50 protein-coding genes, 3 tRNA genes, 1 other RNA gene and 2 pseudogenes (1 of these 56 running past the window's edge) are annotated in these 57,671 nt (G+C 61.7%); 24 read left to right on the top strand and 32 right to left on the bottom strand.

Features of this window, described 5'->3' with window-relative positions; translation table 11 throughout:
- Positions 1 to 96: 96 nt before the first annotated feature.
- The 4 genes from rho to R2855_14375 all read right to left on the bottom strand — a co-directional run bounded on the left by rho (position 97) and on the right by R2855_14375 (position 7,036).
- Positions 97 to 1,344: a transcription termination factor Rho gene (rho, locus tag R2855_14360; GenBank protein MEZ4532187.1), complete on the bottom strand. Its 1,248-nt coding sequence runs from the start codon at positions 1,342 to 1,344 to the stop codon at positions 97 to 99.
- A 790-nt stretch (positions 1,345 to 2,134) separates the two neighbouring features.
- Entirely contained in the window at positions 2,135 to 3,127 is a 993-nt protein-coding gene (glpX, locus tag R2855_14365; protein ID MEZ4532188.1) for a class II fructose-bisphosphatase, read from the bottom strand.
- A gap of 54 nt (positions 3,128 to 3,181) precedes the next feature.
- Entirely contained in the window at positions 3,182 to 5,839 is a 2,658-nt protein-coding gene (locus R2855_14370) for a helicase C-terminal domain-containing protein (GenBank protein MEZ4532189.1), read from the bottom strand.
- A gap of 18 nt (positions 5,840 to 5,857) precedes the next feature.
- Positions 5,858 to 7,036: a M20/M25/M40 family metallo-hydrolase gene (locus R2855_14375; GenBank protein MEZ4532190.1), complete on the bottom strand. Its 1,179-nt coding sequence runs from the start codon at positions 7,034 to 7,036 to the stop codon at positions 5,858 to 5,860.
- A gap of 200 nt (positions 7,037 to 7,236) precedes the next feature.
- Between R2855_14375 and sdhA the strand changes: the two genes are divergently transcribed.
- From sdhA to R2855_14390, 3 genes are read left to right on the top strand one after another with little or no spacing between them, the layout of a single operon-like run.
- Positions 7,237 to 8,967 carry a succinate dehydrogenase flavoprotein subunit gene (sdhA, locus tag R2855_14380; protein ID MEZ4532191.1) on the top strand — a complete coding sequence of 577 codons (1,731 nt, stop codon included), beginning with the start codon at positions 7,237 to 7,239 and terminating at the stop codon, positions 8,965 to 8,967.
- Positions 8,968 to 8,994: 27 nt separating this feature from the next.
- Positions 8,995 to 9,693, top strand: a complete 699-nt coding sequence (locus R2855_14385) for a succinate dehydrogenase iron-sulfur subunit (protein ID MEZ4532192.1) — start codon at positions 8,995 to 8,997, stop codon at positions 9,691 to 9,693.
- Position 9,694: 1 nt separating this feature from the next.
- The gene (locus R2855_14390; GenBank protein MEZ4532193.1) at positions 9,695 to 10,201 is read left to right on the top strand and encodes a hypothetical protein; all 507 of its coding nucleotides are present in this window, start codon (positions 9,695 to 9,697) and stop codon (positions 10,199 to 10,201) included.
- Positions 10,202 to 10,277: 76 nt separating this feature from the next.
- Here R2855_14390 and ffs read toward each other — a convergent pair.
- An RNA gene (gene ffs / locus R2855_14395) (signal recognition particle sRNA large type) lies at positions 10,278 to 10,540 on the bottom strand.
- Positions 10,541 to 10,573: 33 nt separating this feature from the next.
- Positions 10,574 to 10,936: a 2Fe-2S iron-sulfur cluster-binding protein gene (locus R2855_14400; GenBank protein MEZ4532194.1), complete on the bottom strand. Its 363-nt coding sequence runs from the start codon at positions 10,934 to 10,936 to the stop codon at positions 10,574 to 10,576.
- A 141-nt stretch (positions 10,937 to 11,077) separates the two neighbouring features.
- Between R2855_14400 and R2855_14405 the strand changes: the two genes are divergently transcribed.
- On the top strand, positions 11,078 to 11,353 hold the full coding sequence (locus R2855_14405) for a hypothetical protein (protein ID MEZ4532195.1): 276 nt from the start codon (positions 11,078 to 11,080) through the stop codon (positions 11,351 to 11,353).
- A gap of 63 nt (positions 11,354 to 11,416) precedes the next feature.
- On the opposite strand, the gene R2855_14410 is transcribed toward R2855_14405, so the two are convergent.
- On the bottom strand, positions 11,417 to 11,932 hold the full coding sequence (locus R2855_14410; protein ID MEZ4532196.1) for a deoxyuridine 5'-triphosphate nucleotidohydrolase: 516 nt from the start codon (positions 11,930 to 11,932) through the stop codon (positions 11,417 to 11,419).
- Positions 11,933 to 12,050: 118 nt separating this feature from the next.
- Here R2855_14410 and moaA point away from each other — a divergent pair, with 118 nt between their 5' ends.
- A complete protein-coding gene (gene moaA / locus R2855_14415) occupies positions 12,051 to 13,091 on the top strand; it encodes a GTP 3',8-cyclase MoaA (protein ID MEZ4532197.1) in 1,041 nt (346 codons plus the stop codon).
- Positions 13,092 to 13,113: 22 nt separating this feature from the next.
- Positions 13,114 to 14,061 carry a D-2-hydroxyacid dehydrogenase gene (locus tag R2855_14420; GenBank protein MEZ4532198.1) on the top strand — a complete coding sequence of 316 codons (948 nt, stop codon included), beginning with the start codon at positions 13,114 to 13,116 and terminating at the stop codon, positions 14,059 to 14,061.
- A 175-nt stretch (positions 14,062 to 14,236) separates the two neighbouring features.
- On the opposite strand, the pseudogene R2855_14425 reads toward R2855_14420, so the two are convergent.
- The 8 genes and pseudogenes from R2855_14425 to R2855_14460 all read right to left on the bottom strand — a co-directional run bounded on the left by R2855_14425 (position 14,237) and on the right by R2855_14460 (position 21,603).
- Positions 14,237 to 15,265: pseudogene (locus tag R2855_14425) on the bottom strand (galactokinase family protein).
- A gap of 20 nt (positions 15,266 to 15,285) precedes the next feature.
- On the bottom strand, positions 15,286 to 15,993 hold the full coding sequence (locus tag R2855_14430; protein ID MEZ4532199.1) for a PIG-L deacetylase family protein: 708 nt from the start codon (positions 15,991 to 15,993) through the stop codon (positions 15,286 to 15,288).
- Between the two features lie 31 nt (positions 15,994 to 16,024).
- Positions 16,025 to 17,347 (bottom strand): histidine--tRNA ligase, encoded by a 1,323-nt coding sequence (gene hisS, locus R2855_14435; GenBank protein MEZ4532200.1) that lies wholly within the window; start codon positions 17,345 to 17,347, stop codon positions 16,025 to 16,027.
- A 6-nt stretch (positions 17,348 to 17,353) separates the two neighbouring features.
- Positions 17,354 to 17,863 carry a MogA/MoaB family molybdenum cofactor biosynthesis protein gene (locus tag R2855_14440; GenBank protein ID MEZ4532201.1) on the bottom strand — a complete coding sequence of 170 codons (510 nt, stop codon included), beginning with the start codon at positions 17,861 to 17,863 and terminating at the stop codon, positions 17,354 to 17,356.
- A 36-nt stretch (positions 17,864 to 17,899) separates the two neighbouring features.
- On the bottom strand, positions 17,900 to 18,289 hold the full coding sequence (locus tag R2855_14445; GenBank protein ID MEZ4532202.1) for a YraN family protein: 390 nt from the start codon (positions 18,287 to 18,289) through the stop codon (positions 17,900 to 17,902).
- Positions 18,271 to 18,912, bottom strand: coding sequence for a ribonuclease HII (locus R2855_14450; GenBank protein MEZ4532203.1), 642 nt, complete (start codon positions 18,910 to 18,912; stop codon positions 18,271 to 18,273). Before R2855_14450 ends, R2855_14445 begins: the two co-directional genes overlap by 19 nt.
- Before the next feature lie 287 nt (positions 18,913 to 19,199).
- Positions 19,200 to 19,550: pseudogene (gene rplS, locus R2855_14455) on the bottom strand (50S ribosomal protein L19).
- A gap of 148 nt (positions 19,551 to 19,698) precedes the next feature.
- On the bottom strand, positions 19,699 to 21,603 hold the full coding sequence (locus tag R2855_14460) for a bifunctional homocysteine S-methyltransferase/methylenetetrahydrofolate reductase (GenBank protein ID MEZ4532204.1): 1,905 nt from the start codon (positions 21,601 to 21,603) through the stop codon (positions 19,699 to 19,701).
- 114 nt (positions 21,604 to 21,717) lie between these two features.
- On the opposite strand from R2855_14460, the gene R2855_14465 reads away from it, so the two are divergent.
- The 3 genes from R2855_14465 (at position 21,718) to cphA (ending at position 26,287) form a co-directional block, all read left to right on the top strand.
- Complete coding sequence (locus R2855_14465; GenBank protein ID MEZ4532205.1) at positions 21,718 to 22,563, top strand: LLM class flavin-dependent oxidoreductase; 846 nt, start codon at positions 21,718 to 21,720, stop codon at positions 22,561 to 22,563.
- Positions 22,564 to 22,717: 154 nt separating this feature from the next.
- A complete protein-coding gene (locus tag R2855_14470; GenBank protein MEZ4532206.1) occupies positions 22,718 to 23,620 on the top strand; it encodes a cyanophycinase in 903 nt (300 codons plus the stop codon).
- A 21-nt stretch (positions 23,621 to 23,641) separates the two neighbouring features.
- Complete coding sequence (gene cphA, locus R2855_14475; GenBank protein ID MEZ4532207.1) at positions 23,642 to 26,287, top strand: cyanophycin synthetase; 2,646 nt, start codon at positions 23,642 to 23,644, stop codon at positions 26,285 to 26,287.
- Positions 26,288 to 26,355: 68 nt separating this feature from the next.
- Here cphA and R2855_14480 read toward each other — a convergent pair whose 3' ends face one another.
- Positions 26,356 to 27,939 carry a Mur ligase family protein gene (locus R2855_14480; GenBank protein ID MEZ4532208.1) on the bottom strand — a complete coding sequence of 528 codons (1,584 nt, stop codon included), beginning with the start codon at positions 27,937 to 27,939 and terminating at the stop codon, positions 26,356 to 26,358.
- A gap of 34 nt (positions 27,940 to 27,973) precedes the next feature.
- Positions 27,974 to 28,918 (bottom strand): CPBP family intramembrane glutamic endopeptidase, encoded by a 945-nt coding sequence (locus R2855_14485; GenBank protein MEZ4532209.1) that lies wholly within the window; start codon positions 28,916 to 28,918, stop codon positions 27,974 to 27,976.
- 192 nt (positions 28,919 to 29,110) lie between these two features.
- Here R2855_14485 and R2855_14490 point away from each other — a divergent pair, with 192 nt between their 5' ends.
- Positions 29,111 to 30,034 carry a ParB/RepB/Spo0J family partition protein gene (locus R2855_14490; GenBank protein MEZ4532210.1) on the top strand — a complete coding sequence of 308 codons (924 nt, stop codon included), beginning with the start codon at positions 29,111 to 29,113 and terminating at the stop codon, positions 30,032 to 30,034.
- On the opposite strand, the gene R2855_14495 is transcribed toward R2855_14490, so the two are convergent.
- A complete protein-coding gene (locus tag R2855_14495) occupies positions 30,031 to 30,318 on the bottom strand; it encodes a hypothetical protein (protein MEZ4532211.1) in 288 nt (95 codons plus the stop codon). The two genes, R2855_14490 and R2855_14495, sit on opposite strands and share 4 nt — an antisense overlap.
- Positions 30,319 to 30,390: 72 nt before the next feature.
- Between R2855_14495 and prfB the strand changes: the two genes are divergently transcribed.
- The 5 genes from prfB to R2855_14520 all read left to right on the top strand — a co-directional run bounded on the left by prfB (position 30,391) and on the right by R2855_14520 (position 34,588).
- Positions 30,391 to 31,504 (top strand): peptide chain release factor 2 gene (gene prfB, locus R2855_14500; protein ID MEZ4532212.1). Its coding sequence is split into 2 segments (ribosomal slippage): positions 30,391 to 30,459 and positions 30,461 to 31,504, totalling 1,113 coding nucleotides; the frame shifts between segments, so codons are not numbered across the junction.
- Positions 31,497 to 32,594 carry a peptidase MA family metallohydrolase gene (locus R2855_14505; protein MEZ4532213.1) on the top strand — a complete coding sequence of 366 codons (1,098 nt, stop codon included), beginning with the start codon at positions 31,497 to 31,499 and terminating at the stop codon, positions 32,592 to 32,594. Before prfB ends, R2855_14505 begins: the two co-directional genes overlap by 8 nt.
- A gap of 2 nt (positions 32,595 to 32,596) precedes the next feature.
- Entirely contained in the window at positions 32,597 to 32,974 is a 378-nt protein-coding gene (locus tag R2855_14510; GenBank protein ID MEZ4532214.1) for a ferredoxin family protein, read from the top strand.
- 40 nt (positions 32,975 to 33,014) lie between these two features.
- Positions 33,015 to 33,545 carry a (2Fe-2S) ferredoxin domain-containing protein gene (locus R2855_14515; protein ID MEZ4532215.1) on the top strand — a complete coding sequence of 177 codons (531 nt, stop codon included), beginning with the start codon at positions 33,015 to 33,017 and terminating at the stop codon, positions 33,543 to 33,545.
- Positions 33,542 to 34,588, top strand: coding sequence for a phosphatase PAP2 family protein (locus R2855_14520; protein MEZ4532216.1), 1,047 nt, complete (start codon positions 33,542 to 33,544; stop codon positions 34,586 to 34,588). Before R2855_14515 ends, R2855_14520 begins: the two co-directional genes overlap by 4 nt.
- Here R2855_14520 and R2855_14525 read toward each other — a convergent pair.
- Complete coding sequence (locus R2855_14525) at positions 34,561 to 35,154, bottom strand: hypothetical protein (protein ID MEZ4532217.1); 594 nt, start codon at positions 35,152 to 35,154, stop codon at positions 34,561 to 34,563. The genes R2855_14520 and R2855_14525 overlap by 28 nt on opposite strands.
- A 183-nt stretch (positions 35,155 to 35,337) precedes the next feature.
- Between R2855_14525 and gcvPB the strand changes: the two genes are divergently transcribed.
- On the top strand, positions 35,338 to 36,813 hold the full coding sequence (gene gcvPB, locus R2855_14530; protein ID MEZ4532218.1) for an aminomethyl-transferring glycine dehydrogenase subunit GcvPB: 1,476 nt from the start codon (positions 35,338 to 35,340) through the stop codon (positions 36,811 to 36,813).
- A gap of 67 nt (positions 36,814 to 36,880) precedes the next feature.
- Here the strand turns inward: gcvPB and leuS are convergent, their stop codons facing one another.
- Positions 36,881 to 39,373, bottom strand: a complete 2,493-nt coding sequence (gene leuS, locus R2855_14535; protein MEZ4532219.1) for a leucine--tRNA ligase — start codon at positions 39,371 to 39,373, stop codon at positions 36,881 to 36,883.
- Positions 39,374 to 39,582: 209 nt separating this feature from the next.
- Here leuS and R2855_14540 point away from each other — a divergent pair, with 209 nt between their 5' ends.
- Positions 39,583 to 41,286, top strand: coding sequence for a cation:proton antiporter (locus R2855_14540; GenBank protein MEZ4532220.1), 1,704 nt, complete (start codon positions 39,583 to 39,585; stop codon positions 41,284 to 41,286).
- A 203-nt stretch (positions 41,287 to 41,489) separates the two neighbouring features.
- Here R2855_14540 and R2855_14545 read toward each other — a convergent pair.
- A tRNA-Ala gene (locus R2855_14545) sits at positions 41,490 to 41,562 on the bottom strand.
- 85 nt (positions 41,563 to 41,647) lie between these two features.
- On the opposite strand from R2855_14545, the gene R2855_14550 reads away from it, so the two are divergent.
- Positions 41,648 to 42,334 carry a haloacid dehalogenase gene (locus R2855_14550; GenBank protein ID MEZ4532221.1) on the top strand — a complete coding sequence of 229 codons (687 nt, stop codon included), beginning with the start codon at positions 41,648 to 41,650 and terminating at the stop codon, positions 42,332 to 42,334.
- Here the strand turns inward: R2855_14550 and otsB are convergent.
- Together otsB and R2855_14560 are read right to left on the bottom strand one after the other, a co-directional pair.
- On the bottom strand, positions 42,299 to 43,120 hold the full coding sequence (otsB, locus tag R2855_14555; protein MEZ4532222.1) for a trehalose-phosphatase: 822 nt from the start codon (positions 43,118 to 43,120) through the stop codon (positions 42,299 to 42,301). The genes R2855_14550 and otsB overlap by 36 nt on opposite strands.
- A 9-nt stretch (positions 43,121 to 43,129) precedes the next feature.
- Positions 43,130 to 43,786, bottom strand: a complete 657-nt coding sequence (locus R2855_14560) for a hypothetical protein (GenBank protein ID MEZ4532223.1) — start codon at positions 43,784 to 43,786, stop codon at positions 43,130 to 43,132.
- A gap of 265 nt (positions 43,787 to 44,051) precedes the next feature.
- Here R2855_14560 and cysS point away from each other — a divergent pair, with 265 nt between their 5' ends.
- From cysS to groL, 3 genes are all read left to right on the top strand, one after another.
- Complete coding sequence (gene cysS / locus R2855_14565) at positions 44,052 to 45,248, top strand: cysteine--tRNA ligase (GenBank protein ID MEZ4532224.1); 1,197 nt, start codon at positions 44,052 to 44,054, stop codon at positions 45,246 to 45,248.
- A 120-nt stretch (positions 45,249 to 45,368) separates the two neighbouring features.
- Entirely contained in the window at positions 45,369 to 45,683 is a 315-nt protein-coding gene (groES, locus tag R2855_14570) for a co-chaperone GroES (GenBank protein MEZ4532225.1), read from the top strand.
- 107 nt (positions 45,684 to 45,790) lie between these two features.
- Positions 45,791 to 47,425: a chaperonin GroEL gene (gene groL, locus R2855_14575; protein ID MEZ4532226.1), complete on the top strand. Its 1,635-nt coding sequence runs from the start codon at positions 45,791 to 45,793 to the stop codon at positions 47,423 to 47,425.
- Between the two features lie 188 nt (positions 47,426 to 47,613).
- Here groL and R2855_14580 read toward each other — a convergent pair whose 3' ends face one another.
- Positions 47,614 to 47,898 carry a ferredoxin gene (locus R2855_14580; protein MEZ4532227.1) on the bottom strand — a complete coding sequence of 95 codons (285 nt, stop codon included), beginning with the start codon at positions 47,896 to 47,898 and terminating at the stop codon, positions 47,614 to 47,616.
- The gene (locus R2855_14585) at positions 47,898 to 48,845 is read right to left on the bottom strand and encodes a mechanosensitive ion channel (GenBank protein ID MEZ4532228.1); all 948 of its coding nucleotides are present in this window, start codon (positions 48,843 to 48,845) and stop codon (positions 47,898 to 47,900) included. Before R2855_14585 ends, R2855_14580 begins: the two co-directional genes overlap by 1 nt.
- A gap of 244 nt (positions 48,846 to 49,089) precedes the next feature.
- Between R2855_14585 and R2855_14590 the strand changes: the two genes are divergently transcribed.
- Positions 49,090 to 51,441, top strand: a complete 2,352-nt coding sequence (locus R2855_14590; protein ID MEZ4532229.1) for a xanthine dehydrogenase family protein molybdopterin-binding subunit — start codon at positions 49,090 to 49,092, stop codon at positions 51,439 to 51,441.
- 129 nt (positions 51,442 to 51,570) lie between these two features.
- Here R2855_14590 and R2855_14595 read toward each other — a convergent pair whose 3' ends face one another.
- From R2855_14595 to R2855_14615, 5 genes are all read right to left on the bottom strand, one after another.
- Positions 51,571 to 52,176 carry a superoxide dismutase family protein gene (locus tag R2855_14595; GenBank protein MEZ4532230.1) on the bottom strand — a complete coding sequence of 202 codons (606 nt, stop codon included), beginning with the start codon at positions 52,174 to 52,176 and terminating at the stop codon, positions 51,571 to 51,573.
- Between the two features lie 245 nt (positions 52,177 to 52,421).
- Positions 52,422 to 52,502: transfer RNA gene (locus R2855_14600), tRNA-Leu, on the bottom strand.
- Between the two features lie 38 nt (positions 52,503 to 52,540).
- Complete coding sequence (locus tag R2855_14605) at positions 52,541 to 53,416, bottom strand: PfkB family carbohydrate kinase (protein MEZ4532231.1); 876 nt, start codon at positions 53,414 to 53,416, stop codon at positions 52,541 to 52,543.
- Complete coding sequence (locus R2855_14610) at positions 53,409 to 54,302, bottom strand: pseudouridine-5'-phosphate glycosidase (protein MEZ4532232.1); 894 nt, start codon at positions 54,300 to 54,302, stop codon at positions 53,409 to 53,411. Before R2855_14610 ends, R2855_14605 begins: the two co-directional genes overlap by 8 nt.
- Before the next feature lie 74 nt (positions 54,303 to 54,376).
- A complete protein-coding gene (locus tag R2855_14615; GenBank protein ID MEZ4532233.1) occupies positions 54,377 to 55,408 on the bottom strand; it encodes a Gfo/Idh/MocA family oxidoreductase in 1,032 nt (343 codons plus the stop codon).
- A gap of 110 nt (positions 55,409 to 55,518) precedes the next feature.
- On the opposite strand from R2855_14615, the gene R2855_14620 reads away from it, so the two are divergent.
- A complete protein-coding gene (locus R2855_14620; protein ID MEZ4532234.1) occupies positions 55,519 to 56,493 on the top strand; it encodes an LLM class flavin-dependent oxidoreductase in 975 nt (324 codons plus the stop codon).
- Between the two features lie 58 nt (positions 56,494 to 56,551).
- On the opposite strand, the gene R2855_14625 is transcribed toward R2855_14620, so the two are convergent.
- Together R2855_14625 and R2855_14630 are read right to left on the bottom strand one after the other, a co-directional pair.
- Positions 56,552 to 56,626: transfer RNA gene (locus R2855_14625), tRNA-Gly, on the bottom strand.
- 85 nt (positions 56,627 to 56,711) lie between these two features.
- Positions 56,712 to 57,242, bottom strand: coding sequence for a DUF3090 family protein (locus R2855_14630; GenBank protein MEZ4532235.1), 531 nt, complete (start codon positions 57,240 to 57,242; stop codon positions 56,712 to 56,714).
- A gap of 169 nt (positions 57,243 to 57,411) precedes the next feature.
- Here R2855_14630 and R2855_14635 point away from each other — a divergent pair, with 169 nt between their 5' ends.
- Positions 57,412 to 57,671 carry the 5' end (the start) of an FtsW/RodA/SpoVE family cell cycle protein gene (locus R2855_14635; protein MEZ4532236.1) on the top strand. It continues 859 nt past the right edge of the window, so 260 of the gene's 1,119 nt are visible here — the first part of the coding sequence; its start codon is at positions 57,412 to 57,414; the stop codon falls past the right edge of the window.

Here is a 57,671-nt window from a genome sequence, read left to right on the forward strand (position 1 = left end):
AGCGCTCACTGCTCTGAGCAGCACTGCCTGATGCAACAGCAAGACCGCCGATCGTTGCCGACCGGCGGTCTTCGAGATTCGCACGCGTAGTAGTGGCTAAAGGTCCTTGTTGAGCGTCGCCAGGAACTCGTCGTTCGTCTGCGTCTTGGCAAGTCGACCCAAAACGAGCTCGGTTCCTTCCGTACCGCCCAGCATGGCCACCATGCGTCGCATGGTCCAGACCTGGCGCAGCTTGGAGTCCTCCAGCAGCAGCTCCTCGCGTCGCGTACCGGAGCGCTGGATATCGATCGCAGGATAGATTCTCCGCTCGGCCAGCTTGCGGTCCAGGTGGAGCTCCATGTTTCCGGTGCCTTTGAACTCTTCGTAGATGACGTCGTCCATGCGGCTGCCGGTGTCGATGAGACAGGTCGCGACAATCGTCAGGCTGCCGCCGCCCTCGATGTTGCGCGCAGCGCCAAAGAAACGCTTCGGCGGATAAAGCGCGACCGGATCGATACCACCGGAGAGCGTGCGGCCACTTGGCGGCACCGCCAGGTTATAGGCGCGCGCAAGACGGGTAATCGAGTCGAGCAGGATGACCACGTCGCGGCCACCCTCGACCAGCCGCTTGGCTCGCTCCAGCGCCATCTCGGCAACCTTGGTGTGATCCTCCACCGGCTCGTCGAACGTGGACGAGATGACCTCGCCATCGACCGAGCGGCGCATGTCGGTCACTTCCTCAGGGCGTTCGCCGATGAGGCAGACCATCAGATGCACGTCCGGGTTGTTGGTGGAAATGCCGTTGGCGATCGACTTCAGCAGCAAGGTCTTGCCGGCCTTCGGCGGCGAAACGATCAATCCGCGCTGACCGCGTCCAATCGGCGCAACGAGATTGAGGACGCGGGTGGAGAGAATGTTCGGTTGCGTCTCCAGGTCGATCAGCTCGAGGGGGAAGATGGGAGTGAGCGAATCGAACGCGGGACGCTTGCGGGCAGTTTCCGGATCGACGCCATTGACGGCCTCGACACGGAGCAAGCTGAAGAACTTCTCGTTGTCTTTTGGTGGACGAACCTGCCCCGACACGCGGTCGCCGGTGCGCAAGCCAAATCGGCGAATCTGCGACTGCGACACATAGATGTCATCCGGACCCGGCAGCAAGCGCGCGCCCCGCAAGAAGCCAAATCCATCTTCGATAATTTCGAGGATGCCGTCGCCGAAAACGGTGCCCTCGCGCTCGGTGCGCGCCTGAAGCAGCCGAATGATCAGGTCCGGCCGCTTGATGCGTGTGTAGCCCTGAACCTCGTATTCGCGCGCGAGCTCATACAACTGCTCTTCCGGCATCGTCTCCAGCTCGGAGACGATCAACGCCGGCCCGACATCTGGGCGCGGTTCGAGGCTCTCGTCGGCATACTCACGCGAGCGGTTGTCGCGGTTGCGACGATTGCCGCGGCCGCTGCGGCCCTCTCGCGAGCGTGACCGCCCGTTGCGGGTCCCGCCGTCTCGCTCACCCTCGGTGGCGGAACCGTTCTCGTCGACCGAACCGTTCGTCGCGTCGAACTCGACGACCGCTTCTTCTCCCCGCGGTCCTTCATGCGTCGCGACTGGAGTGTTCTCTTCCAGATCCATAAGGTTTTCTCCGTTATCGGACATACGGGTCTCCTCCTCAGGAGAGCCCAGCCTCGTCCGGAATACGCAATCCGGCGGGCATTACGATCAAGTAGAGGGGCGCCCGGGAGTCACGGGGCGCAGGTTTTGGGCACTTGGACAATGTGTTATCGACAACTGCATTGCGTTCAGTGGGATGCTCTTCGAGTCTGATGGCGCGCACCGATAGCCCGTCGGTACAAGCCGGAACATGATCCGCCGTTGCGGACTCGACTCCAGTAAGGAACCCACGCACAGGCAGGGGTATAGGTGCCTGTTGGGTAGTGAAAAGATTACCACACGGCGTTTTCACCGTCAAATTGTTGTGAGTTCTGGATGTCAGATATTCAGGTGTCCTCAAGTTCACCAACAGCGAAATGTGATGCAAGTTCGAGATATCGAGGTCAAGGGAGACGCCGATAAGGAGGTATGAGCCGCGGAACCGCCTCGGCTTCGGGTGGGCTGAGTTGCGCCGCAGCTACCGGCACGTGTCCCCTGTCCACGTTGCCGATCATCGACCAGTGTGGCGAAGCGTCCGAAGCTGATCCAGCTTCTCCATCCGGTGCTCGGCATCGATCTTGCGCACCGTTCCCGATGCGGAGCGCATGACCAGGGTTTGTGTTGTCGCGCCAGTGCTGGTCAAGTGGATCCCGCGCAGCAGTTCCCCGTCTGTGATGCCGGTTGCCGAGAAGAAGATGTTCCGTCCGCTCACCAGATCGCGGGTTGCGAACTTGCGGGAGATATCGATGTTGTCCCGCTCGACGATGGCTCGTTCCTCGTCGTTGCGAATCCAAAGTCGCCCCTGGATAGCTCCACCCACACAGGTCAGCGCCGCCGCGGCAACGACGGCTTCTGGCGCCCCGCCGATCCCCATGAGAACGTCCACGCCGGTGCCTGGAATCGCCGTCATGATTGCGCCAGCGACGTCTCCGTCGGGAATCAACTTGATTCGCGATCCAGCTTGGCGAACTTCGGCAATGAGCTCGGCATGCCGAGGCCGATCGAGAATGACGACCACGAGATCTTCGATTCGCTTGCGCAGTGCGCGAGAAATGCGTTCCAGGTTCTCCGTGGGGGAAAGATCGATATCGATCACGTCAGCCGCGTCGCGACCCACCGCGATCTTCTGCATGTAGGCAATGTCGGCACACGTGAACATGGCGCCGCGGTCAGCAAGCGCGACCACCGAGATCGCGTTCGGCATTCCGTTCGCCAGCAAACGGGTGCCATCGATCGGATCGACCGCGATATCGACCTTCGGCTCATGGCCAGTGCCAACCTGCTCGCCGACGTAGAGCATCGGCGCTTCGTCTTTGGCGCCCTCGCCGATCACGACCACGCCATCCATCTCGACTGAGCCGAGGAAGTAGCGCATGGCATCGACCGCCGCTTGATCGGCAGCTTCCTTGTCCCCTTTGCCCATCCATGCGGCTGATGCCAGCGCGGCCGACTCGGTCACCCGAGCAAGCTCGAGAGCCAGGTTTCTATCGATGACATCGGACATGCAGTTCCACCTCACCGTCGATGCTGGGCACGTGCTCTGTTCAGTTCAGGCAGTTTACTCGCCCTGACGATCGACACGAAGCCAATCGCGTGCCGCCATGCCGAGATCCGCAACCGGGCCGTGACGCACCGTGCATTCCGGGAGAGCGCGAATGAAGGTGGTCCCATAGCTCTTCGTGAAGATCCGGCTATCCAGGACGGCAACGATTCCACGATCGGAGGCGGTCCGAATCAGTCGCCCAAATCCTTGCCGGAACTTGAGCGCTGCTCTCGGCAGCGAGTACTGCTGGAATGGATGCTCGAACTGCTCGCTCCGAGCGGCAAACAGCGGATCGGTCGGGACATCGAACGGCAGCCGGGTGACGACCAATCCGCTCAACTCGTCCCCCGGAACATCGACACCCTCCCAAAATGCGGCAACCCCGAGCACGACCGTACGCGGATCGCGCTTCATTCGCTCCACGAGTTGGTTCGGCGATCCGTCGATGTCCTGCGCGAGCACAGAGATGCCTTTCGGACGCAATTCATCCCGCAGCCGCTGATGTACCCCGCGGATCGCGGCATGAGAGGTGAACAGCGCCAGTGTGCGCCCTCCGAGTGCATCGGCGAGTCCGCCGATCGCTTCCCGGACCGCTTCGAGGTAGTCGGCATGACGCGGGTCGGGAACATCGCGTGCGATATACAGCAATGTCGAGCGACGGTAGTCGAACGGCGAAGGCAACACCAGTTCGTCCGCGTCCTTGATTCCGAGTTGCTGGCGCATCAGGTGAAACGACCCCTGGCTTCGCAATGTCGCTGAGGCAAAGACCGTGCTGCTGCTTCGCGCCAGCAGTTCGTCGGCGATCAAATCGGCGATCTCGAGCGGAGCTCCGAAAACCGACGCCTCCGGAGAGTTCCGTCTCCCGGCAAGCCAGTAGACGAATCCCGGCTCGGGGTCAGCAACGACCGCCCGCAACCGCGATTGCATCTCCTCCAGTTCTCGCCGCCACATCGAGAGGTCCAGCAGCGCCGGCTCGATCTTTTCGAGCGCCCCGTCCTGACCCGCGGCATCGCCAAGTTCGCCGATCAACCAACGGCTGGATTGCATGATCTCCGCCAGGACGGCATCCAGCGATTCCCATGTCTCGAGCAGGAGTTGCCAATTCGGGAGGTCCCGCGTGGAATCGAGAATGCGGCGCGTCACGGCGTACTGGCCACTCTCGTCGCTCTCTTCCACGAATTGCGCGGCCGTCCTGAAGAAGCGCTCGGCCCAGTGCTTTCCGCGCTCCACGGACGTAACCGCACCGCGAAGAACCTCCAGCGCCTTGCGCGCGCTCGCCGGTTTCGCGTGCAATGCGCCCGTGCTCGATAGGGCTTCGACCGCACGGCCGCAACAACCGACGATCGAGGTGCCTTGCAGAACGGCGTAATCGCTCAACGCGCGGTCGACTCGTGGACCTGACACAGCGAAGCTGTACTGATTGGTGGCTACGGACTCGATGTGGTGCGCTTCGTCGATGATCAGCTTGTCGAGCGAGCCAAGCACCGTGTTCTCTTCGCCCAGGCTGGCGAAGAGCAGCGCGTGATTCATCACGATGATGTTCGCCCGCTGCGCCTCGAGCCGCGACCGATTGAAAAAGCAGCGGTTCCCAAAGGACGATCGGCATACGGTCTGCAGACAGTTGTCTGTGGTCGCCGAGAGCGTGCCAAAGGCGCGGTCTTCGGCAGGTGTCAGCGAAAGCTCGGATCGATCACCGCTGACGGTCGTTTCGAGCCAAATCGCAATCTTGATCTTGAGGCTGTCCATTGCGGCATCACTGCTCGGCGAGCGTGATTCGCTCATCCAGCGTCGCAAGCAGAGGTAATTGGAGCGTCCTTTCAGGGCCACTCCATGCACAGCAGATCCGCCGCACGCCTGCAGCGCCGCGGAGGCCAACGGCACGTCCTTGGTGACCAGTTGCTCCTGCAACCCGCGCGTGAACGTGGAAACGACGACCGGTTCGCCATGCTGCTGCGCCCATTGCGCTGCGGGCACGAGGTAGGCCAACGACTTCCCGATCCCGGTGCCGGCCTCCACGAGCAGCACGCCATCGTGCGCGAGCGTCTCGGCCACCGAATGCGCCATGCGCACTTGGCCATCCCGATGTTCGTACCCGGCAATGCTCTGAGCGAGTCCGCCGCCATCTCCAAACACCTTGTCGAGTGGAACGGCGTCACTCGGCGTCGACTTGCCGCGCGGCGATCGTTCTCTCGCGCCCCCACGCCCCGATCGCGGCGCGTTCTCCGTGGACGGTTCGTCGTCGGCCAAGTCGGCAGCTGTCGCGAACAGCTCATGCAGCTCGGGACGCCCGGAAAGCGCCCAGGTCTCCAGCTGGTGGAGAAACGGACCCCCTTGTCCGACGAGCCAATCGATCTTTCTGGCGACAAAGCGGGTCCGATCGAGGAACTGATCCCCGGTCGATTCGATCTCTTCGGTGGACGGAAAGAGCGCCGAGAACGCATCAAAGTCGATCGGGGAGAAAGCAACGAAGCCCTGCGGAACGAGTGCATTCTCGATACGCTCCGCTTCGGGCGCGATGACAACCAACCCTCGGAGCACGTGTCGAAGCTCGTCGAGCGAGAGACCGACGCCAATCTCCTCGATCTCGATGCTGTCTGGGCTAGAGAAGGTCGCGACTCTGAGCCCATTCGAGGCGCGGTCTTCGGCGAGGAACGCAAATGCGGGAACGGTCATCGTCGGTGGCTGTCCGTTCTAGGTCAGCCGGCCGAACCTGAGCTCTTCCGCCACCGAAACACTGAGCCCGAGCAGTTGGTAGATCCCGCGCGCGACGGGCTCCCGATCGATGTACTCGTCTTCCTTGTGCACGTTTCCGCCAGTTGTGAGCCCAATGCACACCGATGGAATTCCGCGGCTGATCGGGATGTTCGCGTCAGTGCTGGAGGCATCGCCGGTTGGGGTCAAACCCATCGATTCGAGAATGGCGCTGGCAATTCGGGTGATGCGCGAATTCGGCTCCACCTGGCCCGCAGGGCGCGCGCCGAGCAGCTCGACGTGGACCGAGATCTCTTTCCGCTTGCGCTTCAGGATCGTGGCGACTCGCCGATCGAGTGTCGTGAGTGCGTCGGCATCGACCGAGCGAAGGTCGATCAGGAAGGTGCAGCTCGGCGCGATCGTGTTGACCGAAATTCCGCCCTGAATCGTTCCGATATTCAACGTGGTTTTCGGGGAGCCCGGAAGTTCGATCTGGTCCAGTTCCCCAATGATGCCCGCGGCGGCCTGAATGGCATTTCGTTTGCCGAAATCGCCCCAGGAGTGCCCGCCGGGCCCCTCGACCGTGACCCGATACCGTTTGCTTCCCACCGCGATGTGCGTGACTCGGCCAAGGTTGTGGCCTTCGACTGCTATGACCGCGCCGACTTCGGGATGCGCGTCCATCACGGCAATCATGCCGCGCAGATTTCCCAACCCTTCCTCTCCGACATTGCCAGTGATGAGGAGATCGACATCGGGCCGCATGCCAGCAGCCTCCAGCATCGACGGTATCAACAACACCGCCGCGATGCCGAGACAATTGTCGCCAATACCCGGCCCATATGAGCGCTCCTGGTCATTCGAGATGACGAGCGGGGTGCCGATCGGAAAGACCGTATCCAGATGGGCCGCAATCAGGAGGCGCGGCTGCTCGGACAGTCCCTGCATCCGGCCAACAACATCGCCGATTTCATCGGTTTCGATCTGGTCGAACGGCAGCGACTCCATCATGCTGCGCACGACATCGGAGCGGCGCATCTCGTCGCCGGTCGGCGCTGGAACTGCGGCAAGTTCCTCTGCAAGCGCAAGCACGCGAGGCGCGAATTGCTCCGCAACCCGGTAGAGCGCGGCTCCGATGTCTCCGTGCACCACCGGAGTAAGCTGAGCGCTCCGCGCCATGAAGTGTCTTTCTACGAAGCTTGTGACAATCGACCAACGTGATTCGTGGGTGAGCCAAGTATATCCGACGGGTCATGAACTCCTGGAACAACGATGCGCCAGATCGCTTTCCAAGAGATACTTAGCAGTACGCGGACACGATCGGGTACGTGCGCGGTCGATAACGTCGCCAGCAATGCGGGCTGGCCGGGGGAAGCAGCATGAGCTATCACCGATACGATGCGGTGATCGTTGGCGCCGGTGGCGCCGGATTGATGACCGCTATTCAAATGGCGGGACGCGCGAATGTCGCGGTCGTCAGCAAGCTCTATCCTCCCCGATCGCACACCGGAGCCGCCCAGGGCGGGGTTGCCGCTGCGCTCGGCAACACCGAAGAAGACCACTGGGAATGGCACATGTTCGACACCGTGAAAGGTGGCGACTATCTGGTCGACCAGGATGCCGCTGCAATCCTGGCGCGTGACGCCATCGACGCGGTTTATGAACTCGAGCATATGGGTCTGCCGTTCAATCGCACGGCGGACGGGCTGATCGACCAGCGCCGATTCGGCGGTCACTCCCGCAACTTCGGCGAGGGCCCCGTGCGGCGCGCATGCTTCTCGGCCGACCGCACCGGCCACATGATCATCCAGACGCTCTATCAGCAGGGAATCAAGCACAACGTCACCTTCCGGGACGAAGAGTTCCTGCTGGATGTCCTCTTCAGCAAGGATGGCGAGTGCTGTGGCGTCGTGACCCGCGAGATGAAAACCGGCGAGATTCATGTGCTGCATTCGAAAGCGGTCATGATCGCCACTGGCGGGTTCGGGCGCGTCTTCAAGATCACATCCAACGCAATGGCGGGAACCGGCGACGGGATTGCGATCCCGTTCCGGCGTGGCGTGCCGGTCATGGACATGGAGTTCTACCAGTTCCATCCCACCGGACTCTACAAGCTCGGAATCCTCCTGTCGGAAGCGGCGCGTGGTGAAGGTGGCATCTTGCGCAACAACGAGGGCGAAGCCTTCGCGGCACGCTACGCCCCAACCATGAAAGACCTCGCCCCGCGCGATATGGTCTCCCGCTTTATCTATGAGGAGGTCAAGGCGGGTCGCGGGATCGACGGCAAGGACTACGTTCATCTGGACTTGAGCCACCTCCCGCCAGAGGTCATCGACGCCAAGTTGCCAGACGTGACCGATTTCGCGCGCACCTATCTCGGCGTCGAGCCAAAGAAAGAACCGGTGCCGATTCAGCCGACGGCCCACTACGCCATGGGCGGATTGCCGACCGATCTCGATGGGCGCGTCATCGCCGATGCGAACGGCACCGTGATTCCCGGCCTCTATGCCGCCGGTGAGTCTGCCTGCGTCTCGGTGCACGGCGCCAACCGGCTGGGAACGAATTCGCTGGTCGACCTGATCGTTTTCGGACGACGAGGCGGCCGCAGCATGCTCGAGTTCGTGCACAAGGCGTCACTGCCGGACATGCCCGAGAATCCCGATCTCTTTGCCCGGGAGCAGATTGCCGAGGTGCTTGCACGTCCCAAGGGTGAAAACCCGGCCGATATCCGCAGCCGGCTGCAGGAAGTGATGATGGACAAGGTTTCCGTCGTCCGAAACGCGGACGGCATGTCGGAAGCGCTGGCGGAGGTGAAGGACCTGCGCGAGGCGTACGCACGTGCCTCGGTGCAGGACAAAGGTGAGGTATTCAACACCGACCTTACCGAAGCGCTCGAACTGGGCTACATGATCGACCTCGCGGAGGCGATCGTCGTCGGCGCGCTCGCGCGTGAGGAGAGCCGGGGAGCGCACTATCGAACCGACTTCGAGAAGCGCGACGATGCCAACTGGCTTGCGCACAGCGTGATCACCAGGCGCGGTGATGAGCTGGAGCTGACGAAGAAGCCAGTGACCATCACGACATTCGAGCCGAAAGAGCGGGTCTACTAGGCGCAAGCCAGAGGAAAGGGACAGCCGGTGGAGGTCACGCTCCGAATCAAACGCTATAACCCCGAGATCGACGACAAGCCGGTCTTTCGGGAATACACCGTCGAAGCGGAAAAAACCGATCGCGTGCTCGACGCGCTCAACAAGGTCAAGTGGCACGAGGATGGCACGCTGACCTATCGGCGCTCATGCGCGCATGGAATCTGCGGTTCTGACGCCATGCGCATCAACGGCCGCAATCGCCTCGCCTGCAAGGTGCTCATGGGCGAGGTCGGCGACCGTGTCACGATCGAACCATTGCTCGGCTTCTCGGTCATCAAGGACCTGGTCGTCGACATGGACAGCTTCTTCGCCGGTTACAAGTCGATCAAGCCGTATCTGATCACGCACGACGAAGATCCTGCTGCCGAACGGCGACAGTCCCCGGAGGACCGGGACCGATTCGAAGACACGACCAAGTGCATTCTGTGCGCGTCGTGCACCACATCGTGCCCCATCACCTGGACCAACAAAGAATTTGTCGGACCGGCGGCAATCGTCAACGCTCATCGGTTCATTTTCGATAGCCGTGACCAGGGCGGGCGCGAACGGTTGCGCATTCTCAACCAACGCTCGGGAGTTTGGCGATGCCGTACCGTCTTCAACTGCACCGATGCTTGCCCGCGTGATATCGAAGTCACCAAGGCGATCGAGGAAGTGAAGCGCGCATTGCTGACCGAGACGTACTGAAATGGACAATCCATTCAGTTGGGACTACATGCGCACCGTTCCGGGACCCGATGAGGTCTTCGGCACGTTTTCCATCGCCTATCTCATTCTCTTCATCGCAGGGTTCATCGTCTCTATCGTCGTCTACAACGGATGGGCAAAGCAGTGGTTCGATGATCCGGTCCTGCACCGGATGGCACGCAAGTGGGCCGGTATCGCGATCGTGATCTTCGGTCTCGGACTGTTTTTCTTTCTGATTCGCTGGCTACAGATCAACCCGTTCGGATTCGCGCGGCGATTCTGGCTTTGGCTGACGCTGCTGGCAATCATCGTCTTGATCGTCTACGCGATTTGGGACTACAAGACCCACTATCCGGCGCTCAAGGCCCAATATGACGAACAGCAGCGTCGCCGGCAGTTTGCACGGAGCAGCGGTCACGCCGGAGCGAGCGCGGTGGCGCGGGAAAAGCCATATGCTGGCGCGGCCGACACGCGGCCGCCACGACCCGTAAGGCGACGTCGCCGGTAGGAAACCGAAGAGAAAATGAGAACGGTCCGCGGAACTCCCGCGGACCGTTGCTCATGTCCGATATCGAGGGGACTGGTCGTGCACCCTCTGTCGATCGGCGACCCTCCGGCTTTTCGGCGCTCGTTTGCTCCGGCGGGGCATCCCCGCGTCACCCGAGGCGATCCGCTTAAGGCTGCTACCTTCCGGTCCTGACCTGGTTCACAGTGCCTCGCCGCGCGGGACCCGGCCTTCAACACCACGTGGCGTCGCCAGTCCCACAGAGCCGGACCTCGAGAGGGAATTCGACCCCGCTAAGCGGGTTGCGGGTACAGGGCACCGCTAGCTCCCCATCTAGCACGACCAGCGGGAATTCTACCATCTGCGTTGGCTGCCCTACTCCGGCGGGAGCGGACCATCCGCCGGCCATTCGATCGGTTCGGGTCCCGGATCGGACATATCGGGAAAGTCGCGCAACCGGCGAAGCACCCGCACGGACAAATCGTCGTTCACTTGCACCTGGCACGACAGCCGCATCGACGGTGTCCGATCTTCCACGCGCGATAGTCGCGCAATTTCCGGTTCGGTCATGGGTCCTGGGTCGCCAGACAGGATTTCGACCCGGCACGTCGTGCAGCGCGCGTTGCCGCCACAACGATGCAAGATATCGATTCCCGCATCCTCGATCGCCAGCACCAGCCGGCGGCCCGGCTCGGTGACGATCGGTTCGGAGAAACCTTCCACGGTAACGACAGGCACTGTGCTCCCTCCCAGTAGCTCGACTGCCAATAGGTGTCCGGAAGCCTACCAAACGTTCGATCGTGTCGGGGAAGACAGAATCGTATACTTTGGCCAGTGACAGGAAAGACGTGGGTTGCACTGCCAGGGAGAACGTCCAACATGGTTATGAAGTACGTCAACTGGGCGCTTCGCCGGCAGGCGCAAGAGTCTGACACGCCACGCTGCCCGGACCACAAGATCGAAATGCGATTGCGTGGGATCATCGGACAGCCGGCGCGCTTCCGCTGGCAAACCGAAGAGGACTACACCTACATCTATTTCTGTCCGGTGGACAAGTGCAATCAGACCGTCGAGGTCATCCGCCGCAAGGCGCAGGTTCCCGGAGGCACCGATATTCCTGCCCGCCCGGTCTACGCGCGGCCGAACGACCGGTAACACGAATCAGCAACAAGAATCGAACGCTCGGACCCCGGCATGGCGCCGGGGTTCGCGCCATTCCTAACGATTTTCTCCCTGATAGATGCCCTGATACCCCACGTCGTCTGCGGTGGAGAGCTGGATGAACACCAGTTGCGCCACGCGCGCCCCACGTTGCACACGAAACCCGGCCGGATTGGACACCACGAGCAGTGACGTGGACCGTCCTGAATACCCGGCGTCCCAGACAGCAGTGTGGATCGCGACCCCGCTCCGGGTGAGGCTCGAACGCGGGCGCCCGAGCGCCATCAGGTCTTTGGGCAGACTGACCGTTTCCGCATAGGTGATGTGATAAGGACCTGGCGACAACACGAAAAACCCGTGCTCGTCGGGTTCGATCGGTTCGAGGTCGGGCAAGACTCGATCGGCGTTGTCGACTCCAATCGTACCGGCGCCTGCAAACCCGCGCACTTCCGCCAGCGTCAGATCGAAACCATTCGCCTGAACCTGGGAATCCAGATCAGCGAAATCGCTGAAGAGCGGCGAATCCGACTCGATTAGCGCGCGAATCTCCTTCGAGCTAAGAACCGCTCCCAATTCCTGTCCCCCTCTTGTCGATTGTCCGATATCCCGAACGATGATACTGTAGTGGTGCATAGTCAATACTTGGCTACTCGGGTACTGGCCATGCGATACGCGAAGGAGCGTGCAGCACGTGCAGACAATCCAGATTCAACCCAGGAGCGCAGTTTCCGCGCCATCAGGCTCACCCAGGGGCGCGTTCGACGCCTATGGACGCCAGATGACCTATCTGCGCATCTCGCTGACCGATCGATGCAACTTCCGCTGTGTCTATTGCATGCCGGCAACAGGCATGAAGTTCCAGCCACGGGAAGAGTTGCTGACGGATGAAGAGTTGTTGCGCCTCGTCGGTCTCTTCGCGCAATCCGGTTTCACCAAGCTCCGGCTTACCGGCGGCGAGCCGACGATTCGCCCACACGTCGAAGATCTCATCCGGGAGATGAAGGCGTTCCCCGGCATCGAGGAAATCTCGATGACGACGAACGGTCTGCTCCTCCCGCGCATGGCGGCGGATCTTCGCGAGGCCGGACTCGACCGTATCAATGTCTCGATCGACACGCTCGATCCGGTGCGATTCAAGTTCATGACGCGTGGCGGCAGACTCGATCTGGTGCTCGCTGGCATCGAAGAGGCAGAACGCGTCGGCATCGGACCCATCAAGCTCAACACGGTGGTCGTCCGCGGCCAGAACGAGCAAGAAGTCATCGATATGGCCGCGCTCAGCATCGACAAACCCTGGGAGGTGCGCTTCCTCGAGATCATGCCGATGGAAGGCGTCGGGATGGTCTACGATGAGGGTCTGGTCACGACTGAAGAAACCAAAGCGCGGCTCGAATATCACTATGGAGCGCTGAGACCAGTCGATTCGAACCCATCTGACCCGGCACGGCTCTGGCAATTGCCCGGCGCTCGCGGCACGATTGGATTCATCTCTCCGGTATCGGAGCCGTTCTGCCAGTTCTGCAATCGTGTACGGTTGACCGCGGATGGCAAGCTGCGCCTCTGCCTCTTGCGGAACGATGAGATCGACTTCCGCGAGGAAATGCGCAATGGAGCCTCCGACGAAGCGTTGCTCCTTCGATTGCGCGCGGGTATCTGGCGCAAACCCTGGGGCCACGGTCTGGCAGAAGGGGATCTGAACATTGGTCGAGGAATGTCACAAATCGGCGGATAGCGACAGGGCGCCCTTGCGGCGCATGATGATCCGCTTCGACCTTCCGCCCGGCGTGCTCGAATCTTTCCAGGCCGAGTTTCCTTCCATCGAATTCATTCAGGCGCCAGACGCGTTTCACGCACCGACACCGCTTGGGGATGTCGACGCCGTCGTTACCTGGGCATTGTCTCCCGCAGAAATCGACGCCGCGCCCAATTTGCGCTGGGTGCAATGGATCGGCGCTGGTGTCGACCATGCCCCGCTCGATGCGCTTCAGGCGCGCGGGATCCTTCTCACGAACAACCGCGGCGTTCACGCCAACAACATCGCCGAGCATGTGATCGGCATGATGATCGCCATCGCGCGCAACTTCCCGCGCCTGGTGCACGCGCAGGACGAGCAGCACTGGTCGCTCGACGATGACCACTTCACGGTGAGGGAGCTGTCGGGCTCGCGCGCGCTCATCCTTGGCGCGGGGAACATTGGTCGGGCGCTCACCACCAAAGCGCTCGGCATGGGGATCGAGGTCGAGGTTGTGGGGCGAAACCGCCGCGCAACGTTCATCGAAGGGGTGCGGTATCACACGATCGATGAGCTCGATGCCGCGCTACCGAATGCCGACCATGTGGTGATTGGCATACCGCTCACCCCCGAGACCCTGAATCTGTTCGACGCCCGACGTCTCGCTCTGATGAAACGTGGGGCAGTCATCTACAACGTCGGGCGCGGCCCGATTTTGAACACCGACGCGCTGATCGAGGCGCTCGAGTCCGGCCATCTCGGTGGCGCCGGAATCGACGTCTCCGATCCTGAACCGTTGCCCAAAGGACATCGCCTCTGGTCGGCCCCGAACGTCTTCATCACGGGTCACACATCCGGGCGGACTCCGTACTATTGGCAACGTGGAGGGCGAATCCTGCGCGCGAACATCGCCCACTATCTTGCGGGAGAACCGCTCGAGAACCTCGTCGACTACGATCTCGGCTACTGAACCAGGAGCGCGATCTCTTCCTGAGTGAGCAGCCTGGCGCCGGGCGCGAACGAAAGCGGCACGATCTCCGCATCCGCGCGCTCGTCCTGAAAGAACTCCTCGACCGCGCGACGTAACGCGTCCAGCGCATCACGCTGCAGGAGCGCAAGCGCGGAACCGCCCTCCCTCCGCCCATCATGCGCGCGCCCACAACCCCAGGGACCGATTTCATTACCGCCACCAGAGCCTCGACCTGCGGGTGGCTGATGGCATAGTCCCCGGCAGATGATGCTCCTGAGGCATTCATCAATTCACCAAAGGCTGTCCAGTCGCGGTTTCCCATGGCCGCCTCGCCGGCATTCACGCGCTCGATCTCGGTCGCCACATGACGTGCGCGCGCGTCGAGCGGGGCTGGCAACGCACCGATCTCCAGCGCTTCGAGATCGGCCAGCGACACACTCGCCAGATTGCCGATCGGCCGGTTCCAATGCCTCTCCAGGAGCGCGACGGCCTCGGCGCATTCACGAACCCGCTCCGGATACGACGACGTTCCGAGTGTCCGCTCGACGCGAGACCCGACCACGACAAAGCAGTAGTCGCCCAGATCGGGAGCGATCGATGTCGTTCCCTCTGGCCCCTCATAGCGAATGACCTGCCCGAACACCGACGCGGCTTGATCCATCGTGCCACACGGCACGCCCGTCCAGTTTTCGGCAGCCTGAGCGTCGTACACGAGCTCGGCGCCATCCGGAGGATCCTGGTTCAGCACCAGCGAAAGCGCCACACAGAACGCCGCTGAGGAACTCATTCCCGAGCCAATGGGGACCGACGTCGCAACCACGGCGCGTCCGGTACGAATGTCCCGGCCCTTCGCGTGCGAACGGGCAATTGCCCCCAGCACGAAATCGCTCGCAGTTGGTGAACCAGGACTCGCTGGCGTCAACGCCTGTTCGCTCGGATCGATGGCCACCTGTCCCTCACCCGGAAAATCGGCGAAGAGAACGGCCAGCTCGTCGGCGTCATCGGAGAGAACGACCGTCGCGCGATCGACGGCAGCCGCAAGCACCGGGCCACCGTTGTAGTCGACATGGTTGCCAAGTATCTCGATCCGGCCAGGAGCAACGGCAACCCGGGTGGGCGACCAGTCTGGCCCCCAGGTTGCGCGGGCAGCGGCAAGCGCTCGCTCGGCCGTCACCTGAAGATCGGTTTCGTAGGACGACACCATGATCTCTCTCGTTTGGCGGATCACCGCCGCATCTGCACCACTTTGTACGCCTCAGCCAGCTCGAAATCCTGACCGGCGGCAACTTCGGCGTTTCGCTCACGCACCCGATTCGCCATTTCCACTCCGTCGCCCACCTGGGAACCATGTTCCTTGAGGGAAGCGATCTTGGTGTCGAACGTTTCTGTGATGTCCACGACCAGGTCGGGATGCTCGGCGTTGAAGAACCAGATTTCCGCCGTTTTGTGCGGCTCCAGTCCGTCAGCCAAATGCTCCGGGAAATAGTGAGGATCGCGGGCGGTTGGGTAGACCGCATCGATCGCAGCGAACCCGCACGCGCGATGGTCCGGATGCAACGCATACGGTCGATATGGATCGTGGCTCACGATGACGTCTGGCTTGAACGTTCTGATCTGCCGCACGATCTTCTCGCGGAGCGCAAGATCGGGAACCAGCTCGCCATCCGTGCACCGGAGATAGACGACCTCGGCCACCCCCAGAACATCGGCCGCATTGCGCTCTTCAACCTCACGGCCAGATGCCAACTGATCGCCGGGAATGCTCGAATCTGGCGTGCCCTTGTCTCCCGACGTCACCTGGATGATGACGACCTTTTTCCCCTTGGCAGTCAGTCGGGCGATCGTTCCTGCCGATGAAAACTCCGCGTCATCGGGGTGAGCAACGACCCACATGTAGGTATCCCATTCGTCCCATCGTGGTGTGTCGGTCATCGTAGAAACATCCGCTCCTCTATGAACCCTGTCAATCGATTGACAACGACGAGACGGTTTCGAACAGCCGTTCCCGTTCGATGTCGATCTGCTCGCCGGTGACGAGATTCTTCACCGCCACGACGCCGCGTTCGGTCTCGTTCGGACCCAGAATGGCAGCCAGCCGGATTCCCCGCCGGCCAGCGTATTTCAACTGCTCTCCGAGGCTCTTGCCTTCCAGCAACGACAGGTCGGTCTTGATGCCAACCTGTCGCAATTCTGTTGCCAGCCTGGCGGCAACGCCGAGATTGCGGTCGATGACCGGAACGAAGACCTGCGCGACTGCTGTAGGAATCGGCATCGTCCCGTGCTCGCGCACGACCTCGATGATGCGCTCCAACCCAAGCGATACGCCGGTTGCCGATACGTGCCTGCTACCGAAGGCGCCAATCAGCCCCTCGTAGCGGCCGCCACCGGCCACCGATCCGACCTTCGGCTCGGTGACCTTGGCCTCGAAGACTGGCCCCGTGTAGTAGTCGAGTCCGCGTGCCAGTGTGAGGTCGAAGACAGCCTTCGCTGGCGGCACACCCATTTGCTCGAGCAGTTGGAAGAGCTCGGTCATCTCGGCAAGCGCTCCCTGGGCAATTGCGTCGGATTCCATCCGGCTACTCAGCTCCGTCAGCACATCTCCGGTCGCGCCGGTGAGGGAAATGGTGTCCAACACGCGATCTGCGGCCGCGCTCTCGATTCCCCCTTCGATCATCTCGGTCCGGACGCCATCGGCGCCGATCTTGTCCAGCTTGTCGACCGAACGGTAAACGGTCGCGGCCTGCATCTCGGGTACGCCCGATGCCACCGCAATCCGTTCCAGGATGCGCCGATGACTGATCTGCACGGTCGAGTTGTCGAGCCCGACGGCAGCCAACCCGTCGGTCAGCACAGAGATGATCTCCGCGTCGGCGGTCATCGAATCGACACCGGCAATATCGGCGTCACATTGCCAAAACTCACGGAATCGCCCGCGCTGCGGCCGGTCGGCCCGCCACACCGGCGCGACATGGTAGCGCTTGAATGGGAAGATGATCTCCGATTGGTGCATGGCGACCACCCGCGCCAGCGGGACTGTCAGGTCATAGCGCAACCCAACTCGCCGTCCGCCATGATCCTCGAAGGCGTACATCAGCTTTTCGTTCTCTCCGGCCTTGCCGGTGAGCACCTCGATGTATTCGATTGCCGGGGTGTCGAGCGGATCGAATCCATGCCGCTCGAAGACATCCTTGAATCGCCGGATGATCTCCTGGCGGAGAATCATCTGTTCAGGCAGGTAATCCCGAAACCCCTTCAGAATCGATGGTTTTCGTGTGGCGTCGCTCACAATCCCTTACTTTCGAATCTCATAGACGACATGCGCGATTTCTGGAAGAATCAGGCGTTCCATGGCGAGCCGGATGCCGTTGCGTGATCCTGGCAACGAAAAGACCGCGGTCGATCCGATTGCGCCGGCAGTCGCGCGTGAGAGCATCGCCGCCGAACCGATTTCCTCGAAGCTCAACATGCGAAAGAGCTCGCCGAATCCATCGATCGTTCGATCGAGAATCGACGTCACCGCATCGTACGTTACATCTCTGCGCGCGATCCCGGTGCCACCGGTGGAAATCACCGCGTCGATCGCCGGGTCGGCCACCATGTCCAGCACCGCATTGACGATCCGCTCCCGATCGTCGACAACGATCGCGCGAGCGCCGACGCGATGCCCAGCAGCTTCGATCATCTCGACCAACAGCGAGCCACCAGTATCGTCTGCCAGCGTCCGCGTGTCGCTAACGGTCAACACGCCAATGCTGAGCGACGATTCTGCGGCTGCACGATGTTGCTGAACAGATTCGCTCATTGCCATTTCGGCATGATACGAGAGAACGATCCCGGCTCACCCAAACTGCGCGGCGTTTGCGATATGGGCAATGCGAACCACCCGTCCGTCGCGATCGAGCGTGATGGCGACCAAATCGATCCGCCAGATTGCATCGTCGATCTCGGGATGGTCCGCCAGGTACCACTCTGCAGCGACCGCCAACCGACGCGCTTTCTCTGTGGTGAGCGACTCCTCGGCTGCGCCACGCGCGGCGCCCACCCGAGTCTTGACCTCGACGAACACCAGCTCTTCCCCATCCCACATCACCGCATCGAGCTCGCCGAACTGACAGCGCCAATTGCGTTCGATCAGGCGGAGACCGCGTCGCTGCAGTTCCGCGATGGCGAGTTGCTCGCCATTGCGTCCGGTCGTGAGGTGCCTCGCCGTTAGCGGCCGTTCAGGCATTCCTGCACCGGTCGAAAGGAACGGCGATGGAACGACGCAGGACCATGCCTTCGCAAGGCGCCCAAATGAGCAGGTGTTCCATACCCGACGTGCTGATCGAGTCCGTAGCGACAATCGGTTTCGTGCAGCGCAATCATCAACCGATCCCGCGTCACCTTTGCCACGATCGACGCTGCGGCAATAGAGAGGCACTGCGCGTCACCGTCGATCAGTCCCACTTGCGGCATGCCGAGGTCGGTCGTGAATGCGTCGAGCAACAGCGCCTGGGGCTCGACACCCAATGCGAAAACCGCTCGCTCCATTACTAACCGGTTCGCCGCGGTCATCCCGACCGCATCGAGTTCTCTGCACTCCACCATGCCGATGCCAATGCTCGAGGCGCATGTCTCGATCACGCAGAGCGAGGCTTCTCGTGTATCGCGAGTCATGGTTTTCGAATCACGCACGCAGCGCTCGATGGCCTCCCGGTGCGAGCGGCGGTCGATGGTTGCCGGCTCGAAAATGACGGCGGCCGCCACCAACGGACCCGCCAGCGCTCCACGCCCGACCTCATCGACACCGGCGACCAAGTGGTAGCCCGTGCGCCAAAAGGCTCGCTCCCAGTGAAACCGGCTGACCGGCACGGAAAACTCCTGGCACAAAGAAAACGGGCGTGGAACACTCCACGCCCGCGATTCTACGTTGTTTTGGAATGGGGTTAGGAGGCCGTCTCGTCCTCGGCAACGGTTTCGCCCGCGGCCTCGGCATCTTCTGCGGCCAACACCACCGGGTCGACCAGCTCGGCGCTCTCTTCCGACATCACCCCTTCATCCACCGCAGTGGCCACCAGATCGGTGTCGTCCATTGGCGTCTCTTCGACTGCCAGCGGCTCCTCGACCAGCGCGGCCGGTGGCGCAATCACCCGGTTGGGGCGTCGGCGCTCCTTGATGCGGGCGGCCTTGCCAGTCAGATCTCGCAGGTAATAGAGCTTGGCGCGCCGCACCTTGCCGCTGCGCATCACCTCGATCTTCTCGATGCGCGGCGAATTGATCAGGAACGTTCGCTCGACGCCGATGCCGTGCGAGGCGATGCGGCGCACGGTGAAGTTCTCGTTCACACCGCCGGAGCGGCGGCGGATGACCACGCCCTCGAAGACCTGGATTCGCTCGCGATTTCCTTCGACGACCTTCGCATGCACGCGGACGGTGTCGCCAGCGCCGAACTGCGGAAGAAATGCCTTCAGTTGCTCCTTCTCGAGCTCCTGAATGATCTGCGCGGTCATGTGCGTACTTCCTGACTGTAATGACCCAAACTGGGCGGGGCCGACCCCATCGAACCGCGAATGAGCGGAATCAAGACACAAAAAGAACGACCCCTCAGCGGTCGTAGCCGGTCGAGTTTACCATGTTTGCCCGCATGTATCGACCGTTTCAGCTCGCTGCGACGATACCCAAATCCCGGCCCGAAGCTGCTTCCAGCACATCGAGCACCTCGGCTGCCACTTCGTACCGGCCAAACGATGGCATCAGGTACACCCCCTGGGCAATTGGCAGCAGGTCGAGCAGGAGTTCCTGCGCCATTCTCACGCCCTCCTTGCGTCCGTCCGGCCCTGCGGCGTGCATGCGCTTCAGGGCATCCGGAGTCAGCGTGATGCCCGGGACCTCGTTGTGCAGGAAGTCGGCGTGCTTGGCGGACTGCAGCGGAAGGATCCCGATCATCAGCGGCACCGGGATATCGCCGCCAAAATGCCGAAGGAACCGCAACCAGACCTCTGCATCGAAAATGGGCTGCGTCATCACAAAATGCGCCCCCGCATCGAGTTTCGCGTGCAATCGCTCGGCTTCGAGTGGCAGGTCGTCGCGTGTCGGATCCACCGCGCAACCGATTCGGAAGTCAGCATGACTCCCGATGGACGAGCCAACCGCGTCCAGACCCTGGTTCATGTTGGTCAGTAGGCGAATCAGCCCAATCGAGTCGGTGTCGTAGACGCCACTGGTGCCTGGATAGCCGCCCAGCGTCGGTGGATCCCCGGTCAGCGCAAGCACCGTCCGCACACCTGCGGCATGCGCCCCCAACAGCTCTGACTGAATCCCCATCAGCGAGCGGTCACGCGTGGTGAAATGGACGATCGTCTCGATATCCACCTGATTCTGGATCATCATGCAAAGCGTCAGCGCGCTCATGCGCACGCGCGCCATCGGGGAGTCGGCCACATTGATCGCGTCGACGCCAGCGCGCTTCAGGAGTTCAGCGCCTGCCAACGCTTTTTCCGGATTGAGACCCTTCGGGGGGTCGATCTCGACAGCCACCTGGAACTTGCGTCCAAGTTCGGTGCGGAACCCGTCGGGTTGATGGAGCCCTACGCCTGGTATCGGGGCCGTCGAATCCGAGACAACAAGCTCCGGCAGGTGCGGAGCCTTCGTGTCTACGGTTCCGGTTGCGCGCTCGGCCATCGCGCGAGTCATGGCTTCGACGTGCGCCGGTGTCGTGCCACAGCACCCCCCGATGACCCGGATCCCGGCATCGGCGGCACGCACAGCGAAGTTCGCGAAATAGTCCGGCGAGCTTGGATAGAGGAGTCGTCCGCCCTGTTGCGTCGGCCAACCTGCATTCGGAATGCAAGCGAGCGCGCGCGACTCGCCACGACGGTCGAGCTCAGCGGAAAAGGCTTCCAGCACCTGAAGAAGCCGCTGCGGTCCCACAGAGCAGTTCGCGCCGATAACATCGACCTGATGCTCCAGCAACATATCGACGACGGCCGCCGCTTCGTTGCCGGCGACCGTGCGGCCATCTTCCGCAAAGGTCAACATCGCAATGACGGGAAGGTCGCTGCACTCCCGCGCCGCGGCAAGCGCCTCGCGCATTTCAGCGATATCCGGGATCGTCTCGATCGAAAGGAGATCGACGCCACCCTCGAGTAACGCTTCGATCTGTTCCCGGAAGGCAGCGCGCACCTTTTCCGCACTGGCCGTGCCGATCGGCGGCAGGCGCTGGAGCGTCGGTCCAACCGAACCGGCGATGAACACAGACCGTCCCGACACCTCGCGCTGCTCACGAGCGATCTTGGCCGCCACTCGATTGAGCTGGCGAACCTTGCCAGCGAGTCCGAGGTGGTCGAGCTTGAATCGGTTCGCGCCATAGGAATTGGTTTCGATGATCTCTGCGCCGGCCGCGATATATGCCCGATGAATCGAGGCAACCAGATCGGGGTTCGAGAGGTTCAGGACGTCGAACACCGTATCGTGTGGTACTCCGCTCGAATGCAGCATCGTCCCCATCGCGCCATCGCCGATGATTGGGCCCTGCTGAAGTCGTTCGAGAAATGGATTGGTCATTGGGGAATCGCCCGTTCTGTGGCGGAAGCGCAAGTGACAACGTGGATTGTCGTCGTGCCGACTAGAATACCGCGTACGATCCGAACTGACCTAGCGAATAGAGGGCGAACCGCCATGCGTGACGTGACGTTTGGGCTCTGTACCGACCAGAACCTCCCGTGGGACGTGCATCGGGACCGATGGCGCTATTTCGAATCGCTTGGATTCTCGTCGTTGTGGGACTGCGACCACTATCAACAACCGAGTCGACTGGACGGCAACTATTTCGAGGGATGGACGCTGCTCTCAGCGCTGGCGGCGGAAACCTCGACCGCCCGCCTTGGCGTGCTCGTCACATCGAATACATTCCGCCATCCGGCACTGGTGGCGAAGATGGCCGCAACCATCGATCACATTTCGCATGGGCGCCTGGAGGTGGGGCTCGGGGCAGGATGGTTCGTTCCCGAGCATGAATGGTTCGGCATTCCCTTTCCCGAACCGCCGGAACTGGTCGCTCGCTTTCGGGAGGCTGTGCAGATCATCGACTCCATGCTCCGCAACGAATACACAACCTTCCACGGCGACTACTACCACCTCGAAAACGCGCCCGCTCGGCCCGCGCCAATCCAGCGCCCGAGACCTCCATTGACGCTTGGAGCACACCGCAGGAAGATGCTCCGCGTTGTGGCCGAATACGCCGACCGATGGAACTCGAACGGGCCCCCGGCCGAAATCGCCAAACGGAATGCGATTCTCGACGAGCACTGCATGGAGATCGGCCGGGACCCGGCATCGATCACCCGGTCGCTATACGTCTGGTCGGCGCTCATGCCGGTCGACATCTGGAGCTCGGTGGGCGCGTTCGAAGAGATGGTCGGCGTCTACTACGAGGCTGGTATGCGCGAATTCATTGTCGATTCTCCGGGTCCCGAGCAGTTTCCAGTTCTCGAAAAAGTGGCGAGCCAGTTCATCGCCAAATGATGACGCGTTATCCTTACGTCGAGCGGTGCTGGGGTGACGCCGCTCGACGCAATCATTCGGTTTACGAAGCGGCGAGCGGGATCGCGATGCGGCGATGGCCGACTGACGCACGCGCCGTTCCCCCATCGAACCAACGAACCAGATCGAGCGAGCAATGACCGTTACTTCAGCCGGAACGTCCGCGGACCTTGCAGCGCCAGTTCAGACCGAGCGGCTCAGCCAGGGTCCCGTGATGGCGATTGGTGGTGCGGAGGACAAATTTCGCGATCGGGTGATTCTTTCACGCTTCGTAGAACTCTCCGGTGGCAAGGACGCGCGCATTGTCGTTATTCCCACCGCATCGTCGATCGAGTCGGCCGGCGAACGCTACAAGGCCATTTTTCTCGGCATGGGAGCATCTCAGGTCGATATCGCGGTGATCGGCGATCGACCCGATGCCAATTCCGAACTCGTCGTCAGGATGATTCGCCAGGCAACCGGCATTTTCATGACCGGCGGGAACCAAATGCGCCTGGCGGCCATCATCGGCGGAACCAAGGCGATGAACGCCATTCTGGATCGCAGTCTGCATTCGGCCGTCGTGGCAGGCACCAGCGCAGGCGCCTCCATCCTCTCGTCGCACATGGTGGCCTTCGGCTCGAGCGGCAATAGCCCCAAGATGCGCATGGCGCAGATGGTGGCCGGTTTCGGTCTCGTAACCGGCGCCATCATCGATCAGCACTTCCGCCAACGCGACCGGCTTGGCCGATTGATGATGATGGTCGCGTCAAACCCAAGCCTGCTTGGCGTGGGCGTCGATGAGGACACCGCGGCCATTTTCACGTCCGACGGGAAGTTGGAAGTGATTGGCAAGCACTCGGTGACGATCATCGACGGGTCGGAAGCCTATTCAGATGTTTATCGTGTCAAACGTCATGGCGGAATCACGCTCAGCGGCGCGAAAATACACGTGCTCACGAGCGGACACATCTTCGACATGGTATCGAGAACGCTGATCGGTACCCCCGCGATGATAGTCCCCGATGGCGCCACGGAGATCGTGCAACAGCCAGTCTGAGTTCCATGCAGGAGAGGCGGGATGATCGAGTTTCGTGACCACACGGTTTATCGCGGCCCGAACGTCTGGGCCCGCATGCCGTCGCTCCGCTTCACGGTCGACATCGGGGAACTGGAAGAACGGCCGACCAACAAGATTCCCGGCTTCTACGAACGAATCACCGAGCTGATTCCTTCGCTCTACGAGCACCGATGTTCGGTTGGGAAACCGGGCGGGTTCCTTCAGCGGATGCGTGAGGGCACCTGGATGGGGCATGTGCTCGAACATGTCGCGCTCGAGCTTCAGAACCTCGCCGGCGCCGAGGTCTCACGTGGCAAGACCCGTTCGACCAAAGAGAAAGGCGTCTACAACGTCGTCTTCGAATACGAACAGGAAGATGTTGGCATCGCCGCCGCCGAGCTGGCGAAACGGCTGCTCAACCACGTCGTTTACGACACTGAACCGGACTTCGATTTCCAGCACGAATTGGAACAGACCGTCATCCGCACGGCGGAACGCCTCGCGTATGGCCCTTCGACCGGCTCGATCGTCGCCGAGGCGGAACGGCGCAATATCCCGGTCATTCGCCTCGATCCGCGCCGGTCATTGGTGCAGCTGGGACATGGCGTCCATCAGAGGCGCATCTGGGCGACGGTCACCTCTGAGACGTCGAACATCGCAGTCGACACTGCCAGCAACAAGGAGCTGACGAACCGGCTGCTGCATGAGGTCGGCATTCCGGTACCCCGTGGCGTAACTGTGCGCAACGTCGACGACGCGGTCCGGGAAGCGCGCCGAATCCGCTATCCAGTCGTCATCAAGCCGCTGGATGGAAACCACGGGCGCGGCGTCTGCATCAACCTCAAGGATGAGGACGAGGTACGCGAGTTCTTCCCGACAGCCATGAGCGAATCTCGCGCAGGCATCGTCGTGGTCGAAAGCTTCATCGAAGGGCTGGACTACCGCATCCTCGTTGTCAACAACAACGTGGTCGCCGTCGCTGAACGCGTCCCTGCGCATGTCGTCGGAGACGGCGAGCACACGGTGGAGCAACTCATCGAGATCACCAACAGCGACCCGCGCCGCGGCGTTGGCCACGAAAAGATCCTCACGCGGATCTCCGTCGACGGTCAGACCATGGAAACGCTGGAACGCAACGGATTCACGCTCGATCAAGTTCCCGACAAGGGAGTGGTCGTGCCACTGAAGCGCACCGGAAACATGAGCACCGGAGGCACGTCGATCGACCGCACGGATGACATTCACCCCGACAACGAGGAGATCGCGCGTCAGGCTGCGATGGTCGTTGGGCTCGACATCGCCGGTATCGATTTCATCGTGCCCGATATCTCGAAATCGATCCGGCAATCCGGCGGCGCGATCGTCGAGGTCAATGCCGGTCCCGGCTTCCGCATGCACACGAACCCCACGGAGGGCCACCCCCGCCATGTGGGCCGCGCTGTGGTGGACATGCTATTCCCGCCAGGATCGAAATCGCGAGTCCCGATCGTGGCCGTCACGGGCACGAATGGCAAGACCACGACCGTGCGCATGATCTCGCACATCATGAAAACCGCCGGTCGCCGCGTGGGCATGACCACCACCGACGGTATCTATATCGACGGCACCCAGATCATGGCCGGCGACATGAGCGGCCCGACGAGCGCCAAGATGGTGCTCAAGAACCCGACCATCAACTACGCAGTGCTCGAAACTGCCCGTGGCGGAATTCTGCGATCCGGACTTGGCTTCGACCGCTGTGATATTGCCGTCGTCACCAATGTCACGAGCGACCATCTCGGCCAGCACGGGATCGACTCGCTTTCCGATCTCGCCAAGGTCAAAGCGGTCGTGCCGCAGTCCGTGTTCCGCGACGGGAAGTCGGTGCTGAGCGCCGACAACGAATGGACTGTCGAGATGGCGCGCTATGCGCGCGGCGAAATCCTCTACTTCTCGATGCATGAAGACAACCCGGTCATTCGTGAGCATCTCCGAAACAAGGGCCGCGCGGTGATTCTGCGTCCGGTGTCGGCCGGAGAGATGATCACCGTCATCGAGAACCGCCGTGAGACGAGTCTCTTGCTGGCGAGCCAGATACCAGCCACCTACGACGGTCGGTTGCGCGTCAACGTCGCCAACGCGCTTGCGGCAGTGACCGCGGCGCTGGCGGACGATGTCCAGCTCGAATACATCCGCCAGGCCATGCGTACGTTTACGTCGAGCTTCTATCAGACTCCGGGGCGGTTCAATTTGCTCGAGTTCCAGGGCAGACGGATCATCATGGACTACTGCCACAACATTGCTGGGCTCGAGTCGATGGCCGACTTCGTCAAGCGCATGGATGCCTCGCGCGCGATTGCGGTCATTTCCATGCCTGGTGACCGGTTGGACGATGACATCGCCGCGTTTGGAAAACTCGCCGGCGAAACGTTCCACGAGCTCGTCATCCGCGAGGATGCCAATACCCGCGGCCGCCCCTCCGGCGAAATCGCCAGGCGGCTGAAGGACGCTGCCATGGCCGCAGGGCTGGCGGACGAAGCAGTCACGATCGTCCTGCAGGAGAGCGATGCCGTGCGATCGGCAGTGGAGCGCTCCGACAAGGATGATCTTGTGGTCCTGATGGTGGACAAGCCGGCGCAAACCTGGGAAGAACTGAACAATCTCACCGGATCGTTCTCGTTGGGATAGCGACCGCAGTTCCGGAAGGGTCCAAACGGCGTCGCACATTTGAGCGGCGCCGTTTTGCTTTGAGAATTTCAGGCAAAGAGCGCGCAGATTTCCGCAGTGTGTTCGTGCGTCATGGCGGCGATCACATCCCCAGGTTGAGCGATCTCGAGCGCGCGCACGACCGCGGTGAACTCGTTCTCCGACGTCTCGTAGGGAACTTCCCGGCCCGCCTTGATGCCACGCACGTACAAACCCATCAGCTCGTCCTGGGTGCGCCCGCGAAGGTAGTGGGTGGTGTTCTTGGCGATCACATAGTCGGATTCGAACGTTGCCAGCCGGCCGATCTCGATCAGCGAGGCGTCGTTTCGGTCACCGGCTGTACCCACCACAGCGATCAGTCGTCCATCCGGTGCGCAAAGGGTGCGCCCGAACGCGAGCAATGCCGCGAGTCCAGCCTCGTTGTGCGCGAAATCGACAATGACTCGTACCCCCGCTCGTTCGAAAATGTTGAGCCGGCCGGGGTTCATTTCTGGTGTGTTCTGGAACGAAGAGAGTCCGTCGCGCACCTGGGTGAGGGTGGCGCCCGCCGCCAGAGCAGCTGCCGCGGCGAAGAGCGAGTTCTCGACCATGAATGTGGCCAGGCCGCCCGATGTGATGGGGACGTCGGCAATCGGCAAGACGGTCGTTGGAATGCCGGTCTCGATCAGCGTGATGTTTCCGTCGATGACGGTCATCACCGGCAAACCGGAAGCGCCATGCGCCAGGAGCTCAGGGGCCGTCGGATCGGTGGATATCAAGAATTTCTGAGCGCGAATATCCCTGGTCGCGTCCATGACCAGCGGATCGCTGGCATTCAGGACAGCGTATCCGTCCGAGCGAGTGATACGCGTGATGACACCCTTGGCCCAGGCGAGCCCCTCGACCGTGCGAACCCCCTGAAGATCGAGATGATCCGGACTGATGTTGGTGAAAACGCTCACGTCGACCGACTGGCAGACGACCCCGCGAAGCAGGATGCCGCCGCGCGCGGTCTCGACGATGGCGACATCGACCTCGGGATCGGTGAGCACGCGTTCTGCCCCCCGTGGTCCCGAGTAGTCGCCGGTCAGCACTTCTTCGCCATTGATGTAGACGCCCGACGAGGATGACCAGCCGACGCTCTGACCTGCATTTCGGAAGATGTGCGCCAGCAGTCGGGTCGTCGTGGTCTTGCCGTTGGTGCCGGTGACGGCGATCGTCACCGCGGAGCGCTGTTCGTCTTCGATCATGACCGGCCGATCCTCGAGACTCGGTTCAGTCTGGCGAATCGTCCCTGCGGACTCCTGCACCCCGCCCAGATCAACCGTCTCGCCGCCGATTGCGCTCTTCACCGCTCGGGCCACCAGCCTCGCAATTCGCCGGTCGGACCATGGAAAAACGATCGAGAAGTTCCCCTCGGTTTCCATGGGAACGGTCGTAACCGGACAGTCCGGCAATCCTGCGACTGCCAGCACATCCCTTGTCAGGGACGCGAGCCGGAGCACCTCGTCCGGCACGTTGTTCGACGGAGCGTATGGATGGGGTGCGGTCTCCACCGTTTGGCGTACGGCGGTCGAATGCACTTCGATCTTGATGGCTGGTTCGAGAATGAACAGATTCGGGCCCTCGAGCTCCCGAACTTCCACGAGATCCATCGAGAACCATCCTCCGCGACTCTGTCGCCACGAACTAGCTTCCGAGCAGAACCACGATCGTATTGAATACCGCGTGGGTAAGGATAGCCGCTGTGGTGTTGATCCGATTCCGCAGTAAACCCAGGATCACACCCATGCAAAAGACTCCGCCCATCACGAAGGAAATGCCATATTGGCTGTGCAGCAGGGCAAAGAGCAACGACGTGATCCAAATCCCGTATCGAGGCTGAATTGCGCCGCGCAGGAGCGTTTCCTCACTGGCGCCCGCGCCGAGCCCGAAGAAAACCGCCCCGACAACGCTGCTCACGTTCTGCGTGATTTCGTCGGTTGTTTGCTGGATCTCGTTGTTGAAATCCGGTTGCAGCCAGGCCGTCAGTCCCCCGCCGATGCCCATTACCAGGAATCCGCCGATGACCGCCAGCAGGGCGATGCCAATCTGCCGCGGATTCAACCGCTCGAGCCCAAGCCGCTTGGCGGCGCCGCGAAAATCGCGCCATTGGCCAACACCGACCAGCACAAATGCCAGCACGATCATGAACACGAACTGGCTCAGCAGATACGCGATCGTGATCTCACCGGTGTCCTCCGGCTCAGGATTGATCGCGTACTGAAAAATGAAAAACCCGATGAATGCCAACACGACCGACAGGCCCACCATGTCTGTCGGGGACGCGGGATCCATCGGAGTGAACCGCGCCACGTCCTGGCGGAACTGCGGGAACATCGGCAGCAGCAGCCCCAGCCCAGTAGCCAGCCAGGCAAACCCGGACGATTGTCCTCCCGTCAGGCGCGCCAGACCCAGCAAGGTCAACAGCACCCCTGGGAACCCGATGACCAGATAGAGTCCAACCAATGCCGACCGGTCGCTCGCCGCCCGGCGAACCCAGTAGGCCACGCCGAACACCACCAGGATGAAGATGGCCAGCGCAATGAAGATGGAGAGTGTCTCCAGGGAAATGATCGACGCGAGGGTGTGCATGCCGCCTCTAGGCTAGACCGGCATGTCAGTCGGGGCCGGTTCGTTTCCAGCGGAGGAGTATACGTTCCCATCGCGCAAGCGTACGGCCGGTCCAGGCGAGTCCGTGAATTACACTGGCCGTGACGACCAATGCAGCGTCGGGCTGATGAGATGCGCCATTCGGCGCGCCTCGGGATTGGAGCAAGAGGCAAGGTGAGCGAACGATCGGGTGAGTCAGGTTCGAACGCGCGGTTGGGCGCCCGCAAGACCGGCCTTGGCCGCGGCCTGGATGCCCTCATCCCCAGCCTCGAGACCATCCCCCTCAGTCAACCGGTCTCGACCACGACCGCGCCGGTCACCAGCATTACGCCCAATCCGCGGCAACCACGCACCACGATCGATCCCGATGAGCTCGGCATCCTCGCCGACTCGATTCGCACACACGGCATCATCCAGCCCATCGTCGTGAAACCCGGGGACCAACCGGATCGATTCGTCCTCATCGCCGGTGAACGACGCTGGCGCGCCGCGCAATTGGCCGGTCTGCGCGAAGTGCCAATCGTGGTGCTCGATGTCTCTTTGCAGGCCCAGCTCGAACTTGCACTCGTCGAAAACGTCATCCGATCCGATCTGTCAGCGCTCGAAGAGGCGCTTGCCTATCGCCAGTTGATCGATGAGTTTGGGCTGACCCAGGCCGAAGTGGCGGAACGCGTCGGACGATCGCGCGTTTCGGTCACGAATACCCTGCGTCTCCTGCTCCTGCCCGATCGGGTCAAAACCGCGCTCGAACGCGGCGATATCACGGAAGGTCACGCCCGAGCACTCCTCGGCTTGCCATCCGCGGTCGAACAGATTGCAATGCTCGAAACGGTGATCAAGCGCGGCTGGTCTGTGCGCGAGACCGAGAGCGCCGTGCGCGCCTGGACCGAGGCGCAATCCACCGTGGTCGAGCGCGAGAACCCGCAACGTCTGCGTGCTGAGCATGCCGATTTCGAGCAACGCCTCCGCAGAACACTGGCGACGAATGTCTCGATCAATCGCACGGAGCGCGGTTCAGGGTCGATCAGGATCGATTTCTCGTCCGACGAGCAACTGGCCGAACTCCTCGACCGTATCGCCGGCGACTCGCTCTTCTAGCCTCGCACCAGGTAGGTCGAAACTGGTGGTGACCAGGCGCCGGATTCATCGCATGGCTGGTGCGCCACGGCCTCCCACCCCTCTTCCGCCAGCGTTGTGCCGATCGTCTCCTGCGTCAGTTGATCGACGGTCCAGTCGGCATCCTCTTTCCCATCGAGGAGCATCAAGGCCGGGATGTGCTCGTTCCGCACTACGCGCAGCGACGTTCGCGTGTCGAGTGTCACTTCGATGCGGTACCCGGTCTCGGTTGTGTGGAGCGCACCGGTCACTTGCGCAAAGCGCATGGGTATACTTTCCAGTCGCGTTCGCCGGTGACGGCGACTATCTCTGAACAAGAATCGAGGAACGCTCTCGTCATGTCCGATGTGAAGATACGCGATCTCAGCGAGCTGAGCGCACGTCTGGAAAATCTCGGGGTGTTACTTTGACCTCGCGAGTGATCGCATAGAAGTCGAACAACTCGAAACCGCCTCTGCCGATCCGAATTTCTGGGACGACATGGCGACCGCCCAATCCGCGATGCGGCGACTCGGAGAGCTGAAGAGCCGGCTCGACCGGTTTGCCGATCTCGAACAGCGCATCTCCGACCTGGCCGAGCTGGCGGAGCTGGGCGACGACGATCCGTCGTTCTATGCCACCCTCGCAGCCGACGCCGATCTCGCCGCCGCAGACCTCGACGCCATCGAGCTCGAGCTGACACTCAGCGGACCGTACGACGGCAAGAACGCCATTCTGGTGGTGCACTCCGGAGAGGGCGGCGTCGACGCGCAGGACTGGGCAGAGATGCTCTCGCGCATGTATCTCAAATGGGCCGATCTGCGCGGCTTCAAGAGCGAACTGCTCGACAGCACCGAGGGCGACGAGGCCGGAATCAAGAACGCCACCGTCGAAATTCGTGGCGCGAATGCCTACGGTTATGTGAAGGGAGAGGCTGGTTCACACCGGCTTGTGCGGCTGTCTCCGTTCGACTCGGCGCATAGACGGCACACCGCCTTCGCCCTTGTGGAAGTGCTCCCTGAAATCGACTCGAACGCCGAGATCGATCTCAAGGACGACGACATTCGCATGGACGCCTACCGCGCCTCGGGCGCCGGCGGACAGCATGTCAACAAGACCAGCTCGGCCATTCGCCTCACGCACATCCCGACCGGGATCGTGGTTACCTGCCAAAACGAGCGGAGCCAGACGCAGAATCGCGAAACCGCGATGAAGATCTTGCGCGCTCGGTTGCTCGAACGGCAGATGCAAGCCGAAGCAGCCGAGCGAAGCAAGCTCAAGGGCGAACACACCGCAGCGGGGTTCGGCAACCGCATTCGTTCGTACGTGCTCCACCCCTATACCCTTGTCACCGATCACCGCACGGAGACCAGCGTGGGAGACATCCAGGCCGTGCTCAATGGCGAACTCGATCCCTTTATCGATGCATACCTGAAGCAATCGATTGGGCAGGAGACGGCTGCCGGTGCATAGCCTCTGGCGTGTCTTCGCCGTCGCGTTGCTACTCGCACTGCTTATGCCCGGCGCTCACGGCGTTCGGGCAACCGCGCAACCGCCAACGATTCAGGCGGACCAAAGCGCAGAACTCGACTTCCCGGCGTCAGCCACGTTTCACCTATCGGCCACCGCTCCGGTTCCGGTCGATTCCGCGGAACTTCGCTACATCACGTCTGGGCACGAGTTTTCGAACGCGGCAGTCGTCGAGTTCGATGCGACGACCGAAGTTCAGGTCGAACACACCGTCGATGCGCAGATCGACTATATCGAGCCCGGTGTCGATATCACCTACTACTGGATCCTCTCAAACGCCGACGGAACCGTCGCGCAAACAGAGGAATCGACCGTTACGTGGATCGACGATTCGTTCGACTGGCGGCGGCTCGACAGCGACGATGTGAGCATCTACGTCTACGAGGATGACGACGAGTTCAACCAGTACATCCTGCAAGTTGCGCAGGAATCGGCCGACGCATACAAACAGCAGTACGACATCGCCGAGATCGATCCAATGCGCATTTGGGTCTACGCAAACGGAAGCGACTTCAGCACCACACTTCGGCAAAACAGCGAAAGCTGGATCGGTGGCTTCTCGCTACCCCAGGCTGGGGTCATAGCGGTCCCGATCGAATCGGGAGACGACTACTCCGTCGACCGTGTGATCAGCCACGAGGTGAGCCACCACGTGCTCTACCAGGCGACGAGGAACCCGTTTTCCTATCCTCCTACCTGGTTCGATGAGGGACTGGCCGTCGTGGGGCAGCTGGCCGGGAATGAGAACGATCTCCAGATCGTTCTGGGCGCTTTGGAGGAAGGCACGCTTCCCACCCTGATGACGCTCTCCTCGAGCTTCCCAACCGACGCCGCTGCCGCAAACCGCAGTTACGCCACCAGCCATATCGCCGTCGAATACCTCATGCAACAGTGGGGGGAAGCCGTGATCGGCGATATCGTTCGCGCCTTTCGCGGCGGCGTCACCGCAGACCAGGCGCTCCTTTCCACAATTGGCATCGATACCGTTCAACTCGATGCCCAGTTTCGCGCCTGGCTGGAAACACAGCTTTAGCGATGTCGGGTGCTACACTGGCCGGAACCGATTCGAGCAAACGCATGGTTGCCATGACTGACACCGATCACTCTCTTCGCGCCTTTATCCTCGACCCAGCTGCGATCGAGCGGAAGCTGGCGTTGATCAACTACAACGTCGATCGCGACCGAGCGCACATCCGCATCATCGATCACGACACCTGCCTCCGTTGCGTGCGACAGCAGTGCATCAACTGTTGTCCCGCCAACTGCTACGCCCCGCAGGAGGATGGCAAGGTCGTCTTCTCGTACGAAGGGTGCGTGGAGTGCGGTACCTGCCGCATCGTCTGCAACGAGTTCCACAACATCGAGTGGACCTACCCCCGCGGTGGTTTTGGGGTTCAGTACCGATTCGGATGATTCGGCTCGAGCGACAGCACGCACGGGGGTTCGCGCGGCGATGTATTGGACACAGAAGCATGTGCTCGTTTGCACGGCCTCTCACTGCGCGCAGAAGGGTTCCAACGATCTGATCGGGCGGCTCCGCCTGGAGGTCGTGCGCAAGAAGCTCGACGCCGAGATCCTGGTCAACAATTGCGGCACGATCGACCTCTGCGACATCGGTCCGAATGTTGTCATCTATCCGGACAACGTGATTCTGAGCGGTGTGACGGTCAAGGACGTACCGAGGCTCGTCGCTTACTTGCAGGGGAACGGCGATCCGCCGGGTGAGATCACCAGTTTCGATTCACCAGCCGAGTCAGCCAGACGCGCGTTCTACCGTGCCGCCACGGGGTGCGGAGAGTTCTGCCCGGTGGAGCAATTCGGGTCGACCGCGGCCGAGCATGGATTCGACGCGCGATGGATCGACGAGCAAGCTCGTAGGGGGTTCGTAGCCCGCAAACCCGATCCCGCGACGGGTGAACCGGCCATCGTCATCACGAAAAAGGCCAGCGACCGTTACCGCTTGTCGGGGGATGGGGCGGAATGAGCGAACCAATCTCGCCCGAACCGCCGGAAAGTCCCCAGGAAAGCAAGCCGAGCTTGCGTGCTGCCTTGAGCGCGCGCGATCCCAATGCCATCAAAGCTGCCATCCGGCCATCGCACATTCTGCGTCTGGTGCTGGCCGTGGTGCTCATGATCGTTTCTTACTACACCAACCGCGGTTTTCTCGGATGGGGCTTGCTGTTTATCCTCGGCGTCCTCGTGGTGCCGGTCGGACGAACCCGCGCCTTTCTGATCGGGTTCATCCCGTACGCCGGTGTTTGGTTCCTCTTTACCGTCGGGCGTTCGTTGGCCGACGAAACCATCTTCGCGCGCACGGTCAATCTCTACGTTCCCGATTTCGAACGGCAGCTATTCAACGATCGCCTTCCGACCGTCCGTCTGCAGGACCGCTTCTTCACTCCTGGCGATCCGGGCCCACTCGACTACTTCATGACCGGAGTGCACTGGTCGTACTTCATCATTCCGCATGTCTTTGCCGTGATCATTTGGTACAAACGGCCAGAGCTCTTCCTGCGGTTCTTTAGCGCGATGACCCTGATGCTGGGAATCGGTCTCGCGATCTACTTCCTGATCCCAACCAACCCCCCGTGGCTTGCTCCGGAACCGATCAACTCTCCATCGGCGGCGGTGGTCTATCGCGTGATGGAGTCCGTCGGCAAAGCGATCGGAGGTGGGATCTACGAAGCCAGCTACGCGGTCATTGGCGAATCCAATCCGCGTGCCGCCATGCCATCCATCCACCTGGCATTCACGGCATTGCTCATCTTCCCGGCCTTCGCGTTCGGAAAAAAGTGGGGCTATCTGTTCGTAATCTACACGGCGCTCATGGGATTTGCCCTGGTGTACATGGGCGAGCACTACGTCACTGATTTGGCCGTCGGATTCATGTGCGCCGCGTATGGCTGGTACGGCGCCGGAGCATGGTGGGACATCGCCGCGCCAAACGTTTTCGGGAGCCGCAACCCGATGGCGGGACTCACGCAGGCCGCCGCAACACGTCAGGCGGAGGCAGCCTCGGGCCCCTGAGCCGAACGATTTGCCGCCGCCGCGGCGATCAGCACATCGAGGAATCGTTCGAACGCAGGCGCGCCGGGAATATCGCGCCGCACTCGCATCGGTCTCGTCATCTTGAGCTGGCCGCTTGCTGGATCGTATCCAACGCGGAACCAGATGCCAGCAAGATCGGGATCGTCCTTGAGGGGCAAGAGCACCGGCTCGATCTGGTCGGTGACTCCCGGCAGCTCTTGCTGAAAGCGGGCTTCGTCAGGTCCGCCCGGTTCTTTCGAACGCGTCAGCGTCCATTCCCAGGGTTCGCCACCGGCGCTTTCCACGATGGTCGTCACAAAGATGCGGCTCATGCCACCCGGCATGGTGGCAACCTTCCCCTCCGCAAGTTGCCCCTGATAGCGTCCAGAGACCTTGCCGTCCTCTACTTCCATCTCTCCGTCGACAACCTTGGCCAGCGGCGTCAACGCCGCTTCCATGTCGCTCTTCGAGCGTCGGTTGAAGTAGGCAGCGAGATAGGCTGTTCCCGCCAGCGCGAGAATGACCACCACGCACATGGCAATCGAAAAGGAGAGATACGGGTTCATCGATGAGGCGTTCCTCGGGCGGGCAAACGTGCGGTTCGGACTTCGCGCCATTCGGCATCGCGCGAACGGCACGCGCCAGTTTCCCACGCAATCGGTTGCGGCATAATTCGGTCATGCGCGCACCGGTGTATCCGGAAGTGTCGGCGCGCTTGTCAGCACCTGCAGGAAGGGTACCCTCTGCGAATGACCGTCGAGCCAACGATATTCGAGCTTAGCCGCGCTAATCGCCGCGGGGTCACCTTTCCCGCATCCACAGTTCCGAACTCGCCAGTCCCTGCCGAGCTTGCCCGCGAGCGGCTCGACTGGCCAGAAGTCAGCGAAATCGATGTGGTGCGCCACTTCACGCGCATGAGCCAGAAGAACCACGCGATCGACATCGCCATCTACCCGCTCGGCTCTTGCACGATGAAATACAACTCTCGCATCAACGAGAGCGTGGCCCGTCTTCCGGGTTTCGCGCAGTTGCACCCGCTGCAAACCGAAGACACCACCCAGGGAGCCATGCAGCTCATGTTCGAGCTGCAGGAGATGCTCGCGGAAATCTCCGGGTTCGCAAACGTCACGCTGCAACCTGCGGCCGGCGCCCATGGCGAGCTCACCGGTTGTCTCATCATCCGCGCGTTCCACGAGGACCAGGGTGACCCCGAGCGCACCGAAATGCTGGTGCCGGATTCTGCGCACGGCACAAACCCGGCGACGGCCGTGCTCGCCGGATTCGATGTGGTCACCATCCCCTCGGATGACCGGGGCAATGTCGACGTCGAGGCGCTCAAGGCGAAGATCGGTCCAAAGACCGCCGGCCTGATGATCACCAACCCAAACACGCTCGGCCTTTGGGACGAGCACATTCAGCAAGTCATCGATCTGGTGCACGAAGCGGGCGGATTGGTCTACAACGACGGCGCCAATTTCAACGCCATTCTCGGGTACGCCCGTCCAGGCGATCTCGGGATCGACGTCATGCACTTCAACCTGCACAAGACATTCTCGACCCCACACGGCGGTGGTGGGCCTGGTTCCGGACCGGTGGGCGTGGCAGAGAAGCTCGTCGACTACCTGCCTGGCCCAATGGTGCGTGCGGACGAGACCGATGGGGAGACCACGTACCGCTGGTACACACCGGAAAAATCCATCGGTCGCCTGCACTCATTCCATGGCAACTTCGGCATGTTCGTGCGCGCGCTGACCTACATCCGCATGCATGGTGAAGAGGGGCTGCGGCAGATCAGTTCGGACGCCGTGCTCAACGCCAACTACCTGAAAGCACGGCTCGAGGGCGCCTACGATGTGGCGATCGACCGAACCTGCATGCATGAGGTGGTTCTCTCCGCTCGCCGGCAGAAAGCCCAGGGAGTGAAAGCGCTCGACATCGCCAAGCGACTGCTCGATTTCGGCGTTCATCCGCCGACCACCTATTTCCCCCTGATCGTGCCGGAAGCGCTCATGATCGAGCCGACCGAAACCGAGTCGAAGGAATCGCTCGATCAGTTCATCGACATCATGCTGCAGATCGCGGCCGAAGCCGAGAACGAGCCAGAGACCGTTACGTCGGCCCCGCACACAACCGAGTACAAGCGGCTCGACGAAGCCGGCGCCAACCGCAAGCTCAACATCAAGTGGGTCAGCGACACCGAACGCGAGGCCGTCGCGGCCGACTGACTCAGCTCTGTCGACAACGCAAAACGCCGGCGAGACGAGTTTCTCGCCGGCGTTTTCGCGCGTTGGGCTATTTCGATTTCACCACGAAGTTCATCAGGCGTCCGGGCACGTAGATCTCGCGCATGACCTCGACTCCGTCCAGCGCCGCAGCGATCTTCTCGGTCCGACGAATGGCGTCCTTGGCGGACTCCTCTGACGCATCCGCGGGAAGCGTTACCCGATCGCGCACCTTGCCGTTCACCTGGATGACAACCTCGACAAAGTCGTCTTTCGCCAACTGCTCATCGTAGTCGGGCCAGGACTGCGTGTGCACCGAGTAGTCGCCGCCCAGCTTCTCCCAGAGCTCTTCGGCGACGTAGGGTGTCGAGGGAGCCATCAGGAGCACCAGTGTGCTCAGGGCGTCCCGCCATTCGCGAGTGGCCATCAGATCGGGCGACTTCAGGTCAGCAAGGCCATTCGAGCACTCGATCAGCGCCGCAACCATGGTGTTGAACTGAAAATCGAGCAGGTCGGTCGTCACTCGTTGCACCGTCTTGTTCACAAGCCGTTCCAGCGTGCGGGCAACCTCTGGATCGGCGCCCTTGGTCGGCTCGAACTCGATCGTTTCCAGCACAAGACCGTGAACTCTGCGGATGAAGCGCTCCATGCCCGTGATGCCGCGCGTGTTCCACGGTCCGCCCTGATCCCACGGGCCAAGGTACATGAGATGCAGGCGCAGCGAATCGGCTCCGTACTGCTGCACGAGCTCATCCGGGGAAACCTGCGTTCCCCGGCTCTTGCTCATCTTGGTCCCCTCTTCCGCCAGGATCATGCCCTGGTTGCGCAGGCGCTCGAACGGTTCACTGTGATGCACCATGCCAAGATCGCGCAGCACCTTCGTGAAGAACCGGGCATAGAGCAAGTGCAGAATCGCATGCTCGATTCCGCCGCAGTACAGATCGACCGGCGTCCACGTGTTGGCGATCGCCGGATCGAATGGCTGACTGCCGTTCTTCGGATTCGTGTAGCGGTACCAGTACCACGAGGAATCGACGAACGTGTCGAAGGTGTCGGTCTCGCGGCGAGCGGGTTTCCCGCAGTTCGGGCAAGTCGTGTTCAGGAACGACTGGTGGCTCACCAGCGGGCTCTGTCCCGTCGGTGTGAACTCCGCGTCGAGCGGGAGCTCGACCGGGAGCTGGTCGATCGGCACCGGCACCATGCCGCAGGCATCGCAATAGATGATGGGGATTGGGGTGCCCCAATAGCGCTGCCGGGAGACCAGCCAGTCGCGCAAGCGATAGTTGACCTCCGCCGTTCCCCTGCCCGTTTGCTCCAGCCATTCGATGACCTGCGGCAGGCTCTCCGGAACCGGGGCGCCATCGAACGAACCCGAGTTCACCATGATCCCGTTGCCGTGATAGGCCTCGGTCATCGTTTGCGGATCGAGCGGGTCGCCTTCTGGCTGAATCACAACCCGAATGGGCAAGTCGAAGGCTCGCGCGAACGCGAAGTCGCGTTCGTCATGAGCAGGAACTGCCATGATGGCGCCCGTGCCGTAACCCATCAGAACGTAGTCGGCAATCCAGATGGGAATCCGCTCGTCGGTAATCGGGTTGATCGCATATGCCCCAGTAAAGACGCCGCTCTTTGCCTTGGTGGCGTCGGTGGACATACGCTCGATCTCGCTCTGGTTGCGGGCCGCGGTGGCATAGGCCCGCACGGCCTCGCGCCGGTCTTCTGTCGTGATTTGTTCGACCAACGGATGCTCCGGCGCCAACACCATGAAGGTTGCGCCCCAGACCGTGTCCGGTCGTGTCGTGAAGACCTCCAGCGGCTCGCCGCCTTCGACCGCGAAGGTCAGGCGAGCCCCCTCCGAACGGCCGATCCAGTTGCGCTGCATCGTCTTGACCCGCTCGGGCCAGTCGAGGTTGTCCAGTTCGGCCAGTAGCTCTTCGACATAGTGGGTAATGTTGAAATACCACTGTTCCAGATCGCGCTTGATGACTTCCGACCCACAGCGCTCGCAAATGTTTCCTTCGAGCACCTGCTCGTTCGCGAGCACGGTCTGATCCTTCGGGCACCACCAGACGGCGCCAGCCTTGCGATAGGCGAGCCCACGCTCCAGCATCTGCAGAAAGATCCACTGGTTCCAGTGGTAGTAGTCCGGATTGCAAGTAATGACTTCCCGCGTCCAATCGATCATCGCGCCCATCTGGCGGTATTGGGCGCGCATCGCGTCGATGTTGTCGTAGGTCCATTCCGCCGGGTGAATGTTGTGCCGGATGGCCGCATTCTCGGCCGGCAACCCAAAGGCATCGAACCCCATCGGGAACATGACGTTGTAGCCGCGCATCCGCTGAAACCGGGCGAACACGTCGGGCACCGCGAAGGCGTACCAGTGTCCGATGTGCAGGATCCCCGACGGGTAGGGATACATCGTCAGCGAAAACCACTTTGGCTTGTCCGAGTCGTCCGGTGTGACGTAAAGCTGGTCGGCCTCCCATCGTTCGCGCCACCGCGGTTCGATCTCACCCGCCTTGTACAGCACGGCGGATTCAGCTGGTTTGGTGATGGACGACAAGGGTTTCGACTCCAACTCGAAGGGAAAACACGCACGACGCTTCGTGTCGCCCACGATTGTCGCGTGCATGCGCCACAAACTCAAGAAACGGGGCGAGAATGCGCTGGTTGCGCATCCCGTTCGGTTGCTGGGAATGGTATCGTGAGCCGCAAGGAGAAGCGCGCGGGCGCTGACCAACGACGCCCAGCTATCGCAGGAGCCCACGCCACTTGGAATCGATCGTCATTGGCGTGCTCGCGCTCCTGGCAATTGCCGGTGCAGCGTGGCTGGGACCGCGCGTGCGCATTGCGGCGCCGCTCATCCTTGTGCTGGTGGGCATCGCGGTCAGCCTCTGGCCGTCTACCCCGATCTTCGAGGTCGATCCCGAATGGATCCTCGCCGGCATCCTGCCACCGCTCCTCTTCTCTGCTGCGGTCTCTTTGCCAACGACCGAATTTCGACGTGACTTCGCCGCCATCAGCGGTCTGGCGGTCATGCTGGTCGTCATCACCTCGTTCGTCATCGGCTGGATTCTCTCGCGCATCATCCCTGACCTCGATTTCGCCGCTGGACTGGCAATTGGCGCCATCCTGAGCCCGACCGATGCCGTTGCAACTTCTATCGTCAAGCGGCTCGGCGTCTCGCCACGAACCGTCGTCGTACTGGAAGGCGAGAGCCTGCTGAACGATGCGTCGGCGCTTGTGCTGCTGCGAACTGCCATCGGGGCAACTGCCGCCGGAATCTCCCTCCTGCATATCGCCGGCGCGTTTGTCTATTCCATCGTGATTGCCGTGGTCATCGGCGCCGTGGTCGGCTACGGAAATCTCTGGATTCGCTCACGCGCCACTGATCCCACCGTCAACACCGCGCTCGCCCTCACGGTGCCGTTTCTTGCTTCGCTCCCCGCGGAATGGATGGAAGCGTCGGGACTGGTTGCCGCGGTCGTCGCCGGCTTGATCACCGGATTCATGGGGCCACGCTATCTGCCGCCGCGCTTTCGCCTGTCGGACCGGCAAAACTGGCGCATGATCGAGTTCATCCTGGAAGGCGCGGTCTTTCTCATCATGGGATTGGAGCTCGACTGGGTGCTGGAGGATGTGCAGGAAGATCACTTCGGGATAGCCAAGGCGTTCGAGTACGCGCTCATCGCGCTCGTGCTCACCGTCGTGATCCGCGCCCTCTATATCGTTCCACTCGTCTATCTGTTTCGGACAAGCTCAGACCGAGCCACCCGCGTTGCAAACGCGTTTCAGCACCGGTTCGTCGAGCCAATCTCGGAACACGAATTCAATCTCAAGTTCTGGGGCCGAGGAAAGCAATCGGACGAGGAGACGATCGCGCGATTTCGCAAGACCTGGCGCCGAAGAGCGGCAGATATCGACTACTACCGCCATGAACAGATGGGATGGCGTCAAGGCACGGTCATCGTCTGGGCAGGTATGCGAGGCGCGGTCACACTGGCCGCAGCGCAAACCCTCCCACGCGATACGCCGAGCCGTTCCCTTCTGGTCTTCGTCGCATTCCTGGTCGCTGCCATGTCACTGTTGCTCCAGGGTTCGACGCTGCCCTGGCTTGCGAGAAAACTGTTGCCTCCAGGCGACAACAACGAACGCGCCGATGCCGAACGCGCGCGCCTCACCGTCGCCATGCGCAACGCGGGCACCCAGGTCCTGAAGGAGCACGGCCTCGATCCCGACGCACCATTTCCCGAGCTCGTTACCGGACCAATGCCTTCTGCCGATAGCGGGTCGCTTGAACAGCAGAGTCGCAACAAGCAGATTCAGCTGGAGATGATCGAGGCCCAGCGTGCGGTCTTGCTGGCTGTCATGGACGAAGGCACATTCAGTTCCGAGCTCATCAGTTCGACGATGGCCAATCTCGACGCCGATCAGATCTCGCTCGAAATCAAAGGGACGCCGGCGACCGGTCACTAGCAGATATCGCCGTCGAGCCGGACCTACGACGGCGCATTCCGGTTTGCCTGAATCGGGTCGTGCTCTGACCCGCTTGCCGGAAACGAAGTGTCGTGCCCCGACGGGAAATCGATCCCATGGCACTTCGAGGGGAGCGACTGCGGCGCCAAACGAACAAACCCTGTCGCTGATCACCAGGACAGGGTTCGAACACGTTCTTCTTGTGGAGCTGAGGGGACTCGAACCCCTGACTTCAACACTGCCAGTGTTGCGCTCTCCCAGCTGAGCTACAGCCCCGCGCCAAAAAGGCAGACGCTAGGCTAGCATTGACCGGGGCGATACGTCAAACAGGCGCGCCCGGTCTTCTCCCGGGAGAATCATTGTGCAGCCCGCAACGACGGTGGAATCGATCGGCTCACCCATTCTCCAGCGGCTCGACGCGCAAAACCAGTTGCGCGACCGGGCGCTGAACGAAGGGCGTCAGGTGGTACGCATGAGCGCGAACTCGATCCGCGCGACCCACCGGCATGAGTTCGACTTGGCCGCGGGTCTGCTTTCGGACGCGAGGCGTGTGCTGTCGGCACTGCTCGAGGACCTGAACGACCATCCAGGCATTCGATGGGCTGGATACGTTCAGGATCCGATGAAGGAGATGTCCGAGGCAGCGATCACGCTTGCGCTCGTCACTGGTGAACCGCTCCCAACTCCGGAAGCCCTGGGCGTCGATGACCCGCCCTACCTCAATGCGCTCGCCGAGGCCGCCAGTGAACTTCGTCGCCAGGTGCTCGATGCCGTGCGAACGGACGATTTCGCGCGCGGTGAGCAGCTTATGGCGCGCATGGACGAGGTCTATGCCTTTCTTGTGACCGTGGATTATCCCGACGGTCTCACAGGCGGACTTCGCCGGACCACCGACGCGCTCCGTGCCGTGCTCGAGCGAACTCGCGCCGATCTGACGATCACGGGCGCTCAGCATCGGCTCCTGTCGGCGCTCGATCGATCTGGACTCATCCCGGCCGGAAACGACTCGAGTCTACGGAACCAGTTGCTCGGCGACTCCGGCGAGTAGCTCGATGCAACCGTCCACTCCGTCGATCAAAAGGTCGGCGGTTTCGCGCACGACGGCGTGCGTTTCCGCGGAAACGATGCCAACAGATAGCGTGCGCACCTCAGGCGATTCGAGCGCCCCGAGCGATCGAAACGCATCCACGTCGGTCACATCGTCCCCCAGATAGACCACCCCGGCCAACGCGCGTTCGACGGCCAGATCGTGAATGGCAGTGCCCTTGTTCACGAGAGCTTTGGGCCGGATCTCGAAGACCAGCTTCCCATCGGTCACATTCAGGTCGTGCAATCCGGCAATGGCAACCACCAACTGCCGCAACAGTTCGACCGGCTGTCCCCGATCCTCCACCAGCCGATAGTGAACCGAAGCAGAAAGGTCCTTGTTCTCGATTACGACTCCTGCCAGCTGTGGCGTCGCGTCGACGATGCCATGCAAGAGACTCGTCGTCGTCGAAACGCTGGCGCGCGATCCGAGCGCCGACGGGTGGATCAGACGCTCCCCGTCATGTAGGCGTTCGTAACCATGGTTTCCCACGACCATGACGCCGTCGAGCCCGAGCATGTTTGCCGCATCGGCCGCACCCCGCCCAGTTATCGCCCCAACGATCGAGACAGCTGACGAAAGCGCCCGTAGCGAGGCCTTCGCCGACTCCGCGACCCGCGCTTCAGAGGGCACTCGCGCGACCTGGCTGATCGTTCCGTCGATGTCGGTGAAAAGTCCCGATGGCTCACGTCTGAGCACCTGGACGACCTGCTCTATTGCATGCGCAATGGGTGTTTCGGCGGTCATCCAATCCTCCTAGGCAGGCGATTCGTAGCGGTAGATTTCACCGGTCGCTTCATCGATGAAGAGATCCTTGATCACTCCCGATTGCTCGATCGACACATGTGCGACCAATGCGCCGTCTGGCACGCCGGCCGGGCCGAACGGCGCTTGCTTGCTGTTGATGCGCACATCGACCCCGGTCGACGGATCGAGTCGGAGATCGTCAGTGAAATCCGCTTCGATCAACGCGCTGTAGATCCGTCCGAAATCGATCGCATCCACCGGAAGCGACTCGACCAGCGCCGGATCGAGATTTACGGGTTGTGACTCACCGGTGTCAGCCGTCAGCAGCGCCTGCGCTTCCGCCGAAAAGTAGCTTGGCTGAAGCCGGAACCCCGATCCGAAGAGCGCGCACGAGACGCGCAACTGCACAAGTTGCGCATCGTCATGCCATTCGAGCGCCTGGTCGTCCGGGGTGCCCAGCATGTCACGCCAAACCGGATCGATCGCCGCAATGTCGCTCACGAGCATCATGCCGTCGCCGCATGGCTGCCGAGCTTGCTCAGGTGACATGGTCGGAGCGGGGGTTCCCAGCTCGGACGTTGCGGTGGGGATCAGCGGATTCACCGATTCGCCTCGGGCGCATCCAGCCAGGGCCGCCAGCAGGACAAGACAGGCGACAAGCGGCACGAATCTCGCCGTACCTCGCTCGCTCCACTTCCAACTGTTGAATCGCGTCATGTCCAGTCCCGGTCCCGATCCGATGCGGCAGCAATGGTACTCGTCGAACTTGAAACCCACCTCTGGAGCGATACACCGCTCGGGTATACTCGCCCATCGCGGCGAGACGCGCCTGACCCGTCGAGCGATTGCTCGGGGTCATGCGCGCAAGCGACATCGGCACCATTTGACGAATCGCAAGCTCCGGCGTTCCAGACGCGGAGAGAGGAACGCAATGCGCCTGTTCAACACGCAGTCGGGAACGCTGGAAACCGTCGAGCTGAGCGAGGATCCGCTCGGTCTCTATGTCTGCGGAGTCACGCCGTACGACACAACTCACGCTGGTCATGCCTTCACCTACCTCACGTTCGATGTGCTGATCCGGTATCTCGACTTTCTCGGTCAACCGGTGACCTACGTGCAGAACGTCACCGATATCGACGACGACATCCTTCGCAAAGCCAAGGAAGTTGGCATCGGTTGGGACGAGCTGGGCGAGCGCGAAACTCGGCGTTTTCTGGCCGACATGGAATCGCTCGGCTGGCGCGAGCCCGACTACTATGTCAAGGCAACCGAGCACACGCCGGAGATGATCGACATGATCCTCCCGCTGATCGAACAGGGAATGGCGTACGAGTCGAACCGTTCGGTCTACTTTTCGGTGGCATCCGATCCCGAGTTCGGCAAGTTGAGCCACTATCCCATCGCCGAGATGCTCCCGATCGCCAATGAGCGCGGCAACTTCCCCGATGACCCGAACAAACGCGATCCGCTGGATTTCGTTCTTTGGCAGGCGTCGAAACCGGGAGAGCCGACCTGGGACTCCCCATGGGGTCCCGGACGCCCAGGCTGGCATATCGAGTGCAGCGCGATGGCCGCGCGCTATCTCGGCCCATCCTTTGCGATCCACGGCGGTGGCTCAGACCTGATCTTCCCCCATCACGAGTGCGAGATTGCCCAGGCCGAGAATTCCACGGGGGTCGAACCGTTCGTGCGCTACTGGGTCCATGTCGGCATGGTCGAGTACCAGGGCGAGAAGATGAGCAAGTCGCTCGGCAATCTGGTTCTGGTCAGCAATGAGCTGAAACGGTATTCAGCCGATGCGTTCCGGCTCTATCTCATGAGTCACCACTATCGCAGTCCGTGGGAATACATCGACGGCGAGATCGAGGACTGGCAGGCGGTGGCTCAGGAACTGGCAGCCGCGGCCGAATTGCCATCGACCGCTGGTGGATCGGCAGTCGACGCTTCGCCGTACCGAGAACGCTTCCTCGCAGCCATGGATGAGGACCTGGATACCCCCACTGCCATTGCGGCGCTCGTCGACCTCGGTCAGCGGATCCATGCCGAAAGCAGCGGAGGCGATCTCACGGACGCCCAACAATCGCTGCGCGAGCTTGGGGGAATTCTCGGGTTGGCATTGGCCAGCTAAGGCCTCGCGCATGCTGAATTAGCACTCTCCCTTGCAGAGTGCTAACAGATTCGGTATCCTCTCTCCAGTACCAATGGGCGGGAGCGTGCGCTCCCAACGTTTTGTTCTGGAGGAATGTTCATGGCAACTGCTGAGGCTCCTGCTGACCTCAAGCTCACTCCCCTGGGCGACCGCGTCGTCGTTCAACCGCTCGGGCGTGAGGAAACCACCAAGTCGGGCATCGTTCTGCCGGACACCGCCAAAGAGAAGCCGCAGCGCGGCACCGTGCTGGCCGTCGGCCAGGGACGCAAGGATGACGACGGGAATCGCATCCCGGTCGACGTCAATGTCGGCGATCAGGTCCTCTTCGCCAAGTACGCCGGCACCGAGTTCAAGCTCGATGACGTCGATCTGCTCATCCTGGCCGAGAAGGACATTCTCGCCGTCGTCGGATAGGTAAACAGTCGTAGGCCGTCAGTCGTCAGTTCGTTTTTCGAACCGACAGCCGATTGCTGGTGTCTGACGGTGTGTTTCGTTTCGTTTCTATCAATTGAGGAAAGTTCATGGCCAAGCAACTTCAATTCGACAATCAGGCGCGGCAGTCCCTCAAAGAGGGCGTGGATACCGTCGCCAACGCGGTGAAAGTCACCCTCGGCCCCAAGGGCCGCAACGTCGCCCTCGACAAGAAATACGGCGCCCCGACCGTCACCCATGACGGCGTGACCGTCGCCAAGGACATCGAGCTCGACGATCCGTTCGCCGATATGGGCGCTCAGTTGGTCAAGGAGGCCTCCTCGAAGACCAACGACGTCGCCGGAGACGGCACCACTACCGCCACCGTGCTGGCCCAGGCCATCGTGCACGAAGGCATGCGCAACATCGCCGCTGGCGCCAATGCCATGCTGCTGAAGCAGGGCCTCGAGCTTGCTTCCGACGCAGTTGTGGCTGCCATCCAGGATGCCGCGGTCGAAGTCGCCGGCAAGGACGAGATTGCCCAGGTCGCAGCCATCTCCGCCGCCGACAAGGAAATCGGCGGTCTCATCGCCGATGTGATGGAGAAGGTCGGCAAGGACGGCGTGATCACGGTCGAAGAGTCCAAGGGTCTCGCCTTCGAGGTCGAGTACACGGAGGGTATGCAGTTCGACCGCGGCTACATCTCCCCCTACTTCGTGACCAACCCGGAGCGGATGGAGGCCGAGTTCGAGGAGCCGTTCATCCTCATCCACGACAAGAAGATTTCCGCCATTGCGGACATCCTGCCCACCCTCGAACTGGTGGCGCGCGCCGGCCGCGGGCTGGTGATCATTGCCGAGGATGTCGATGGTGAAGCGCTGGCCACGCTGGTGGTCAACAAGCTGCGCGGCACCCTCAACGTTACCGCTGTCAAGGCGCCGGGCTTCGGCGATCGCCGCAAGGAAATGCTGCGCGACATTGCCGTTCTGACCGGCGGCCAGGTGATCTCCGAGGAAGTCGGCCGCAAGCTCGACGGTGTCACTGTCGAGGACCTCGGCCGGGCCCGCCGCGTGGTCTCCACCAAGGACGACACCACCGTGATCGAGGGCTATGGCGACGAGGCGGCCATCAAGGGCCGCGCCGAGCAGATCAAGGCCCAGATCGAGACCACGACCAGCGACTTCGATCGCGAGAAGCTGCAGGAGCGGCTGGCCAAGCTCTCCGGTGGCGTTGCGGTCATCAAGGTTGGCGCTGCCACTGAGACCGAACTCAAGGAGAAGAAGCACCGCGTCGAGGATGCGCTCAGCGCCACCCGCGCAGCGGTCGAGGAAGGCATCGTCCCGGGCGGCGGCGTGGCCCTCATCAACGGAATCGGCGCGCTCGATGGCATCAAGGCCGAGGGCGATGTCAAGACCGGTGTGAACATCCTGCGCCGCGCGCTGGAGGAGCCGATGCGCGGCATCGCCGAGAACGCTGGCTACGATGGCGCGGTGGTGGTCGAGAGTGTCCGCCGCCAGCAGAAGGAAGCCGGCAACACGAACATCGGCTTCGATGTGATCTCCGAGAGCTATCTCGACATGATCAAGGCTGGCGTGATCGACCCGGCCAAGGTGACCCGCTCCGCGGTCGAGAATGCTGCGTCGATCGGCGCGATGATTCTGACCACCGAGGCGCTGGTGACCGACAAGCCCGAGAAGGCTGCTCCGGCGATGCCCCCGGGCGGCATGGGCGGCATGGACTTCTAGTCCAGGCGCACGTCGAAGAGAAACGAACGAACGGCCTGAGCGAAATTGCTCAGGCCGTTTCGTTGTCTTCATCCGCTCGCAGAGGCGACCCAGAAGCTCTGGATGAGACAGGGATGAGCCGGAACGCTCAGCGGCATGACTTCCACGACGAGGTCACGTACCAGCGCAAACGCGGCGCTCAGAACGAGCTATTCGTCGATCGGCTCCGGAGCTTCGAACATCGGTGTCAAGATGGTGGGGAAGACGCGCTGCCCATACTGTTCGATGATGATGGCCTGCGTCGGACACGCCCGAGCGCCGGCAAAAATCTGTTGCACCGTCGCGCTATCGAAATCGACGAGTTCAGCAACCTGCGTCTCTTCGTCCAGTACGTAGACTCCTGGCGCGGCAGTCGTGCACTTCGCGTTCGAAATGCATCGTCTGGGATCGACCCAGACACTCAAACCCCGCTTCACGCTCTCCTGATCGCTCATCAGTTCGCATCGTCCTTGTCATGCTCATCGTCAGTCGTGGTGCGGTCGGTGAGCTCGACCGCTGGTCCACCAGCCAATTCTCCCACGCTGTGAGGATCTCGCTCGACGATCTTCGGAAACGACGTCTCGATTCCCAGGCGGGCGCACTCCTGCAAGAGCCGGAGGCGGAACTCGCCTTCCACCGCTCCGCCCTTGCCTGCGACCGTTTCTCCATTCACCCGAACCACGATGGCCTTCTCGAGCAGCTCCTGCACCCTCGTCGCGCGAATCGGTTCCCGCACGAAACCGGCCCACTCCGGATCGTGCGCGATCTCGAGGCCGATACGATTGATGATCGTGAAGACATCCTCCATATTGGAGCCGTATCCGACGCTAACCATCTGGTTGATCTTCGTGAATTCTTTCGAGCGGTTCGAGGCAACCCGAATCTCGCCGTTCGGGATGTGATGCACCGTCCCGTCCCGGTCTCGCAACACCGTCAGCCGCAGGCGCATGTCCTCGACGATTCCCTGGATCTTGTTGATCTCCACGGAATCGCCCACCCGATACTGGTCCTCGGTCAGGATGAGAATGCCCGAAAGGTAGTCGCGCACCAGGTACTGCGCCCCAAAACCGAGCGCGATCGAGACGAGCGACACACTCGCCAGGATGGCTCCCAGATTCACGCCGAAGCTCCCCAGCAACAAGATGATGGCGAGCAGACCGAATACCGCGCGTACCGCCGTCAGCAGCACGCGAGTGATCGACTCGGTTCGCTTCTCGTCTCCATCCTCGTAGTCCCAACCGCGCATGAGATGACGGCGCCGTTCGACGCCCTTGCGCACGAGCCATTCGGTGATTCGCAGCGCCACGCCCAACACCGCGAAAAAGACCACGAACGACAAGATGCCATCGAGAAGTGAAAACAGCAGGTCCTCGAAACTCTCGAAAGTGAAGTCGAATGTCACGCGATCTTCATCCTATTGCGGGCGGCAAGGGATCGGTCTGTTGCACACGGGCATTATGCGGGAGGAACCGCAACTTGCCGATGTCGATTCGCGAATCCAGCCTCTTCGAACGAGGCCATACGGCTCGGCGCTATCGTCATCCGGCGCGCCGGGCCAGCCGTTACAATGTCGCGAGGTTCGCATCTGAGCTTCAGAGGCGCCCATTTCGCCTTTCCGGCGCATTCTCCCGGAGGAAACGCTCGCAATGGTTCTACGCAAATACATGGGCGCCCCAGTCAAGCGGCGCGAAGATCCTCGCTTGATTACTGGGTCGTCAGTCTATGTCGACGACCTGCAATTGACTGGCATGCTCCACATCGCGTTTGTGCGAAGCATCTATGCGCATGCGAATATCAAGGGGATCGACACCTCAGAAGCGCTTGCAGCTCCCGGAGTTGTCGCCGTCGTCACCGCAGCCGATCTGGAAAAGGTCCTCCCCTCCAAATATGAAGCCGTTGGCAGCGATACCGGTCCATCGGCCGAAGGAGGACCGGCAGAGCCTGGCAAGATCCCGGTTCCGTCGGTCGAGCCGTTGGCTCGCTCCAAGGTCCGCTACATCGGAGAGCCGATTGTCGCGGTCGTCGCGGAGTCGCGCGCCCTCGCAGCCGACGCCGCCGAGCTTGTGGTCGTGGAGTATGAGCCGCTCGAGGCGTATGTCGACCCGTACGAGGCGCGCAAGGACGGTGCGGCGCGAATTTACGCGACGAATCCGAACAACGTCGGCGTCAAGTACGAAACCGTGCACGGCGACGTCGATGCAGCGCTGGCGGCGTCGCCCGTCCGCATCAAGGAGCGCATCAAGGCGGCCCGCTGCCACCCGGTGCCGCTCGAGCCGCGTGGAATCGTGGCGACTCCCGATCCGATCACGCGCGGAGTCACGATCTGGGTATCGAACCAGGGCCCGCATGGGTATCGCAATGAAATCGCCCGCACCTTCGGTCTCGCCCAGAATCAGGTGCGTGTGATCGCGCCCGAGGTTGGCGGCGGGTTTGGCGCCAAATTCGGCGTCTACCCGGAAGACTGGACCATCATCGCTACGGCGATGAAGCTCAATCGGCCGATCAAATGGATCGAGACGCGCAGCGAGCACTTCCTTTCGACCAACCATGGCCGCAATCAGATCGCCGATTTCGAAGCCGGCTGCGACGAGAACGGTCGGATCACTGCCCTTCGCGCGCGCGTTTGCCTCGATCTCGGCGCTTATCCGAAGGGGCTTGGGCTGGCCTGGTCGACCTGGGTGATGTCGACCGGTCCCTACAACATTCCCAACCTCGACTACGTCGTCGAAGGCGTCTTCACAAATACGATGGCAAACGGCGCCTACCGTGGCGCTGGTCGTCCGGAGGCAGCCTTCTACCTGGAGCGGGTCATGGACCTGCTGGCCGATGCGGCGGGTCTCGAACCGGAAGTGCTTCGCCGGGTCAACTTCCTGCAGCCCGATCAATTCCCCTATACGACGCTCTCCGGCGAGCGGTATGACACCGGCGAATACGAGAAACCACTCGACAAGGCGATCGAATCGAGCGACTACGCCGCCCTCCGAAAAGAGCAGGCAGAACTGCGGGAGCAGGGACGCTACATCGGCATCGGACTCGGTTCCTATGTCGAGATTTGCGGATTCGGCCCCTGGGAGAGTTCCACAGTCCGTGTCGAGCCGAGTGGTGACGTGACACTCTTCACCGGCATCTCTCCGCACGGTCAGGGACAGGAAACCACGTTCGCCCAGATGGCGGCAGACATCATTGGCGCCGATTTCGAGAAGGTCATCTTGCATCACGGCGACACCGGCAATACCCCTCAGGGCAATGGCACTGGTGGAAGCCGCGGTCTCGCGGTGGGCGGAGCGGCGTTGCTGGTCTCCTTGAACAAGATCAAGGAAAAGGCGATTCAGATTGCCGCGAACAACCTCGAAGCGTCGGTCGACGACATCGAGCTGGTCGACGGCAAGTACCAGGTCAAGGGCGTCCCCTCGAAGGGACTGACGCTTGGCCAGATCTCACGCATCGCCTATGGCGGCAAGCTGCCAGACGGAATGGAATCGGGCCTTGAAACAACGAACTTCTTCAGCCCGGAAGACGAGACCTTCCCATTCGGAACCCACATTGCCGTAGTCGAGGTCTTCCCGGAGACCGGTGAAGTCAAGCTCATCAAATACGTCTCTGTGGACGACATTGGCAACATCATCAGCCCGATGCTTGTGACGGGTCAGGTGCACGGCGGTCTCGCGCAGGGCATCGGTCTTGCACTCTGGGAAGAGGTTCACTACGACAGCAACGGTGAGATCTTGACCGGAACCCTGAACGACTACGCGCTGCCCAAGGCGGAAGGATTCCCGATGTTCGAGACCTATCACACCACGACCACCACACCGATCAACCCGCTCGGCGCCAAGGGCATCGGCGAAGCCTCCACCATTGGCGCCACCCCAACCGCGGCAAACGCGGTGATCGATGCACTCGAGCCATGGGGAATCACCCACCTCGACCTGCCGTTTACACCCGAGAAGGTCTGGAGAGCGATCAACTCAGCCTCCAGCAACGGCAAAGCGACCGCGTAACGACCGCCTGCAACAACTGCGAAGTGGTCCGGCTTCCTTTCCAGGGAGCCGGACCGTCGCAGGTTCACGAGAGATTCCAGATCGTCGCTGTGGGGTATCCGTCGAGGAAATGGGTCTGCACCGTCGTGCTTATGCGGCAGGTGTTGCGACCGTGGTCCCGACCGTCGACGCCGAGATCATCGAGCACAGGAGTCGCTCTCCGCTCTCTCCGGACGGATCGGTCGTGAGGTCGTCCTCGCCAGCGTGAATCAGCAGCACGGCGCCATCGGCATCCATCAATGACCCCTCGACACCTGACGCGAGCGTGATATCGCTCAAGGTGATGGAGAACATGGCCGAGCCATCCTCCGTCACCGTCAGATTCCCAAGATCACCGGCGTGACTCGTCGCGAGATTTGGCGCGCCATGGAGCTGATTCGTGGGATTGAAATGCGCTCCTGCAAGCGCGAACGTGCTGTCGCCAGACGGGTCGCAGCTCCCGATCTCGTGCAAATGGACGCCGTGCGCTCCTGGTTCGAGCGTTCCGGCTTCCAGCAAGACGGTGAGTGTGACCCCGAAATCGGATTCGTAGACATAGAGCGTTCCGACCTCCGCCCCCGCTGCATCGACCACCGGTGATTCGATCGATACCGCCTCCGGTGTCGCCTGCGCCGTCACTCCTGCACTTCCCACCAGCAGGCCCGCCATGAGGGAAAGCGAGGCGAGCGCCAGTGCTCGCCGTTTCAACCAGTTCATCTGTGTACCTCCTCGCCAGGTCGAGTCCCAACCCATGTCAAGACCCAACCAGCGCTCGATTACACAGTCGACCGGTAACGTGAGAATCCGCTCGGAACTTGCCCAGAGCTAAGCGAGAAACTGGTGGAAAAAGCCTTGAATCGACGGATTCATGCCCGCAATCCCAGGACGCGCGCGGCGTGCTCGATTCCGGCTGCTCCCGAGCCATCGTGCACGATCGACCGGTCCAGGAAGTTGCGGCGTTGTGCGGGCGGTGGGACTCGAACCCACAAGGATTGCTCCAGCGATGTTTAAGACCGCAGCGTATGCCATTCCGCCACGCCCGCAATTGGTGTGTCATCGAATGGTACTGGAGATGCGGTATCTACTGGCTCGGTCTTCCACCGAGGACGCCCACGGCATCCGCGGCCAGATCGGCCCCTGCCTCTGCAGCAGCCTGCACGTTCCAGGTGGAGATCCAGTTTTCGAGAAAGCCCGCGCAGAATGCATCTCCGGCGCCGGTAGGATCGACGACCGGCATTGGCTCGATATCGAGCACGTAGAGTTCTCCCTGCTCTGCAACCGTGACTCCCTGGCTCCCGCGTGTCACGATGGCAACACCGAACCGTGTGCTCAACTCCAGGGCAGCCGCCGCGAGATCGTCTGTGCCAGCGAGCAGCCTGCCGTCCTCCATGCCGCAAAAAACCAGGTCCGCACCGGCGAACGCTCTCCGGGCTCGCTCGATCCCAATGTCTCGAATGAATCCAGCCGATCCCGGTGAGACGCTGACGAGGACCCCGGCAGCCCGACACCGCTCGATCAAAGTGCGAGTTCGCGCGTATCCATCGTCGTTGAGCAGGATGTGTCCAGTGAAATGCAGCAGCCGAGCGTGCTCGAGCAGAGCATCCGGGACATCGTCCGGAGAAAGATCGGCGTTTGCCCCGCGGTCGGTCAGCATATCTCTCCGATCATGCCGGATGATGATCACGACCCGGCCGGTCGGCAGGCTGGGATGCTCTCGCAGGACCGCGTTCACACCCGGCAAGAACGCACGGTGACGCTCGCAATCGCCGCGCCCAACCACGCCAACCAGATCGACTGAAGCGTTCAGCGCGCCCAGCCATGCTGCGGTGTTTGCCGCCGACCCGCCAGGACGCGACCGAATGATCGCCGGCGTGTCGGTATCCTCACGAATCTCGCCTTTGGGAGCCACGACGATATCGTCGATCACGTCCCCAAAGCAGATGATGCGGCTACTCAAGTTCTGACCATGCCTTGGCAACTTCACCAGCGACGCGAACGTTGTTGCGAGCGAGATCGAGATTCACCTCGAGGCTGCGGCCGTCGGACAACTCGACAATGCGGAGGAGCAAGAACGGCGTGACGGCTTTGCCGGTTATGCCACGCTCCTGCGCTTCGCGAAGTGCCTGCTCCAGGACCCGGTCGTGCTCCTCCAAATCCCACGCAAGCGACTCTGGAATGGGGTTCGCGAGGACGATTCCTTGCTTCATACCCAGCTCGTCCCGCGCCTTCATGATCCGGGCAACTTCGATCGCGGAATCGGCTGCCCAGTCCAGAACAGCGTCCGATTCTCGCAACCAGAAGCGAGGAAAGCGGTCGGTCTGATAGCCGATCACCGGAATGCTCAGCGTCTCGAGCCGTTCGAGCGTTGCGCCTATGTCCAGCACCGATTTCACCCCGGCCGAGACCACGGTAATGGGCGTCTCGGCCAGTGTGGTGATGTCGGCTGATTCGTCGAAGGTCTCCGAAGCTCCGCGATGCACTCCTCCCAATCCGCCGGTGGCAAACACGCGGATTCCCGCGCGATTCGCCAGATAGGACGTGGCAGCCACGGTCGTTGCGGCGCTTCGCCTGGTCGCCGCCAGCATTGGCAAATCGCGCACGCTTGCTTTGGACATCGGTTCATCGGAAATGCGGCGGATACCTTCATCGTCCAGCCCGATGCACGGCTCGCCATCCAGCACAGCGATAGTTGCCGGAGTCACCCCCATGTTCCGCAGAATCGTCTCGAACTCGACCGCGGCCGCGTAGTTGCGGGGCCGCGGCAATCCGTGGGAGATGATGGTCGATTCGAGCGCGACAACCGGCTGGCGTGCGGACGAACCTTCGTTTCCAGTGACAGACATACGTTGTTCCTCGGCCTCGAGCTCGATCCACGAACGCCGATGCTACCGCATCTGCGGCCATCTGCCGGTGCTCGTCAAGCCTGTCGCATCTCGGAGATCTCGATTCTCCGCCCTTCGACAATCGACCGCTCGGTCGCTTCGATCATAGCCGTCACTGCCGCTCCGTCCTCGACCGGAATGGTCGGCTCACGGTCGTCGATCACAGCGTCGATCAAGTCATGCAGGCTTCCCCACCACCAATCAGGCAGCTTGAAATAGGTCCAGAGCGACGGCCGCGCGAACATGTGCTTGCCAACCTTGTCCGACGAGAGCTCGAAGCCTTGCCGGATGCCATCGAAGCCGAGTCTTCCATCCGAGCCGTTCATCGTGATCTCGAACTCGACGATGGCCGGCCACGACTCCGGAATGATCCAGGAGGTCTCGAAGGTGACAAACGTCCGCTCGAAGTTCACGACGGCCTGGATGGCATCGAACGCATCGATGCCCTTCTCGGCCAGGATCCGCTTCGAACCGACCGCATAGACATCGCGCGCCTCCTGACCCAGGAACCAGCGAATCAGGTCCATTGTGTGGGCAAAGAGAAACCACTGCGGCCCGGACCGGCCCGCCCAGGAGAGCATCTGGGTTGGCACCCAGATCGTGTCACTGCATCGGCAGTATGCGTAGACCGGGTCGCCGATCTCGCCTTCCTGAATAGCCTCATGGATCGACTGAAAGCTGCCCATCCAGCGATTGCCGAGATTGACCGTCACCTTTCGATCGTTCGCGCGCGCCAGTCTCACGATCTCATCAGCCTCGCTGGTGCGGGTCGCCAGCGGCTTCTCGACGAGCAGGTGCTTGCCAGCTTCGAGCATGCGCATCGATGCTTCGTGATGCAAATGATCGGGTGTGGCGATACTGACGATCTGCGCGTCGCTGGCGGCGACATCTGCCAGGTTGGTTGTCCAGGGCACTCCCAGCGCCTCTCCCACCGCTTTGGCGCGATCTGGATTGACGTCGTGCACCAGGATGAGCTCGGCTTTCGGGCTCTGGGCATATTGACCGGCGTGCTGCTCACCCAGGAGCCCAACGCCAATCACGGCTGCCTTGACCTGACCATCACCCATCGATCCCGCTCCTTTGCAAGTCACATTCGCCAATCCGGAAAGCACCGTACCATGACGGTGGCGCGAATCATACCGAAGGTTCATCTCGATTCGGGACGGAGTGAAAATAGATGGGGAAACGACCGATCGACGTCGGATTGATCATTACCACTGTCGAAGACCGCGAGCGAAACTGGACGTTGAGCTGGCCGGAGATCCGCGAGTTGGTTACCACCGGTGAGGCTGTCGGGTTCGACTCCGTCTGGATCCCCGATCACCTCATCCACGAACCCGAGGGCGTCGATCCGTACGGCATTTGGGAAGCATGGTCGCTCATCTCGGCCCTCGCGGCGGTGACCGAGCGGGTCCGCATTGGCCCGCATGTGCTCTGCACTGGGTGGCGCAACCCGGCGCTCATCGCCAAGATGGCCGACACGGTCGACGAGATCACCGCCGGCCGACTCGTGCTGGCGCTTGGCGCCGGCTGGCACGAGCCTGAGTACCGCGCGTTCGGGTTTCCCTTCGACCACAGAATCGGCCGCTTTGCGGAAGCTCTGGAAATCATCGTTCCCCTGATCAAGACCGGGAACGTGACATTCCGGGGGGAGTTCTACCAGGCGATCGATTGCGAGCTCCGTCCCAGGGGACCTCGTCCCGAGGGACCGCCGATCATGATCGGCACCATCGCCGGAACGCCACTGGGTGGGTGGCTTGGCATCGAGCGTGGCGGAAATCGGGTGCTCGATCTGGTCGCGCGCTACGCCGATATCTGGAACTGCCCGATCGTGAACGATCCAGCGCTCATTCCCGGCATTCGCGACATGATCGACATCGCGTGCGTCAACAACGATCGCGACCCGGCCACGCTGATTCGCACGAACGGCGTTGCGTTCAATCTCCCGGGTTGGGAATCGACACCTGGAAATCCCAACATCCGGGCGCGCCGGCTCGCAATGGGCGCCACCGAGGGGGATCCAGGAGAGCTGGCCGAGCTCCTCATGGCATTCGCGGAGCACGGCGTGGCCGAGGTCCACGTCCAGCTCGATCCTGAAACTCCGGCAGGAATCGAGCAGTTCGCCAGGACACTCGAAATCCTCGACACCTGACGAAACGAAAACCGCTCCAGAGGTCACTCCGGAGCGGTCTCTCGATATTCGATCCTGATGGAGCGGAAGACGGGATTCGAACCCGCGACCTTCTCCTTGGCAAGGAGATGCTCTACCACTGAGCCACTTCCGCGCGGCGCCATTTGCACCATCGGACTTGGGATTCTAGCGATCTGGGGTCTGGCTGTCAAGGCGATTCTCGCGAAGCGAGGCACGCTTCAGCCAAGCGCATACTCCTCGCGCAGGTGTCCATTTTGGTTCGCGCACGCGTGCGGCCCGGGCCCCATCGGCATGCCGCACATCACGCATTGTGGCCGCCCGGCGGCGACTACGCGCTCGGATTCGTCCGAAATGTCGGCCGCCTGTACGCGGGTCAACCGGCAAACCGCAGCAGGGCCAAACGTTTCCGGTTCCTCGATGTCGTAGGCGATGAGCACGATGCGGTCTCGACTCTCGTCGTAGCCGATCTCGAGCTTGCCAACCCGAAACTGGCGATCCGAACCCAAATCGAATTGCGGTTCCGATCCAGGGAATTCTTCGACCTCATCGGTGTCCGGCAGCTGCTCGAGCAGCTGCTCGAGCGCTCGCCCGAGCGCGTCAACCTGCAGCTTTTCCATCCAGAGCACCATGGTCTCGGAGCCGGACGAAACCAACATGCGGAATCGCCGTTGCCCCGGTTCCCCGAGTGCTTCCACGTTCGCCCATCGAACATCGATGGGGGCGATTTCTCTGCCTTCAGATTCGGACACACGTTTCTCCCACGTTCGCAACGTAGTCTACTATCGACCCTCTTCCTCCCGTTTGCGGCAATATGCTTCCGATACGTGACATACTTCGCGCCGGGGCATCTCCAGCATGCCATGGACATTCGGCCCCGTGAGGCCCAACCTCATCCGTTTGCAGCCGCTCACCTGATCCATGCTGAACTCAAGAAAACTCCACGATTTCGACTTCTACATGGTGCTCACTGCCGGGCTCCTCATTCTCTTCGGCGTGGTTGCCATTTGGAGCGCGCAAGGCGGCGAGCAGCTCTCGGTCCTGAACGACGGTGTCCGCCAGGCCATCTTCGCCATGATGGGATTCTTGCTTCTCATCCTGGTCGCGGGATTCAACTATCGATTTCTGGCGTCTCTTGCGTGGCCGGTCTATGCCGTTTCGCTCGTCTCACTCGTGGTCGT

This window comes from Thermomicrobiales bacterium (assembly GCA_041390825.1).
GTDB lineage: Bacteria > Chloroflexota > Chloroflexia > Thermomicrobiales > UBA6265 > JAMLHN01.

Coding starts and splice junctions, on each gene's coding strand:
- glpX (MEZ4532188.1), bottom strand. CDS start 3,127: ATGTCCGATGTCATCGATAGAAACCTGGCTCTCGAGCTTGCTCGGGTG.
- R2855_14370 (MEZ4532189.1), bottom strand. CDS start 5,839: ATGACCGTTCCCGCATTTGCGTTCCTCGCCGAAGACCGCGCCTCGAAT.
- R2855_14375 (MEZ4532190.1), bottom strand. CDS start 7,036: ATGGCGCGGAGCGCTCAGCTTACTCCGGTGGTGCACGGAGACATCGGA.
- sdhA (MEZ4532191.1), top strand. CDS start 7,237: ATGAGCTATCACCGATACGATGCGGTGATCGTTGGCGCCGGTGGCGCC.
- R2855_14390 (MEZ4532193.1), top strand. CDS start 9,695: ATGGACAATCCATTCAGTTGGGACTACATGCGCACCGTTCCGGGACCC.
- R2855_14405 (MEZ4532195.1), top strand. CDS start 11,078: ATGGTTATGAAGTACGTCAACTGGGCGCTTCGCCGGCAGGCGCAAGAG.
- R2855_14420 (MEZ4532198.1), top strand. CDS start 13,114: ATGATGATCCGCTTCGACCTTCCGCCCGGCGTGCTCGAATCTTTCCAG.
- R2855_14430 (MEZ4532199.1), bottom strand. CDS start 15,993: ATGACCGACACACCACGATGGGACGAATGGGATACCTACATGTGGGTC.
- R2855_14440 (MEZ4532201.1), bottom strand. CDS start 17,863: ATGAGCGAATCTGTTCAGCAACATCGTGCAGCCGCAGAATCGTCGCTC.
- R2855_14445 (MEZ4532202.1), bottom strand. CDS start 18,289: ATGCCTGAACGGCCGCTAACGGCGAGGCACCTCACGACCGGACGCAAT.
- R2855_14460 (MEZ4532204.1), bottom strand. CDS start 21,603: ATGACCAATCCATTTCTCGAACGACTTCAGCAGGGCCCAATCATCGGC.
- R2855_14465 (MEZ4532205.1), top strand. CDS start 21,718: ATGCGTGACGTGACGTTTGGGCTCTGTACCGACCAGAACCTCCCGTGG.
- R2855_14470 (MEZ4532206.1), top strand. CDS start 22,718: ATGACCGTTACTTCAGCCGGAACGTCCGCGGACCTTGCAGCGCCAGTT.
- cphA (MEZ4532207.1), top strand. CDS start 23,642: ATGATCGAGTTTCGTGACCACACGGTTTATCGCGGCCCGAACGTCTGG.
- R2855_14480 (MEZ4532208.1), bottom strand. CDS start 27,939: ATGGATCTCGTGGAAGTTCGGGAGCTCGAGGGCCCGAATCTGTTCATT.
- R2855_14485 (MEZ4532209.1), bottom strand. CDS start 28,918: ATGCACACCCTCGCGTCGATCATTTCCCTGGAGACACTCTCCATCTTC.
- R2855_14495 (MEZ4532211.1), bottom strand. CDS start 30,318: ATGCGCTTTGCGCAAGTGACCGGTGCGCTCCACACAACCGAGACCGGG.
- R2855_14510 (MEZ4532214.1), top strand. CDS start 32,597: ATGTCGGGTGCTACACTGGCCGGAACCGATTCGAGCAAACGCATGGTT.
- R2855_14515 (MEZ4532215.1), top strand. CDS start 33,015: ATGTATTGGACACAGAAGCATGTGCTCGTTTGCACGGCCTCTCACTGC.
- R2855_14520 (MEZ4532216.1), top strand. CDS start 33,542: ATGAGCGAACCAATCTCGCCCGAACCGCCGGAAAGTCCCCAGGAAAGC.
- R2855_14525 (MEZ4532217.1), bottom strand. CDS start 35,154: ATGAACCCGTATCTCTCCTTTTCGATTGCCATGTGCGTGGTGGTCATT.
- gcvPB (MEZ4532218.1), top strand. CDS start 35,338: ATGACCGTCGAGCCAACGATATTCGAGCTTAGCCGCGCTAATCGCCGC.
- otsB (MEZ4532222.1), bottom strand. CDS start 43,120: ATGACCGCCGAAACACCCATTGCGCATGCAATAGAGCAGGTCGTCCAG.
- cysS (MEZ4532224.1), top strand. CDS start 44,052: ATGCGCCTGTTCAACACGCAGTCGGGAACGCTGGAAACCGTCGAGCTG.
- groES (MEZ4532225.1), top strand. CDS start 45,369: ATGGCAACTGCTGAGGCTCCTGCTGACCTCAAGCTCACTCCCCTGGGC.
- groL (MEZ4532226.1), top strand. CDS start 45,791: ATGGCCAAGCAACTTCAATTCGACAATCAGGCGCGGCAGTCCCTCAAA.
- R2855_14580 (MEZ4532227.1), bottom strand. CDS start 47,898: ATGAGCGATCAGGAGAGCGTGAAGCGGGGTTTGAGTGTCTGGGTCGAT.
- R2855_14590 (MEZ4532229.1), top strand. CDS start 49,090: ATGGTTCTACGCAAATACATGGGCGCCCCAGTCAAGCGGCGCGAAGAT.
- R2855_14595 (MEZ4532230.1), bottom strand. CDS start 52,176: ATGAACTGGTTGAAACGGCGAGCACTGGCGCTCGCCTCGCTTTCCCTC.
- R2855_14610 (MEZ4532232.1), bottom strand. CDS start 54,302: ATGTCTGTCACTGGAAACGAAGGTTCGTCCGCACGCCAGCCGGTTGTC.
- R2855_14615 (MEZ4532233.1), bottom strand. CDS start 55,408: ATGGGTGATGGTCAGGTCAAGGCAGCCGTGATTGGCGTTGGGCTCCTG.
- R2855_14620 (MEZ4532234.1), top strand. CDS start 55,519: ATGGGGAAACGACCGATCGACGTCGGATTGATCATTACCACTGTCGAA.